We start from the raw sequence: 57,671 nt of genomic DNA on the forward strand, positions 1-57,671 counted from the left end.
GTCAGTTAATCGGCGCGGTATTCCCGTCCCTGAAAGCCGAATGGGCGTTGTCGGATTCTCAGCTCGCGATGCTGGTGAGCGTGGTTTCGCTCGCCGTTGGCTTGTTGTGTGTGCCGATTTCGTTACTGTCGGATCGTTGGGGACGGGTCAAGAGCATCACCCTGATGGCCTTCGTGTGGTGTCTCGCGACAGTCGCATGCGGCCTGGCGCACAGCTACGCACAGTTGCTGTCGGCGCGGATCTTTGTCGGTCTTGGCGAGGCGGCCTATGGTGCCGCGGGTTGCGCATTGCTTGCGCACGTGTTTCCCCTCAGGCAGCGTGCCGCGGTGTTTGGCGCATTCCTTTCAGCGAGTCTGTTCGGCTCAGTGCTCGGTGTGGTCATGGGAGGCGCCATTGCGGCTCAGGCAGGCTGGCGGATGGCATTTTTCGCCGTGGGCGCGCCGGGCCTCCTGTTGGCCGTGGTCTATCCATTCGTGGTGCGTGACTATAAGACGGTCACACTGGCCGGCAGGGGAAAGGGGGGCACGGCGCCGAGCCGTTTGAGCATCACCCAGATTACGCGTGAAGTGTTTGGCGCACGCTCGGGCAATCTGGCGTATCTCGCGAGTGGACTGCAAATGGCAATGCCGGCGATTCTGATTGCCTGGTTGCCGACGTATCTCGGTCGCTACAACGGCATGGACGTGAAGAAGGCCGCGTTGATGGCGGGGGTGGCGATATTGGCCTCAGGCGTCGGCATGATTTTCGGTGGCGGCCTGGCAGATCGGCTGAGTAAAGCTCACCCGCGGCGCCGGGCGTTGGTGCCGGCAGTCTATTCGGCGCTGTCGGCGCTCGTATTGATGCTCGCGTTTGCGTTGCCAGCGGGCCCGTTAGGGCTGGGTTTGATCTTCCTCGGCGCATTGTTCGCCGCCGCGCACGGAGGATGTGCCGGGGCCATCGTTTGCGATGTCACCCATCCTGGCGTGCGCGCAACGGTGACGGCGGTGATGTCACTGGCCAACAACCTGATCGGCCTCGCGCCGGGTCCGTTGATCGTCGGCTTGCTGTCGGACTTTTTCGGGCTAAAGCTTGCGCTGACGCTGGCGCCGGTAATGGCGCTTGCGGCGACGATCTGCTTCCTTCTTGCCTCGAGGAGCTACGAAGCTGACGTGGCACGCATTCTGGCAAGTGGGACACAGGAAGCTGCCTGAATGCCGCACACGCATAACATGGAGTTATTTTGAACACAGAAGCTAACCAAGACTGGGTTGCGCGATCACTCGCTGCCGTCTGGCACCCCTGCACCCAGATGAAGCACCACGAGCGCCTGCCGTTGATCCCGGTCGCGCGCGGCCAGGGCGCGTGGCTCTACGACCGCGCCAACCATCGTTATCTGGATGCCATCAGCTCGTGGTGGGTCAACCTCTTCGGCCACGCCAATCCGCGTATCAATGCAGCGCTGAAAGACCAGCTCGATACGCTCGAGCACGCCATGCTCGCCGGCTGCACGCACGAACCCGCGATCGAACTCGCCGAACGCCTCAGCGCCCTCACGCACAACACGCTCGGTCACGCGTTCTTCGCGTCTGATGGCGCGTCAGCCGTCGAAATCGCGCTGAAGATGAGCTTCCATTCGTGGCGCAATCGCGGCTTCGCGGACAAGCAGGAATTCGTCTGCATCGCCAACAGCTATCACGGCGAAACCATCGGGGCGCTCGGTGTCACCGATGTCGCACTCTTCAAGGATGCCTACGACCCGCTGATCCGTCACGCGCACGTGGTGACGTCGCCCGACGCACGCCTCGCACAACCCGGTGAAACCGCCGAAGACGTCGCGCGCCGCGCGCTCGATCACGTTCGCGCGCTGTTCGACGCGCGTGCCGCGAAAATCGCCGCGCTGATCGTCGAGCCGCTCGTGCAATGCGCGGCCGGCATGGCCATGCACGACGCGTCCTATATCGCGGGCCTGCGCGCGCTGTGCGATCAGTACGGCGTGCATCTGATCGCCGACGAAATCGCGGTCGGCTGCGGACGCACCGGCACGTTCTTCGCCTGCGAACAGGCAGGCATCTGGCCGGACTTCCTGTGTCTGTCGAAAGGCATCAGCGGCGGCTATCTGCCGCTCTCGATCGTGCTCTCGCGCGATGAGATCTTCGAGGCCTTCTATCACGACGACACCGCGCGCGGCTTCCTGCACTCGCACTCGTACACCGGCAATCCGCTCGCCTGCCGCGCGGCGCTCGCCACCCTCGATCTGTTCGCGAGCGACAACGTCCTCGCCGCCAACGCGCAGAAGTCCGCGAAGCTGAAGGCCGCACTCGCGCCGCTCGCGCAACACAGGCAGGTGCGCCATCTGCGTCAGTGCGGCACGATCTTCGCGTTCGACGCCGTGATCGACGACGCCCAGCACGCCCGAACATTCTCGCGCCGCTTCTTCGAAAACGCGTTGCAGCGCGAACTGCTGCTGCGCCCGATTTCGACCACGGTGTATCTGATGCCGCCTTATATCCTCGACGACGAAGAGCTCGCGCTGCTCGCCTCGCGCACCCGCGAGACCTTCGAAGCGACGCTCGCGGAGACCCGCTAATGCATTTGCTCGACACGCTCACCCAAGGACTCAAGGACATCGACGAACGCGGCTTGCGCCGTCGCCGCCGCACCGCCGACACGCCGTGCGCCGCACACATGACCGTCGATGGCCGCGCGATCATCGGCTTCGCAAGCAATGACTATCTCGGCCTCGCAGCGCATCCGCAACTGATCGCCGCGATCGCCGAAGGCGCGCAGCGCTACGGCGCGGGCAGCGGCGGTTCGCATCTGCTCGGCGGGCATTCGCGCGCGCACGCGCAACTCGAAGACGATCTGGCTGAATTCGCCGGCGGCTTCGTCGACAATGCGCGCGCGCTCTACTTCAGCACCGGCTACATGGCGAATCTGGCGACGCTCACCGCGCTCGCGGGACGCGGCACCACGCTGTTTTCCGATGCGCTGAATCACGCGTCGCTGATCGACGGCGCACGCCTGTCGCGTGCCGACGTGCAGATCTATCCGCACTGCGATATGGAAGCGTTGAGCGCGATGCTCGACGCCTCGGATGCCGAAGTCAAAGTGATCGTCTCCGATACGGTGTTCAGCATGGACGGCGACATTGCCCCGCTGCCGCGTCTGCTGGCGCTCGCGGAACAGCACGGTGCGTGGCTGATCGTCGACGACGCACACGGCTTCGGCGTGCTTGGCCCGCAAGGCCGGGGCGCAGTCGCAGAAGCGGCATTGCGTTCGCCCAATGTGATTTCCATCGGCACGCTTGGCAAAGCTGCGGGCGTATCCGGCGCGTTCGTCGTTGCGCATCAGACCGTGATTGAATGGCTCGTGCAGCGCGCCCGTCCGTACATCTTCACGACCGCTTCGGTGCCCGCCGCCGCGCACGCGGTATCGGCGAGTCTGCACATCATCGGTGGCGAAGAAGGCGACGCGCGCCGTGCGTATCTTCGGCAGCTGATCGAACGCACGCGCGCGATGCTCAAGGCGACGCCGTGGCTACCGGTCGATTCGCATACCGCCGTGCAACCGCTCATCATCGGTGCGAACGACGCCACGCTGGACATCGCGGCCACGCTCGATCGCGCCGGTCTCTGGGTGCCGGCGATCCGTCCGCCGACCGTGCCCGCCGGCACGTCGCGGCTGCGCATTTCGCTGTCGGCCGCGCATTCGCACGCGGATCTGGACCGGCTTGAAGCCGGCTTGCAACAACTCGGGGTCAAAGCGGCATGAGCGGCTCGGGTCAAAGCGCGTTGTCCCTGTTCGTCACCGGCACCGATACGGAAATCGGCAAGACCTTCGTGTCCGCGGCACTGCTGCGCGGCTTCGTGCGCGAAGGCCTGCGAGCCGCCGCGATGAAGCCGATCGCGGCAGGCGCATTCGAAGTGAACGGGGTGCTGCACAACGAAGACGCGGATCAACTCGACGCGGCATCGAGCGTCCTGCTGCCGCCCGCGATCCGCACGCCGTATCTGCTGAAGGAACCGGCCGCGCCGCATATCGCCGCCGCACTGGAAAACGTCGCGTTCGACATCGGCCACATTGTCGATTGCCACGCCCAGGCGCTCACGCGCGCGGATATCGTCGTGGTGGAAGGCGTGGGCGGCTTTCGCGTGCCGCTGACCATCACCCAGGACACCGCCGATCTCGCGGTCGCGCTGAAGCTGCCCGTCGTGCTCGTGGTGGGCATGCGCCTCGGCTGCATCAGCCATGCGCTGCTGACCGCCGAAGCGATCGCCGCGCGCGGTCTGACGCTGGCCGGCTGGGTCGCCAACCGCATCGATCCGAACATGACGTTCCCCGACGAAAACATCGCGTCGATCCGCGAGCATCTCGCGCGTGAACACGACGCGCCGCTGCTCGGCATCGTGCCGCATCTGAGCCCGGCCTCGCCCGAGCTCGCGGCAGATCAACTCGACATCAATGGCCTTCTAAACACGCTGCGCGCCGCGCAGCGTTGAACCCTATCAAACATCCCTCCATGAGGATTGACGACATGACGCAACTGAACATCGCTCCGACGCCAGCCGACACGGCCGCCGCGCACAACCATGCCAATAACGACGCCGCCGGCGCGAAACCGGTGGCGCGCTGGCGCGTCGCCGACATCGTCGCGCTGTACGAACTGCCGTTCAACGACCTGATGTTCCGCGCGCAGCAAACGCACCGCGAACACTTCGACGCGAACACCGTGCAACTGTCGACGCTGCTCTCGATCAAGACCGGCGGCTGCGAAGAAGACTGCGCCTATTGCCCGCAGTCGGTGCATCACGACACCGGCTTGCAAGCCGACAAGCTGATGCCCGTCGACGAAGTGCTGGCCGCCGCGAAGGTTGCGAGGGAAAACGGCGCGACACGCTTCTGCATGGGCGCCGCGTGGCGTAATCCGAAAGACCGGCATCTGGAGCCGATCAAGGACATGATCCGCGGCGTGAAGGCCATGGGTCTCGAAACCTGCGTGACGCTCGGCATGCTCGAAAAGCACCAGGCACAAGGTCTGCGCGAAGCGGGCCTCGATTACTACAACCACAACCTCGACACGTCGCCGGAGTTCTACGGCCAGATCATTTCGACGCGCACCTATCAGGACCGCCTCGACACGCTCGAACGCGTGCGCGACGCGGGCATCAACGTGTGCTGCGGCGGTATCGTTGGTCTGGGTGAATCGCGCCGCGAACGCGCGGGCCTGATCGCGCAACTGGCGAACATGGAGCCGTATCCGGAATCGGTGCCGATCAACAATCTGGTGCAGGTGGAAGGCACGCCGCTGACCGGCACTGAAGCGATCGACCCGTTCGAATTCGTGCGCACGATTGCGATTGCGCGCATCACGATGCCGCGTGCGATGGTGCGTCTGTCGGCGGGCCGCGAGCAGATGGACGAAGCGCTGCAGGCGCTGTGCTTCCTCGCCGGTGCGAACTCGATTTTCTATGGTGACAAGCTGTTGACCACGGGTAACCCGCAGGCGGCGCGAGACCTCGCACTGCTCGATCGATTGGGCCTGCGCGTCCAAGGCGAAGGGATATGAGCACGCTGCCTTTGCTGGCCGAGGGCGCCTCGCCGCTCGGACGCCTGATGATCGACGACGACTTTCTGGAGAACCCCTATCCGACGTACCAGGCGTTGCGCGATGCCGGACCGATGCACTGGAGCGACGAGTTTTTCGGCGGCGCATGGCTGCTCACCCGGCCCGCAACAAACCAGGAAGGTAAATGCGCCGTCGCTGTGCGGACTAGCAACTTCTACCCAAATATCCAATCAGCGGCTTACGGGTGAGGTGCCGGGGAGAATCAATTGGCCTTTGGCCCTATACCGCTCCTATGGCCGTTCGACACTCGGCTCCGCCTGAGCGGGGCCGGCCGCTCACAGCGGGTTAGCAGTTTGCGAAGCTTGGCGGCAACTGGGCACGGCCCACCGATCAATGGCACTTTTGTCGCGGCCCTGCTAGATTTCTATTGAGCCGAATCATTGATCGGGAGAGATCGATGGCCGACAGACCGACTTCCAACGCGTCCACATTCCGTTCGCTGGTCCTGATTGCAGTCGTCGTGGTCGCGCTGGTCGCGGCCTTCGCCTTTACGGCCGGCTGGCTCTCTCCGGGGCGCCTGACGCCGGCAAAGATCGTCAACGCTCTGGCGCCGCCGGGCGGCCCGGCTCTCGGCCACCGGCGCAATCACGCCAAGGGCATCTGCTTTACCGGTAGCTTCGAATCGAACGGCGCGGCTGCGGCCCTGTCCAGGGCGCCAATGTTCGCGCCTGGCTCGTTTCCGGTCACGGGACGCTTCAACCTCGGTACGCCAGATCCCAACGCGCCGGACGCCACGGTTCGGGTACGCGGCCTCAGTCTGCGTATCGTCGCGCCGGATGGAAGCGAATGGCGCACGGCAATGATTGACCTTCCGTTCTTCCCGGTCGCCACGCCGGAGGCCTTTTACGGCCTGCTCAAGGCCTCGGCCAATAAGACCGACCCGGACGCCATGAAAAATTTTGCCGCCGCACATCCGGAATTTGGCAATTTTGCCGCATGGGTCGGGGGCGCGCCGTGGACGGGCTCTTACGCGCAGGAGCGGTACAACAGCCTCAATAGCTTCATCTTCACTAACGCTGCGGGACAGGACCAAGCCGTGCGCTGGTCCTTCGTGCCGGCCGCGCAGCCCGAGGCCGTACCCGTCGACCAGTTGAAGGAGCGTGGCGCCGACTTCCTCAACGCGGATATTACGCAGCGGGTGCACAGCGCGCCGCAACGATGGACACTGGTCGTCGTGGTCGCCAATCCCGGTGACCCGACCGCCGACCCCAGCAAAGCCTGGCCGGAAGATCGACGCAAGGTGGAGGCGGGTTCGCTGGTGGTCAACGCCATTGAACCCGAGGTTGACGGGCCGTGTCGCGATCTCAACTTCGATCCCACCGTCCTGCCGTCCGGTATGCACGTCTCGGACGATCCGTTTCCCGCCGCGCGCTCAGCCGCCTATTCCGTATCGTTCAACCGGCGGACCGCTGAGGATAAATACTATCCGCACCATCCGGCGGGAGGAGCCACGCCATGACCGCGACCCGCGATCGCTTCACACCGCTGCAGCGCGCTCTTCACTGGCTCATGGCGGTTTGCATTCTGGCGATGCTGTTCATCGGTGTCGGGATGGTGTCCACCACTCACCCCGATTATCTTTCGCTGGTGTCTATCCACAAGCCGCTAGGTATCGTGATTCTCGTGCTGGCGCTGATTCGCCTGGTGGTCAGGTTGACGCGCGGCGCGCCGCCGCTGCCGGCGTCGATGCCGGAACCGATGAAACTCGCCGCCCGCCTGTCGCATCTCGCGTTCTACATACTGATGATTGCGCTTCCGCTGATCGGATGGGGCATGCTGTCGGCCGCGGAGTATCCCGTCGTGGTGTTCGGGATACATTTGCCATTCATCCTGCCGCATAGCAACAGGTTGCACACGCTGCTCTGGAACGCGCACAGGGTGCTTGCGCTGTGCTTCTTTGCGCTGATCGTGCTTCATCTGGCGGCGGCGCTTTTGCACGCGCTGGTCAGACGTGACGGTGTCTTCCAGGCGATGGCGCCCTGGCGGTGAGGCGACGTAGAAAACAAGCGGCGCCGAACTCATAGCGAGCGTTTGCAAGTCCATGCGTTGCGTTTTGGCCGCCTGTTCAGATCGCAAACGGCAACAGTCGACAACCGGCTCAACTCGACCCGAAGGTACTCATTTGTCGAAGCCGGCGGCGGAAGTTCGCCGCTGCCGTCGACGAATGGCTGGTCCGAAGCGGTGAGTGGGCGTAACAAAATCGATGGACGAACGTCGACAAAGGCCGATGACTTGAGAGGCCGCACGGGTGGACGAATGACCGCTGGACCTTGACAACCGACCTCTAAACGCTTAGGAGAGTGAACGAACCGCGCTTGACGGCGGCGCTGCGCTCACGGCGTGACGCAATCGTTATCGTTCCAAGTTGTGAGCAAGTCGGCCGGTCAGCGGCCGTCCCGCACAGCGAAAACAATGGCGGGAACGCGGCGCGCGAGAACAGCGCGGCGTTGCGGGCACCGGCTGCCTGTCTCCCTCCTCGCCTACCTGCTGGCGGCCGTTGAGACGTTCGACAGCCGCAGCATCTCCTCTCGTAAAACCAGAGATGTCGCGCGCGCAATGCTGCCCCGGGTCGACGCCACCGAAAACAGCCGCATTTGCCCTTCACCAAGGTCAGCAGGCCGTCGACCATCCGGAAGGGGCTTCCTGACGATCCGCACTGCTCGTATTAGAGTCCCGCCGCGCAAGGCACGCTACAGGTTGCATTGCAAAAACCCGGTAAAGAACCCGCACTGCGGGAAATCCTCTACATCTCATCGCGTCGAAAATTGCATACAATGTGAGCCTAGATAGCCATACAGAGGTCAAAATGGCGCTTGATACTCAGACTTTGCATACAATTCAGAATGAACCAGTGCGTTCAGCGGATGACGTCTATACCGCGATCAAGGACGCTGTCACCAGCGGCCAATATGGCGCAGGTGAATATCTGCGCGAGGAACAGCTTGCCAAGAGTCTGGGGGTGAGTCGCACGCCGGTACGCGAAGCCTTGCGGCGTCTCGATGCCGATGGGTGGGTTGAAACGCGCCCGAACTATGGCGTGCGCGTGAAAGCGTGGACCTTGCAGGATGCACGCGAGATCTTCGAGGCGCGTCTTCTGGTCGAGCCCTATCTCGCCGGACGCGCGGCCTTGTCTATCGGTGTTTCCGACATCGGGCGTCTCCAGACGCTGGCTGATGCGATGCTCGCGATCACACAACGCCCATCCACGCCTCAATCCAGCGAAGCGTGGTTCAGCGCGAACGGAGAGTTCCACGCAATTATCACGGCCGCCGGGAACAACGCGCGCCTCGACCGCTCGCTCAAGTCGATGAAGGAAACGCCGCTCATCAAGTGGACCTTCGGCACGTATAGCGACGACGACCGCGTGCGCAGCGCACGCCAGCATTTCGAAATCGTTCGCGCGCTCGAACAGCGCAACGCCGCGTGGACGGAAGCAGCCATGCGTTGCCACATTCTTGCCGCTGAAAACGCAGTGCTCGACCGCCGCGACCGGGAGCATCCCGCCTCCTGATTCAGCATGGTTCGGGCAGCAACAGCATCACGAGCAGTCATTCGATAGTCGCGACGACGACAACACTGGAGACGACACATGCTGAGCACCGATAGCACAACCGTACGCACCGTAAGCGCCGGTGCACGTCTCGACCGATTGCCGATCTCACGCTTTCACAGGCGCGTGCTGTGGCTGATTGGCGGGGGCATGTTCCTGGATTCGTTCGACATTTACCTTGCCGGCGGCGTGCTCGGCGCGCTCGCAAAGACCGGCTGGTCAACGATGCACCTGAACGCGGCGTTCCTCTCGTCGACGTTCATCGGCATGTTGATTGGCGCGTTTACCGCCGGCGTGCTGGGTGACGCGAAAGGCCGCAAATTCACGTATCAATTCAATCTCGCAGTGCTCGGTCTCGCGTCGATCGCGGGCGCGTTTGCGCCGAACATGACGTGGCTGATTGTGTGCCGCTTTTTCATGGGCCTCGGCCTGGGCGCGGAGATCGTCGTCGGTTACGGATCGGTCGGCGAATTCATGCCGCCCACCGTGCGCGGAAAATGGTCAGCGTATCTGTCGCTCATCACCAACTCGGCGCTGTTCTTTTCGACGTTTCTCGGCTATCTGATCATCCCGTCGATCGGCTGGCGCGCTATGTTCGCAATCGTTGGCGTCGGCGCGATGATCGTGTGGGTCCTTCGCAAAAAGATGCCCGAGTCACCGCGTTGGCTCGAATCGAAAGGCCGCTACGACGAAGCCGAAGCGATCCTGCGCGCAGCGGAGGAGGAGTCGGCGCACAATTCAACGTTGCCGCCCGTCGTCAATGCGCCGTACACCGTCACCAGGAAAACCACGTTGCTGGAGCTCTTCGGGCCCTCGCAGATCCGCCGCACGTTCGTGTCTATCATCGTGCAGGTTGCGATCAACATGGTGATCTACGGCTTCATCGTCTGGGTGCCAACGTTCCTGATGAAACAGGGCATCGGCATGGCATCGTCGCTGGGCTATACGGCGCTAATGTCGCTCGGCGGACCGGCAGGCGCGCTGCTAGGCGTACTTCTCGCCGACAAGATCGGGCGCAAGAAGGGGCTCATCGCGGTGTCGGCGCTCGCGGCGGTGGTCGGCTGGCTATACGGGCATTCCACCGGCATCGAAATGGCGACGCTGCTCGGCTTCCTGCTGTTCACGCTCACGTATCTGATGGTGGCGTTGGGCATTGCGACCTACATCCCCGAGCTCTTCGCCACGGAGAACCGCATGCGGGCAAGTGGCATCGCGGGTTGCGCCGGGCGCATTACGGGCATCTTCGCGCCGCAACTCGTCGTCATGATGTACGCGACGGGCGGTGTGAAGGACGTGCTGACGATGATCATCGGCGCGCTGGTCGTGTTGGCGGTCGTCCTTGCAGTGTTCGGTATCGAGACGAATCGACGCTCGCTCGAGGACATTGCGCCTTCGATCGACACGAACGATGCACTGCCGGCGTCATCGCTTTCACATGAATCGCAACGTTGAAACTTCACTTCACTCGTTAAACAGGACACGTATGAGCGTCACACAGCAAAGCAAGCGTCAAGCGTTGAAAGCACGGTTCGCGCGCAGGGAGATTGTCACTGCGCCCGGAATCTTCGACATGATCTCCGCGAAGATGGCCGACTCAATGGGCTTCGAGTGCCTCTATATGACGGGCTTCGGCACCGTAGCGTCGTACCTCGGTCTGCCGGATGCAGGCCTCGCGACCTACACCGACATGGTCAATCGCGTCGCGGCATTCTGCGGCGGCACGAACACGCCGATGATCTGCGACGGCGACACGGGTTATGGCGGATTACTGAACGTCGCGCATACCGTCCGAGGTTATGAGCAAGCGGGAGCGGCAGGCATTCAACTCGAGGATCAGGAATTCCCGAAGAAATGTGGCCATACACCGGGGCGGCGGGTGATCCCGGTCGAGGATATGGTGCGCAAAATCAAGGTCGCCGTGGAAAGCCGCAGCGATCGCGATTTCCAGGTCGTCGCACGCACCGATGCACGTACATCCCTCGGCCTCGATGAAGCGCTGCGTCGTGGCGAGGCATATGCGAAGGCTGGCGCGGATGTGCTGTTCATCGAATCGCCGGAAAGTATCGAGGAACTCGAAACGATCGGGCGAACCTTCAATGTTCCGTTGCTGGTGAACGTCGTCGAAGGTGGACGGACGCCGCAGCTTGCGCCCCATGAGTTGCAGAAGCTCGGTTTCTCTCTCGCGATCTATCCGGCTTCAGGCTTTTTAGCCGTCGCGAAGGCGCTCAAGGAGATGTACGGGCAGATTCTGGCGCACAGGAGCACGGAAGCCGCCGTTGACGCGATGTATCCGTTCTCCGAGATGTGCGAGTTGATGGGTTTCCCCGAAGTGTGGGCGTTCGATCGCGCACACGCAGACTAAGACCTCGGCAGGGCATCCCTCTCGTTGCACCGCCCAGCGCCAGCATAGACTTTGACTTTGCGGTCGCCGCCATTTTTTGCGGCGCGCCGCACAAGAGACTTCAGCGGCCGATGAATTGTGGGACTGAGTGTCCAGCCGAACGGCCGTTGCGATCCGGAAGCTGTCGGTGATTTGTGCGGGCCTGAACGGCGGTTGAGGGTCGATTTTGGGCAAGTGCATCGGTCAGTAGCGGCCCCGAAGCGGTCATCCGTATTCGGCCGCTCGACCATCAGGTGTCTGAATGGTATGGCTGATAGAATTGTTTGGCCACGACGGCATGACGGTCGCGCGCCCTAAAGCCGACCCACCGTGAGTGCCGTATATCATGCAGGTTATATCGGAGAGTCTATGCGTAACGTTCGAAGAGCAGTGTGCGCACTGCTGCTCGCTTTACCCTTTTGCGGTATGGCACAAGCCGACATCATCGCGTCCTGGAAGTCAGTCCCGATGCCTCCGCCTCCAGAGTTGAAGACATTTACCGTTACCGATTCAGGTCATACCGCGCTATTGCTGCTCGATTTCGACACCAGTACCTGCAACAGCAAAGAGCGTCCCACGTGCGCGGCCTCACTGCCGTATGTCGCCAATCTGTTGAGCAAGTCGCGCGAGGCGAACCTTCTGATCGTCTACAGCCTGACCAGCACGGGCACACTGGCGGCGGTGCCGCCGGTTATCGCGGCCAAAGGTGGCGAGACGGTCGTGCAATCGGGCGTGGACAAGTTTTTCAACACCGATCTCGAAACGGCTCTGAAGAACAAGGGCATTCAAACCGTGATCGTTACCGGCACGATGGCACACGGCGCAGTGTTGTACACCGCAAGCGAAGCGGCGGTGCGCGGCTTCAAGGTAGTGGTCCCGACTGATGGCATGTCGAGCAAAGACCCGTTCGGCGAACTCTCGGCCGCGTGGATTCTAGCCAATGCGCCGGCCGGCGTGAGCAAAAACGTTACGCTGACTCGCTCCAGCATGATCAAGTTTTCACAGTAGGCGATTCTTCGTCTGCAAGATCTGTCAGCGCTATGCGGAGGAGTGCCGTGAGTTGCTCCTACGTCTCAAAGCCTGGCCTGAATTTATATAAGGGCCACATAGTGGAGCGTGGCCAACTGCGTCAGTCCGTGCCCGTTAAGGTTTATTCGACGCCTGCCGACATGCGCGGAGGCATGCACATTCTTGCGGCCGATGGCAGGCATCGAATAAACCTTAACGGTCGACGACTTCCACCATACGCGACGTTTCGTGTTTGACTGCACGGTCGTGACCAGGTTTGGCTTCCAATCAGCGGACGCGCGTTTTTGCTCGACAGACCTTGATTTCCGGCTTACCCGGAAACGGCAGCCGCGCAATTCTCTCCGCCTCTGCGCGCTTGAGTCCGAGTGCCTGTAGCACGACCGCCGCAGCGCGCTCGTCGAAGTTCTGTTCGTCGAGTCCAGATGCGTTTTGCCGCTCGACTACTGGTGTGACGCGGGCGGAAGAGTGCAACTCAGCGGCGATCGCCGCGAAGATGATGCCCGTAACGGAAATGAGACAAAGAAAGTGGTCCGAGACGACAAAGCGTTTCGCGGAAATGCCGCTTTGACTATCGCGCAGCAATCGCTGACCGAGACCCCAGTTCAGCGCATGCACTGAAAAACCCTCGCGGATCAGGAGCTGTCCCCACACCGGCTCGCGGCGGGCGCGCATCAGCGTATGGCGCACACAGACAGCGACCACTTCGGCCGGGTCGGACAGTCCGCTGGCCAGGCGGTCAAGCGAATCAGCGAACTCCTCGAACACCCACTCGACGAGCGCGGCGAAGATCCTTTCCTTCGACTCGAAGTGGTTGTAGAAGGAGCCGAAACCGACGTCGGCGGCCTCGGTAATGTCGTTGATGGCCACTAAACCCATCCCTTTTTCGGCCATCAGCCTGAGCGCAGCGTCGAGCAGGCGGGTACGAGTCTCTCCCCTGCGGCGGGCGCCGCGCGGCTGGCGCCCTTCGGTCGCCTCGGCCGGAGCCGGCAGCTTTTGCGTGCGCTGCCGGGTTGCACGGGAGTTCGGGGTATCAGGCATCGCGGCTCCAAATTTCAGTATCGTCACATGGTAGATTTTTACGTCATAGTTGACAATATAGTCAGTTATGGGTGTAATGTCATCTATCGCGAACGGCTCAGCGACCGCATGGACAGACGAATTGGGTTGCGACGGTACCTGGAACAGGGTGTTGCGGCGCTGAAGATGAGTCGTCCACGGCCGTCCAGATTCACCAGCGTCGGGCTTGAGGCGAGGATCTGTTTTGCGCTCGTTCTTTAGCTGCTTCGTGGGAGTGGCCGCGTGCGATGACGAAGTACGAAGCGTTGCAAGCTGCTTGTATCAGACGAAGCGAGTAGGAATGCTAAGTGATAAGCATGCCGAATCGAGCACTCACACACTTGGCAAAGCATGCTATCAGACACACCGTGTCTTCCGATGCCTCGCCCATTTTTATTGCTGGACCATCACCTGCCTTTTGAACATCGTGAAACTTTCCGGTCTTGACGCGCAGACGCTTGCGCACCCCTTCCCGTGGTCCGTCGCCCCGTCATCCCTCCGAGGACGTCTTCTCGTTGCGGCTTGCGGCGCAATGCTGCTGACGGCTTGCCACCAGAGCAAAACCGTCGCTCCCGAGCCCAAACCCGTCGTCGCTGTCACGGTTCATCCCGATGGGCGCACGGCGAGCGCCTCGTTGCCGGCTCAGATACAGGCGCGGTATTCCACGCCTCTTTCGTTCAGGGTTGGAGGCAAGGTCACCGAACGGCGGGTACGCATCGGCGATACCGTCAAGGCGGGACAAACCGTTGCGCTGGTCGACCCTACCGATCTGCGCAATAACCTGGCCAATGCGCGAGCGCAGCTCGATGCCGCCGAACATCGTCTCGTGTACGCCAAACAGCAGCTCGATCGCGACCGCGCTCAGGCGCAGGCAAACCTGATCGCAACGGCGCAGATGGAGCAGACCCAGGACGCCTACGCTTCCGCCCTCGCGCAGCGCGATTCGGCGCTCGCCCAAATGGCGCTCGCCGCGGATCACCTGCGCTACGCCACGCTCACGGCAGACCACGACGGCGTTATCACGTCGGAGGAGGCCGACACCGGCCAGAACGTTCAGGCAGATCAAGCCGCCTATCACCTCGACTGGACGGGAGACGTGGATGTTGTCTGCGACGCGCCCGAGCGGACGCTTGGCGCATTGACCGTCGGCAGCAATGCGCGCGTAAGCCTGTCCGCGCTGCCCGGTAAGACTTTCGAGGCGCGCGTGCGCGAGGTGTCGCCGGCCGCCGACCCGCAAAGCCGCACCTGGCGCGTGAAGCTCACGCTGGCAGCGCCGAGCCCCGAAGTTCGCCTCGGCATGACGGCCAATGTCACGTTCGATTCCGTCGGAGACGCGCCAACGGCACGTCGGTTCGCGCTGCCTGTGACGGCGCTCTTTCACAAAGGCGAGGACCCCGCTGTGTGGGTGGTGCGCGCGGGCAGCGACACCCTTGAGCTGCGCCCTGTCAGCATCGCGCGCTACGACGAGCGCACGGTCTCCGTCACTGGTGGACTGCGCGACGGCGACCGCGTCGTGATGCAGGGCGTTCACGCAGTGAGCGCAAACCAGCACGTGCAGGTGGTGGCCCCGTTGCATCCGGAGGATTTTTGGTCATGAACGCACGCGACCGTGAAACCACGCATGACAGCGCGCCCGTCACCCCGTCCGACACCGAGGCACATGGCGAAGGCGGCTTCAATCTCTCCGCGTGGGCGTTGCGTCATCAGCAACTCGTGATCTTTCTGATCGGGCTTGCAACCCTCTTCGGCGTGATCGGTTATACGCAACTTGCGCAGTCGGAGGACCCGCCATTCACGTTCCGGACCATGGTCATCAAGACTTACTGGCCGGGCGCGACGGCCCGCGAGGTGCAGGAACAGATTACGGACCGAATCGGCCGTCAGTTGCAGGCGGCGCCGTACGTCGACAACATCAAGAGCTACTCGCGGCCCGGCGAGTCGATGATCTTCTTCGCCATGAAGGACTCGGCCCCGGTCATGGAGGTCCCCGAGACCTGGTATCAGGTGCGCAAGAAAGTGGGCGACATCGCCGCGACGCTGCCCAAGGGGGCCGTTGGACCGCTTTTCAACGACGAGTTCGGTGATGTCTACACGAATATCTATGCGCTCGAAGGCGACGGCTTTACGCCTGCGCAACTGCACGACTACGCGGACCAGTTGCGCACGGTCCTGCTGCGCGTGCCCGGTGTCGCCAAGGTCGACTACTTTGGCGACCCGGATCAGCACATCTTCGTCGAGATATCGAATGCGGAGCTGACGGGGCTCTCTATCACACCGCAGCAGCTCGCCCAGGCAATCGACGCACAAAATGCCGTTGCGCCCGTTGGCACCATTACGACGGCAGACGACCGGGTGTTCGTGCGACCGAGCGGCGCGCTCAAGAACGTGCAGGCACTCGCCGACACGCTCATCACCGTGAACAAACGCACGTTCCGGCTCGGTGACATCGCGAAGATCACGCGCGGCTACGACGATCCGCCCGTCACCCAGATGCGCGTCGGGGGGCAGGCGGTACTGGGCATCGGCGTGACGATGCAAAAAGGCGGCGACGTGATCAGCCTCGGCAACGCGCTCGACGCGAAAGCCGCCGAACTGCAGGCGGCCATGCCGGCGGGACTCAAGCTGGCTCCTGTCTCGAGCATGCCTCACGCGGTCAAGCATTCAGTGGACGAGTTCGTAAGGTCAGTCGGCGAAGCGGTAGCGATCGTGCTGGTCGTGAGCCTCGTTTCGCTCGGCCTGCGCACCGGCATGGTCGTCGTGATCTCGATTCCGATTGTCCTCGCCGTGACGGCGCTCTGCATGCATGTGTTCAATATCGGGCTCGACCAGGTCTCCCTTGGCACGCTCGTGCTCGCGCTGGGGCTGCTCGTCGACGACGCGATTATCGCCGTCGAAACGATGGCCGTGAAGCTCGAGCAGGGGTGGAGTCGCATGCGCGCGGCGGCCTTTGCCTACACGAACACGGCATTCCCGATGCTGACCGGCACGCTCGTGACGGTATCGGGCTTCCTGCCGATCGCACTCGCGAAATCGAGCACGGGCGAATACACGCGCTCGATCTTCGAAGTGTCGGCCATTGCGCTGATCGTTTCGTGGTTCGCGGCTGTCGTGCTGGTCCCGTTACTCGGCTTCCACATGCTGCCGGAGCGCAAGACCCACTGGCGCGACGGCGCTCATGACGGACACGTCTATAACACCGGCTTCTACCGGCGCCTTTCGGGTTGGGTCACGTGGTGTATCGAGCGCCGCTGGGCCGTGCTTGGCGTCACTGCCGTGCTCTTTGCGATCGCGATGGCGGCCTTCACGCGCGTGCCGCAGCAGTTCTTCCCCAACTCGGAGCGGCCAGAGCTGCTCGTGGACCTGCGGCTGCCGGAAGGCGCTTCGTTCGAGGCGACCCTGCGTGAAGCGAAGCGCCTGGAAAAGGCGCTCGACGGCCAGCTCGCGATCGAGCACTTCGTGGACTATGTGGGCACCGGCGCACCGCGCTTTTACCTGCCACTTGACCAGCAGCTTCAGCAGCCAAACTTTGCGCAGTTCGTGATCACGGCCAAAAGCGTCGAAAACCGTGACGAGTTGATGCACTGGCTCGATGCCAAACTCGGGAGAGAGTTCTCCGGCGTGCGCACGCGTGTGGCGCGACTCGAGAACGGTCCGCCCGTGGGATTTCCGATCAAGTTCCGGGTGAGCGGCAACGACATTGCGACCGTGCGCTCTATTGCTGAAAAGGTCGCCGGGAAGGTCCGCGCCGATTCCCGCACGCGCGATGTCCAGTTCGACTGGGACGAGCCGGCGGAACGGTCGATCTCGTTCGAGATCGATCAGAACAGGGCGCACCAGCTTGGCGTGTCGTCGGAGGACGTATCGAACTTCCTGGCCATGACGCTTTCCGGCTATACGGTCACGCAGTTCCGTGAGCGGGACAAGCTGATCAACGTCGATCTGCGTGCGCCGAAGAGCGAGCGTGTCGATCCTGCGCAGCTCACAAGCCTCGCGATTCCGACGCCGAACGGCCCGGTTCCGCTCGGCTCCCTCGGACATGTTCGGGACGCGCTCGAGTATGGGGTGATCTGGCAGCGCGACCGCCAGCCGACGATCACCGTGCAGGCCGACATTCGGGGCAACGCGCAGGGCATCGACGTGACCCGCGATATCGAGCACGCGCTCGCGGAGCAAAAAGCCACACTGCCGGTCGGCTATCGCATCGAGGTGGGCGGCTCCGTCGAAGAAAGCGTGAAAGGCCAGACCTCGATCAACGCCGAGATGCCGCTCATGATCATCGCCGTGCTGACGCTGCTCATGTTCCAGCTGAAGAGCTTCCTGCGGACGTTTATCGTCGTGCTGACAGCGCCGCTCGGGCTGATCGGCGTCGTGGCCGCGCTGCTCCTCTTCGGCAAGCCCTTTGGTTTCGTCGCGTTGCTCGGCGTGATTGCCATGTTCGGCATCATCATGCGCAACTCCGTGATTCTGGTCGACCAGATCGACCAGGACATCGCGGCGGGGCAAGGGCGCTTCGACGCGATTATCGGTGCAACCGTAAGGCGCTTCAGGCCGATCATGCTGACGGCCGCCGCCGCCGTGCTGGCCTTGATTCCGCTCCTGCGCTCTGCGTTCTTCGGGCCCATGGCGACCGCGCTGATGGGTGGTATCACGATCGCCACGGTACTGACCATTTTCTTCCTGCCGGCGCTCTATGCGACGTGCTTCAGGATCCGGCGCGATGAGCACGGGATGCAACCGGTTGTCGTCGAGCATACGGAGATCTGATCATGAAGCTTGCCTATAAGACATCCGTTCTCGCAGTGGCTACGGCGCTCGCGCTGACGGCCTGCTCGTTTGGCCCCAGCGGCGAGCCGCCGGCGATGCCTTCGCCCGAGCACTACGGGGCGCAGGCACAGCCCTCGAAGACTGTCGCCGCAGGCGGTATTGCGCAGCAGTTCGATATCGGCGCAACGTCAATGCCGCAATGGTGGCGGCTTTACCGGTCCGACGCGCTCGATGCACTCGTCGACGAAGGCTTGCGCAACAGCCCGACGCTGGCAGGCGCGCAGCGAACGCTTGCGGCCGCGCAAGAGGAACTGCGCGCGCAGGTCGGCTCATCCACGCTGCCGTCAGTCGACGGTGTCGCCCAGGTTGAACGCGCGCGTTCACCCGTCGTGCCGGGGCTCGGCCCTGAGCAGGTGCAGTACAATTTTTTCGCCGGGCAGCTTCAGGCGCACTATACATTCGACTTCTTCGGCCAGACGCGCTACGCAAACGCGGCGGCTGCCGCTCGCGTGAACGTGCAGGCATATGAACTGGAAGCGGCCCGGCGTGCGCTCGCTGCCAACATCGTCGGCACGGCGATCAATGTGGCGTCGTTCGATCGCCAGATCGCGCTCACCGAACGGCTCGTCGCCGTGGCGAGCAAAACTGCAAACGAGGATCAGCAACGGTACGCGCTCGGGTCCATTTCGCACGTGCAGGCGCTCAACTCGACGCAGGATGCAGATTCGATCGCGGCGAGTCTTCCGGCCTTGCACCAGCAGCGCGCCTCAGCGGTCCACGCGCTGGCGGTATTGATGGGCCGGACGCCGGATAACGCACCGACCGTTCCCGACCTCGACAGTCTGGCGTTGCCCGACCATGTGCCCGTCGCCGTGCTGTCGGATCTCTTGCGTTCGCGTCCCGACATTCAGGCAGCCGACGCCGCCGTGAAGGCCGCCGCGGCCGACGTTGGGGCTGCGACCGCGCAACTCTTTCCAAGCCTGTCACTGACGGCCTCGATGGGTCGCGGCGGCTTTAGCTGGCCGGCGATGCTCTCAGGCGCGGGCGGGCTCTGGGCGATCGGTGCGGGCCTGTCGCAGCCGCTCTTCCATGGTGGGGCGTTGTTCGCACAACGCCGAGCCTCGATCGATACCTACGATGCGGCGATCCTGCACTACAAGTCGACGGTTCTGTCGGCATTCCAGGATGTCGCGGATTCGCTTGCCGCACTGGACAACGACGCGCAGACGCTGGCATCTACCGAAAGAGCGGCACGGACATCCCATGCGGCATTCGACGAAACGACATCGCGCGCCCGCCTGGGTTCCCTGCCGTCAACGGTACAGCACGCCAGCGAGCAGCGATTTCTCAATGCACAGCTTGGCGCCGTACGCGCCGGGAGCCAGCGCATGAGCGATACCGCTGCACTGTTCCAGGCGATGGGCGAATTGCCGGCCGATCCCCCACACGTGACGTCAAGAGAATGACCTTGACTCCGTGAGGTCGGGGAGAGCGTCACGATGAACCGGGCCGCTCTCATTGGGCGACGCTTCCGGTGTCAGAGCTCGAGACGAACGGCATGACGTCACAGACCACCCTGCTTGGCGCAGTGCAGTCGAACGCTCGACGACATGGACTGCGAATTAATCGAGAATGTCCATGCCATAACGGGTTATGAGAGATGATCGCGCCAGCTGATTGGGCGGCGCTCGAACGGTACGCGTCAGGTCCAGACGAGCAAACTTTGCTCGTCTGGAGGCACGCCATTCACGCGGTTGATGGGAGCCCAGACCTACAAACAGATTGATGGACAAGGCCAACCGGAAGGCACCTTTGCCCATCGTACCGGGTCGGTGACCCCAATCCCGTAACGCACCATATCGTCGCCCGCCTCATTCCCCATCGACTTCCGCCTCGACGAGCGGTAACGCTCGCATTGCAATCTTCTCCGCTTCGGCGCGCTTGAGCCCGAGTGTTTGCAGAAGCGTTGCTGCCGTGCGCTCGGCGAAGTGCTCTCCGCTGAAACCAAGTTCGTCGAGCAACTGCGCCGCTGGCGCGCCCGGCGCGACGAAATTCAACTCGGCCGCGGTTGCCGCGAGCACGGTGCCGCCCACCGAAAGAAAGCCGATGAACGGGTCGGCAACCATAAAGCGCTTGGCGGCGATGCCATTTCCGATATCCCGCAGCAGCCGCTGACCCAGCCCGCGGCTCAGCATGCCGGCTGAAAAGCCTTCGCGTATCAGGAAGCGTCCCCATACGGGATCGCGCCGCGCCCGCATCAGGGTATGACGCACCGAGACGGCGATCACTTCTGCGGGGTCGGACAGGCCCCCCGCGAGGCGATCGAGCATGTCGGCGAATTCCTCGAACACGTTGTCGACAAGTGTCGCGTAGATGGCTTCCTTCGACTCAAAGTGGTTGTAGAACGAGCCTTGGCCGACGTCGGCGAGCTCGGTGATCTCGTTCACGGCTACACCTTCCATGCCTTTTTCGGCCATCAGCCTCAGGGCAGCGTCAAGCAGGCGGGCGCGTGTCTCGCGCTTGCGACGCGCGCCGCGCGGCTCGCGTTCTTCGGGAATGGCAACCGGGGAGGCTGTCGCCGCACGGGTAGGACGCTTTGCTGTCGGGCGATTTGAAGTGTTCGGCATGATCGGTCCAGTTTTGGCCATACGAAGTATAGATGCTATTGTCGATATTGACAAAACGCTCAACTATGACTTTAATGTCATTAATGGCCGCCTAGCGCCGGTCTACAAACAACAGACGGAGTGACTGTGGAGACAGCAGCAAAAGATGGTGCTACGCCGTGCAGCCGGCATGGCGAGGGTCGTGCGCCGACCGGGGCATTTCCACCAGCCGTGGAGGTTTTAGTGGTGGGCTGCGGACCGGTGGGTGCAACGATTGCCAATCTGTTGGCACGGCACGGTGTCAACGTGATGGTTGTCGACAGGTCGACTGAGGTATTTATGGCGCCCCGTGCGATCGCGCTCGATAACGAAGCGCTGCGCATCCTTCAGCTTGCCGGCGTTGCGGAGAGCGATTTCGAGACGATTGCCATACCGTACGTCCGCATGAGGTCGCCGATGCTGGGCCTGTTCGGCAGGGTGAATTCGCTGGGCAGTCTGGATGGCCACCCGAAGCTCGTCACCTTCTACCAGCCGGACCTGGAGCGGTGCCTGCGCGCCCGGCTCGAGACATACGACTGTGCGCATATCGCGTTGGGGGTCGAGCTCAAGAGCTTCACGGAGGAACGGGATCATGTGCTCGCATCTTTAGATCTTGGCCAGGGGCGCACTCAAGTGGTACGGGCCCGCTATCTGGTCGGCGCGGACGGGGCGAGTTCATTGGTGCGCCAGCTCATCGGGCAGGAATTCAAGGGCAAGACGTTCGCCGAGGACTGGCTGATCGTCGATGCCCGCCACGTACCGCGTCCGATCGATCACATCGAGTTCATCTGCGATCACCGTCGGCCGATCCCACATATGGTCGCGCCTGGGGGGCGCGAACGCTGGGAATTTATGCTCCGGCCTGGCGAGCGCCGCGAGGATATGGAATCCGAGACGTGTATCCGGGAATTGCTTTCCCCCTGGGGCAAGGTGGAAGACATGATCATCGAGCGCAAGGCCGTGTATCGCTTCCATGCGCGCGCTGTCGATGCATTCAGCAAGGGCCGGGTGTTCCTGGCGGGCGACGCGGCCCACATCACGCCCCCATTCGTCGGGCAGGGGTTGGTCGCAGGTCTTCGGGACGCCGCCAATCTTTGCTGGAAGCTCGCGTGGGTGGTGCAAGGACGTGCCGATCCAGAGATTCTCGATACCTATGACGAGGAGCGGCGCCCCCACGCGAAGGCGATGATCGACCTCGCGAAGTTTATGGGCAAGCTCGTCATGCCCCGTAGTGGGGTCGTCGCCTTATTCACTCACGGGTTGATGCGTCTGTCGAGACTGGTACCGCGCCTGCGCGCGCAATTCGAGGAACTGCAGATCAAGCCGAAGAATGCATTCCGCCGGGGACTGTTCGTCCAGGGCCGCTCGTCGACGAAGCTTGTTCGTGGCGCTGTCATCGCGCAAGGCTGGGTGAGAGGTTCAGATGGCACCACGCATCTGAGCGACGACGTGCTCGGGCAGGGCCTCACGCTGATCGGGTTTGGCGTGGACGCGGCGGCTGCGCTCGAGCACGCAACGGCCGCAGCGTTTGCGCGTGCCGGAGGGCGCGTTGTCCAGATTGCCCATCGGGGGCAACGACTGCATCTTGCCCCGCGGGACAGTTGGGAAGACCTCGAAGGCGCATTTCTTCCCGGGCTGGTGCCCCTCGGGTGGATTGCCGTAGTGCGGCCCGACAAGACGATCGTCCACGACGGTCCGGCCACCGATGCAAACCGTATCGTGCACGAGAGTCTTGCCTTGCTGGGTAGTCCCTTGAGCGTGCGGACACCGGAAGTCGAAACCGCTATTCGAACCGCCTGATTTCTTATCCGTTATGAAACTGACCACTGCACAGCCGGCTTGTCACCCTGATCCCACGACGAAAGCGTCGGCATTAGCCTATCTGATATTCGAGCGGCCAGACCTTGAGAAAGCAGAGCAATTTCTCAATGATTTCGGGCTACAGACCGTATCGCGCGGTGAAGCGCTATTGCTTCTGCGGGGCACGGGTGCTTCGCATTTCTGCTATGTCGTCCGGAAGGCGCCGAAATCCCGGTTCGTCGGTTTTGGGCTGCAGGTCGACAGCAGGGCCGATCTTGATGCACTTGCAATGCTGCCAGGCGCCTCCGAGGCCGAACGGTCGTCCTTGCCCGGCGGCGGCTATGTCGTACGGTTAACCGACCCTTCCGGGTTTCGCGTCGATGCAATATGGGGCCAGGCGCGAGCCGTGACGCTGTCCCATCGGCCGCCATTGCCGTTCAACTCCGTGGATGCGCCGGTCCGGATTAACGGGACGCAGCGGCCGCCCGAGCGCGCGCCCGAAGTTATCCGGCTCGGACATGTCGTGCTCGAACTCGCCGATTATCAGGAAACCTGCGCATGGTATACGCAGCATTTCGGCTTTATCCCGAGCGATGTGCAGGTGCTTCCCGATGGCTCGCCCGTCGTCGCGTTCTTGCGGCTTGGTCTTGGCGACAAGCCGGCCGATCACCATACGCTCGCGCTTGCACAAGGCTTCCTGCCCACCTACAGCCATAGCGCTTACGAGGTCGTCGATGCCGACGCGGTCGGCATGGGCCAGCGCGTCCTGCGTGAGAAGGGCTGGACGCACGCGTGGGGGATCGGCCGGCATATCCTGGGCAGCCAGATCTTCGACTACTGGCAGGACGCGTGGGGCGACAAGCACGAGCACTATTGCGACGGCGATCTGTTTACGGCCGATGCGCCGACCGGTGTCCATGGCGTGAGCCGTGAGGCGATGGCGCAATGGGGACCGACAATGCCTCGCAGTTTCACAAAACCCAGATTCACGCCAACGAGCATCGTGGCGCTCATCAGGAACCTGCGTCGCAGCCCCGACCTGACGCTGAGCAAGCTGCGCTCGCTGGCAAAGATTTTCGCCTGAACCAACCCTTCCATAGAACCCGGAGATCGATAAATGGCACTTCACGTTCTGCATTATCTGCATCATGGCCGCGCCCAGTGGGGCGTGGTCGCTAATGGCGCTGTCACGCCGATTCCCGGCGAGTTCAAGTCGACCGCCGAGTTTATCGAGGCCAACCCGGTCGAACGGCTGTTTCTGCTAAGCGGTCCGACGATTCCCGAATCGGAAGTGCAATGGTTGTCCCCCGTGACCGCCAATCAGCAGTTCATCTGCCAGGGCGCGAATTATCGCCAGCATATGATCGAGTCCGGCATGGATCCGGATGTGAAGAAATTCAACATGATCTTCACGAAGGCGACGAGCTGCATCGTTCCAGCCGACTCAGCTGTGGTCAAGCCAAACGGGGTGCGGTTCCTCGACTACGAGATCGAACTCGGTCTCGTCCTCAAACGCGACATTACGTCCCGCGAAACCGTCACCGAGAAGAATCTGCATGACTACATCGCCGGCGCCGTGATCGTCAATGACTATTCCGCGCGTGATATCCAGATTCCGCAGATGCAGTTCTACAAGGGCAAAAGCTATCGCACGTTTGGCCCTGTCGGCCCTTACCTTTGTCTCCTCGAGAAACAGGATATTTCAAAGCTGAAGGAACTCGTGCTGACGCTGACGGTAAACGGAAGTGTTCGCCAGAATGACTCCACGGCGGGCCTCGTCTACGGCCCGGCAGAGACCTTGACGGAGCTTTCCGCCGTACATGACCTGCGCGCCGGGGACCTGCTCGCGACCGGCACGCCCTCCGGATGTGCACTGAGCGTTCCCTCGCCCGAAAAGCAGCGCGCCGCGGCGCAACTACCCGAAGCGGAAAAATGGCGTCTGTTCCTGAAGATGCAGGAGGAACGGCCACAGTACCTGCGCGTGGGTGACGTCGTGGAAGCGCATATCGCCAGCCATGACGGCTCGATCAATCTGGGCATACAGCATAACGTCATTGCGGAAGAGGCGGCATGAAAGGCGCTGCAAACGTACACGATGTCCTTGCCATGGAAACGCAGGGGCGGCTGGTGGACCTCCCGTCGAGTACCTACGAGATGATCTGTCGGGGCGCCGCCATCAATCCATTGGCACCCGCACTTTCGTTCTTTGCATCGGCTGACGACCATCGGAACGCTGAGTGCTGGACGTATAGCGAACTCGTGCGCGATGTCACGCGAACCGCGAACATGTTTGCGCGCCTGGGGGTACAGCGCGACGCAGTTGTCGCGTACGTTCTGCCCAACCTCCCTGAAACGCATTTTGTGATCTGGGGTGGTGAAGCTGCCGGGATTGTCTGCGCGATCAATCCACTGCTTGAGAGTGAAGCCATTGGCGAATTGCTCAACGCCTCAGGTGCGAGCGTGCTCGTAACCCTGGCGCCGTTTCCCGGAACCGACCTGTGGCAGAAGGTGCAAGCGGTGCTGCATAAGCTCCCTTGGCTGCAGCATCTGGTGCTCGTGAATCCGGCCGACCGCATGCCGGGCCAAAAGGGATTCGCAGCCCGGGCGCTTCAACGTGGCGAGTGTTCAAAACTGCATGGGCCTGGCGGCATTCATGGTGCGGTTCCTTCGCATGTCGGCATCCACGATTTTGGCACCGCCATCGCGGGAGAGTCCGGGGTGGCGCTCAGCAGCACGCGTCAAACGAGCATCGATGATGTCTCGTCCTTCTTCTGCACGGGCGGCACCACGGGACTGCCAAAGATTGCGGTTCGCCGGCACGGCAACGAGGTGGCCAATGCGTGGAACGCAGGTCAATTCTTCGGCGAAAGCATTGGCCCGGGGAAGACGATTTTTTGCGGACTGCCGCTTTTCCACGTCAACGCCGTGATGGTGACAGGTCTGCTGGCATTCTCGCGTGGTGCCCACGTCGTGCTCGGCACACCGCAGGGTTATCGGGGCGAAGGCGTTGTAAAGCGTTTCTGGGAAATCGTCGAGCATTACCGCATCAACTTCTTCAGTGGTGTCCCAACACTGTTCGGATCGCTGCTGGACGTTCCGGTTGGCGCGCGCGATATCAGTTCGCTCGAGTATGGATTGTGCGGCGCCGCTCCCATGCCGGTGGAGTTGCTTCGCACCTTCCAGGATCGTACAGGAATCAGAATCCTTGAGGGCTACGGCCTCACGGAAGGTACCTGCGTTAGCAGCGTGAACCCTCCGCTTGGCGAACGTCGGGTCGGTTCGATTGGACTTCGTCTGCCCGGTCAGGCCATGAAAGCAGTAGTGGTCGACGAGAGCGGCCGGTATGTACGGGATTGCGTCGCGGATGAGGTCGGCCAGCTGGTTATCTCCGGACCAAACGTATTCGCTGGCTATACCCGGCCGGAGCAGAACAGTGGCATCTGGATGGAAGGTGATGACGGCGGGCGCTGGCTTAATACCGGCGATCTCGGACGCTGCGACCCGGACGGTTACTTCTGGCTTACCGGTCGGAAGAAGGAGCTGATTATCCGGGGCGGACACAACATCGACCCCGCGGCAATCGAAGAACCATTGCATCGCCATCCCGCAGTCCAGATCGCGGCAGCCGTGGGCCGTCCCGATATGCACGCCGGAGAGTTGCCGGTCGCCTACGTCCAGCTAAAGCCGGGCACAACGGCAACTGAAACGGAATTGGCTGAGTTTCTGCGTCACGAGATTAGCGAACGCGCCGCGTTGCCAAAGGGGATACGGATCGTGGATACGATGCCGCTGACGGGCGTCGGCAAGATCTACAAGCCGGCGCTGAAACGACGCGAAACGGCAGACGCCCTGGAGTCCGCCCTCGTAGAGGCTGGCGTCGAGGATGCAACCGTTAGCCTGATTGATGACACCTCGCGCGGAATTTCACTTCACGTCGAACTTGGCGATCCTTCGTTCGAAGCATTGGCCACTTCCGCGCTCGGGCGCTTTCCGTTCGCATTTTCGATCTCGGCCGCCGGGAGACAGCCAAAGGCGGAGCAGTCGACGGGGACGGTCCCGGCAGCGACAGATGCGCAGGGCAGCGCAACGTGAGACGAGCCACGACATCAAAGGGATGCGTTCGGTCACGCGCCCGGATTAAAGGTTAATCAGGCGTACGCGCCGCGATGCCGTGATTCAAATGTCTGCCGGTGTATAGAGGTTAGAACACCTAATGGTTTGAAGGAAAAGAGAATGGGCATTACATCAGAAAGGTCTTTGCGTTCGCAGGTTGAAAAATGGCTCGGACCGACATTTTCGACACCGGTTCGGGTTACCCGATTCAGCCGCGCACGTTCGAATCAGAGACCGTGCGTGCGTATCGAGCTACTGCTGCCGTCAGGTCCGCTTGGATTCTTTTTTTTCCGGCACCGCGACGGTACGTGATGCGTATTCCCGCCTGAGACGGAACGCCTCGCCATGCACGCTTACTAGGGTGCAGGGCGGTCGGAGTATGTGGCCTGTCTAGCTGTAAGCAAGGAAGGAAGCAATCAATTGAGCAGATTCAGCCGCAACACCAACGATTCATAAAAATTTCCAGACATAGCGACAGGAGAAGAGACATGAGGAATTACAAACGCGCAGTCAGTTTGGTCGGTATGGCGGCTTGCATCTGCTCGGCCGCGGTTATCGACGATGCCCATGCGCAGTCTGCCGGAAGCATAACGCTGTCGACAGGATGGCTTCACATTGCGCCACAGGGTGACGCAACGCCACTAACCGTGGAAAGCATTGGCGGCGTAACGGTGAATCAGCAGCTATCTGGTAGCGGAGCGCATGCCAGCTCGACGGATACGGTGGGAATTACCACCGAGTACTACGTCACGGACAACATTGGTGTCGCCATGCTTTTTGGACTACCGATGAAGGTAAATCTGGTTGGCGACGGGACGCTACAGAAGTATGGCAACCTCGGCACGACAAAGCCGATGCCGCCCGCCATCGAACTTCGATACCACCTGTTTTCAGCAGAATCGAAATTCCGTCCGTTCATAGGGCTCGGCGTGAACTATACGTGGTTCACCCAGGTTCGGACAACCAATAGCCAGTTTGTCACTGATAGCCTTGGTCCAGGCGGCTCTGCACGTGCGACCCTCAGTTCATCATGGAATCCTGTATTCGAGGTCGGGGCAAATTACGCGATTACAAAACACTGGTCGGTCGGAACCTCTCTCGGCTACGTTCCGGTGAAGACCCACCTTACTCTATACGGGCAGACCGCGACGGGAACGCAGATCGTTTCCAAATCGACGCTCCGGCTCAATCCGCTTAACGTCTTCTTGAACGTCGCCTATACGTTCTAGCGCGCATAGGTCGTCGATGCGCCGATCGAGGGGTTTGAACGCTCATCGAAGGCACGGAGGTTATTTTTTCGCCACCCGGACCTCACTGCGGACCGCGGCCTCACGGTCGATAAGTTGTGTATGTCAAACTGTCAAAGGAGATAATCATGTTTTGCGACCACACGAATTTCCAGAATATCGAGCACCGAAGCAGTAAGAATGATCGGAGCGACGTGGGTTCGGCGTCGAACCATGTCGTCGCGGTGACCAATCCCACTCTGCCAAGGAGCTGGGCATGGGCGCACCACAGCGACTCGTACGACTGGATGGACTGGCACAGTCCGTTTCCTGCGACAGGCCCAGCGGAGTGAACACGGTATGGCGGTGCTACGCTATCGCTGATGCGAAGCGACAGCTCGACTCGATAGTTTTCGCTGACGGAAGGAGCATTCGATTTTCTCGACAGGGGCCATTCGCGACCGACATATTTGCCCGGTCGCGAATGACGGGAATGACCGACATGCTGCCTCGCGGACTAGAAAAATGAATCGCCGCCTCTCGCAAGCGGCCGTTGCAGGCGCACGGACACGACCGGCAGTTGTGGGTCCGATGACGGTCGGCCGCGACACGCCGTGTCCGGCGAGAAGCACTCACTCGCGATCTGCGCTGAAGAGCGCCTTGTCCGGGAGAAAGCTTCCGAACCATCCTTCGATAGACTGCTCCGGCGAGTGGCTGTTATGCGCTGCGCACCAAATCGACGATGCGAGTCTCAACGCTCTCGATGTGCGACGCGGAGTGTGTCAAAGTAACAGCTCTTACCACCGTGAGCGACCCCACATGACCAAGTTACCGATTGCCGACCGATGGTTCGAACTCAAACGCATCAGCGACGACATTACCCTGCTTTGGGAACCACACGTCGTGCCGCTGATGCGCTGCAATATCTGGCATGTGCGCGGCCGCGACCGGGACCTGATGATCGACACAGGAATGGGTATCGTCAGTCTGCAGGATGCAGCCAGGCACCTGCTGCAGAAGGATGTCACCGCCGTTGCCACGCATACGCACTCGGATCATATCGGCGGACATCATGAGTTCGAGCACACGCTGGTTCACGAGTTGGAGGCAGACAATCTGCGCTCGCCGCGTGAGTCAGGCACCCTTCTGGCGTCGGTATTGGGCGCCGAAGCAATTCACCGGTATCGCGAAGCAGGTTATCCGTTCGATGGCGATCTGATCACGGCCCTTCCCAGCGCTGATTACTCGATGTCCGACTATCGCGTGCGTGCCGCAACGGTCACGGAAATCGTCAAAGAAGGGAACATCGTCGATCTCGGCAACCGGCATTTTGAAGTCCTGCATCTACCCGGCCACTCACCGGGAAGCATTGGCCTATGGGAAGCGGCATCCGGCACGCTGTTCTCGGGCGATGCGATCTACGACGGCCCGCTGCTGGATGAGATAGGCGGTGCTGATATTCCGACTTATGTGCGCACGATGAAGCGCTTGCGTGAATTGCCCGTGCAAGTGGTCCACGCTGGACACGACGGGAGCTTCGGGCGGGAACGACTGGTCGAGTTGGTCGATGCCTATCTAGCTAAACGCGCCTGATCGTTGGACGGGTCCGCCGCTCGATGCGTTGCCGGCCGGACTTCGCGCGCGAAGGAAACGGTTGGCGTATGTCGGCCAGGAGCGGTCAGTCGAAGCAGACACCTGAATCGTCGACAACGCGCGCATGGCACTCCCTATTCTCAACAAGTCCAGGCCTATGGATCCGAAGCGGCGCTTCCGGGCCCTTGTATTCCGCTGGTTTCTTCGATGGCTTTAGAATTTTTAGACTGCGGCTTCCACTCCGTTCATCCCGCCCGTGACGAGGGCACCCGAGGGCTGCACCGCGGTCCGAGTTGCGATTGGGTTCAACACCCTGGTAAGGGTGTCCGCTACCTCAGCAGGGAAGAATTGGGGAAATTCTCCTATGATTTGTAGAATTCCGAGTTTTAGGACCGAATCACCTTGGCCGCGAGCAATCGCATTCAACTCCGGGATCGCCTGGAGCAATTTAGTCTCGTAGTCGTGACCTTGATGGAGAAGGTATGCTTGTGGGTATTGAAGCTCATATCCATTCTCCAATTTCACCGGCCTTAGATCGGAAAGCGGAATTGAAAGTAGCGCCAGAATAGCATCAATCATTTTCTGGCATTCTTGCTGCGTCAGGTTAGTCGAGTCGGTGTAAGCGTGCTTGTTGTTTGTGACACCAAAATCCATAAAGCTCTTTTTGCTGTGGCGTATTAGAGCTAGGCATATATATAGTGGATCAAGCAGATAATTCTCTATTGCGTACCTTGCGCCCTCGCCAAGCACGAAAATTGAATCGGTGGATTTATTTGTTGCATCGAAATCGATAATACCGAATGCCAGATCGCTTCCAGCGTAACGCAGGCGATTTACTATCTGAATGACATCCGTACAGTTGGATGTTCCGCTGTGGGGCTCAAGGAATACAGGCTCGAATGTGAAATTACGCCGACGGCGAAGGATATTATACAGTTGGGAGAAATATAGAACGTCATATTTGCTCTCAACAAAAATTTGACGTCTTTTTTCGAAGGACACACGGAGAAAATTGATTCCGCCCGTTAGGCTTTGTGTCGCTTGCGAATTACTGACCAACTGCGGCAGTTTGGTGTTCCTGTTGACCTCGAAGATGCAACTATCTGGCGCCATTGCAACTGTTGACGGTGAGTGTGTTGTCATGACGACTTTTACGCCAGCTTTTTTGACGAGCGTTTCGATTAAAGTCTCGATCAGCAACTTTGAGAACTCTGGGTGTAGTGGCGCGTCGGGTTCGTCCAACAGAAGAAGGTCGGGACGGTCGCCATTTTCCTGTGTATTGTAGATTGCGAGCGCCAAAGACATAAGAACCTTCTCGCCTGACGATAAGTCGTTGACTGAAATATTTGTGTTGGTAGTTTCATCGACAAGCCTGAGATGGTATGGCAATTCGAAATCGCCGACCTCGGGGCTGGTTACGCGATAAGGAAGATTCGCGCTCGCAAGCACGTCATTGACCAAAACCCAAGGAGCAGGTCCATATTTTTCAACAAAGTCCGTGTCGCTCAGAAAACTAATTCCGCTTATTTTTAGCGCTTCTGACCGATACTTGTTTACATCATTTTTGAACTTGCGGTTGTGGTATGACTTAAATATAAGTGCGCACTGGGTAATAAACAAATTTCCCTGCGGAACATCCGTGAATCTTAAATTTTCCGAAACGTCATTCTGATTCAATTCTTCAAGTCGCTTGCCAGAGCGCTTAAGGATCTGCGATATAACTGACTGCAAGGGAGGGTTGTTGACGACTCTCGGCATGAATTGCATTACCGGGTCGGCAAATTGCTCGCCCTTGCTTAGGGCAGCTTTGTACTGCTGAACAATTCCATTCATTTGATTCAACCAATTATTTACGTTTGAAATAATTTGATTGGAATCACATTGTTCATCCACCTGTGGATTTAATCCGTTATAGCCAATTAATGTTATTTTTTGCGCGACCTTTCCATCAATGACGATGTTCGAGAGTGTTGGGTTAGCCATTGCTTCCAAAAGATGACTTTTCCCGCTTCCATTTTTCCCCGTAAATATCGCGAAGTCGGGCAGTTCAAACGATAGTCCCCGAGGGATGGACTTGTGGCTACTATTGACTGTAATTTTCATGGTCTAAATGGGTTTCATCGATTCGGGACCGATGTTTGGTTTTGGAATTGCTTTGGTTATAACGTCGAGCCTCGCGCCGCGTTTGGCCCATACCGCTTGATTACGCGAACCAGTCTTACGTCATTCTATTCGACTTGGCTTGTTTTGTGAGACCGTGGTGTGGTGACAACTGGCCTTGATCTGGCCGGCCGTGATACGGGATCGCGATTGCCCTCACTTTCTCGAAAATCGAATTTTCGATCGCCAAGCTGCGGTCACAGGGGTTCCGTAGCGGTCTCTGGCGGGCCAACTGCGAACGCCCTTGCCTCAGACGTAGAAGCAGCCAAGCCATTGACACATGACGCGGGTAGGTCACGTGTGTCGGGCGAAAGGCCGTTGTTAAAGTTGTTCAGTGTCGCTTTTGGGTCGACTTCCGCCGACCGTATCTGGCAGTAGCCTGTCAATTTCGGCCGTTCGGCATCGATGTGTAGATAGTCGACAACCTGGCTACCCTCGGGTAGAAACGATTAGTTCCTGCTGTCGATCGCCGATGGTGTCCCAAGACAGCAAAACGGGCCGCGACATGCGCTCACACACTCGGTTCCGCGTCCCATCGAATCGAAGCTCGACTTGGTCATGGTCGTGGTTGTCACGTCAAGTGTTCGATTATGCAGGTATGTTTGACGCGCAGGCGTCGCAATGGTTTGATCCCAGACTGACACGGCAGATGACCCCGGTTCGTATCGGGAGCACGGGAGGAACGACCCCAGACCTGTGTCAGGCGCCGGCGCCCCTGAACGATAATTTGCCAAACGCGGGTTTGGCCCCATTGTCAGGCCCATCCGGCCCACCGCTAGAATCCGCCCTAGTCGCCGCGCCTTTCAGGAATTTTATGGAACACGGCATGGATCACCCACTTGCAATTCGAGGGAGCCGAAAAAATGAAGTTCCTTTTGCGCTTGTTTACGATCGTCCATGGGCTGATGGCTATTCTATTCACCTGCGCGGCGCTGATGTTGATTGCGATTGCTGCGCGCATAGGATCGATTGCATTCGCGAGTCAATGGGACCAGACAGGCGCGCAATCCATCATTGAAGCTTTGGGGCTGCTGGCTGGGGCCGTTGTCGCCTTGCAGATCGCCGAGACCATCGTAGAGGAAGAGGTCATACGGGAGGCTGACGTGAGCGCGCCGACGCGGGTACGACGTTTCATGTCGCGATTCTTAGTGGTCGTCGTCGTCGCGCTTGCCATCGAAGGGCTCGTTGCAACCTTCAAAGCGCTGCACCAAGATCCATCGCAGCTTCGGTATGCGGCCGGGCTGATTGCTTCGACAGCCTTGCTTCTTGCCTCCTGGGGGCTGTTCGTCCACCTGAATCGGTCCGCGGAGGAGTTAGAGCCGGAGGCCATGGCGGAGGCGAAACGCGAAGACAAGAAAGTGTAATAGTCCAGTGCCGAATGTGCTGCCCGAATGCCCACCTTGACACGAAGCGCCTGATGCGTATGGAAAAGCTTCGTCACGATGAGGCTGGTTTGTCAGGCGACCGCGATCGGGGTCGGTAGTCCGAATCAAGAGTGTCACGTTTGCGACAGTAGAAAGTGTCAACTCGCGACAACGCCGCGTTCGCGTATTGGGCCAGCCTTGCCGGACACGCGATCCGCTCAATACAGGGCCGCCCGCGGGCCAAGGCAGCGGCAACCGGCCAGGAGGCGTCATTCGTCTGTACGGCCATGCAGACGTTCAGATGTCGGATCCGCACCAGAAAACGGCCATTGGGCTTGCGAAGCTTAACGTCGGTTCATAGCGTTGATGACAACAACGCAGCGAAACAAACAGCCGCGCCGTGGTGCTTATCGGGCGTCGAGCGAACGTAGTCGGGCGGAGTGCTCGGTGGCATTCGAACGGGGGGCTGCCCGGCGATCTCGTTGCTGTGCGCTACGGGCAAACAGTCCAGGCAGTGATCCCTGGCGCGGCACGACGCTCGGCGTGCGATCGCGAGTCAATAGCATTGCGCAATACCTGCGCATAAAGGGGAAAGAATATTGCTACGTCATCAGGCGGGTTTCAGCAGCCTTCGCCACTCGGACAAGCTGCCTTTGGGATCGAGCGCTTCGACCAGCGGCGCGGCGCGCGCCGCAAGGTCCTGTTGCACATCGGCAATCGCGCTGGCGAGGGCGCCCGACATGCCCAGACCTTCGAGCATCAGCGCGGCTTCGCGCATTTCTTCGGAGCGTCGTTGTCCGTGCTCGACAACCCGGCCGATCAGATACGCTTCATAGCCCTTTTCCCAGCCCATGCCCGGAAAGCTTGCCGCGAGCGACGCAAGCACGCGGTCGTCGACGTCGAACTGTTTGGCCGCCAACATCGATTGAACGCAAAGCGCCTCCATGCCTTTGATCATGATGCTGCGGCACAACTTGATGGCTGAAGCGAGGCCGACTTCCTGCGCTACGGCCTCCGTGCGCATGCCCAGACCGTTAAGAATATCCGCCGTTTGCGAGGCTAGCCGGCCGCCCAACAGCATCGGCACTCTTACGCCTTGCGGCGGGACCGGAGCCATCACCGCGGCTTCCACGTAATCCGCGCCGTTGCGCTCGATCTGCTGGCAGTTGCGCTGCTTGACAGCGGGCGATACAGAATTGAGGTCGAGATAGGTCTGACCGCTCGTCAGATATTCGGCCGAAGCCGTGGCAACCACTTCCGCCTGGCTTGCCGTGACCACGGAGAAAACGAGTTGCGCATCGCGAAGTGACGTTGCGAGGTCGTTGGCGATATGGGCCTCGCAGTCGCGGGCCCGCTGCACGATCGTCGACCGCGTTGCAGCATCTTGCAGCTTGATGTCGAAGACCGACACTTCATGGCCGGCGGCGGTCAATGCTCGCGCGAAGATAGGCCCGACTTCTCCGAAGCCGATGATCGCGACGCGGCCTATATGCTGATTGCTGTTCTGATCCATGCTGATTCTCTGCGAGTGAAGGTTCGAGATGAAAGCGAGGGGACGTGGTCTGCGCATTCGATATTGAAGCTGTAGCAGGGCGGGAGCGCGAAGAGCGACCTTAACCCCGCTATTGGGGACCCCCTCATGATGGTTCCATGCCATGACGAAGCTTGACGGAATCAGCCTGGGGCGAGGCCAGAAAGGAGATCAGTTCCTCCGCGGCTTCATGCCGCTTAGACGCTGTGCATATGGCTGCCGAGAATACGGTGATGACCTGAATCTCGGGCGGCAGAGAGCCGATGACATCAATGCCTGCCAGAGGCATTAATTCGCTCAATTGCTGGAAACCCAGTTCGACTTCCCCCTGCGCGACGAGCGTGCCTACTGGAACGCCGGGCGGCGCCTGCACGATGCGCGGCGCGATGGCTTCAGCGATGCCCCAGCGCTCGAACAAGCGGCTGAGGTGCGAACCGCTGGGACCCGTCGAATAGCCGATGCTGCGCGCGGCCAGAATGGCGTCGCGAACGGCGGCTTCAGTACCGGTCTCCGGTCGAGGCGCCCCGGCCGCCACCGCAATTGCCACGCCCGAACGCGCCAGGTCGACTCGACTGGCCGGATCGATCCTGCCGGCCGCGGCCAGCCGGTCGATCGCGTCGGCCGCAAGCACGACGATATCGAATGGCTCGCCTTCCTGGACGCGACGGGCAGCAGCGACCCCACCGACCGATTCGATGACCACCGGTCGTCCCGATAGCCGCTCGTATTCTTCGACCAACTCGGAAAGCACGTTGCGCGTGGCCATCGACGAGATACCGGTGATCCGTTCATTGATGGTTTGACCAGTGACCATGGTTGTCGCCCCTTTTTAATCGATATAGCGCAGCCCGGCTTGTTGCAGCGGTCCGCGCATGTTGTACATATCCAGACCGAGCACGCCGGCGGCCAGCTTCGCGCGCTTCTCGCCCTCGTTCGCTTCGCGCGCGGCCGCCTTTTCGAGAACATTCTGCGCCGATGCCGCCGGCACCACGACCACACCATCGTCGTCCGCGACGACGACATCGCCGGGCATCACCAGCGCGCCGGCGCATACCACTGGAATGTTCACCGACCCGAGCGTGGCTTTGACCGTCCCTTTGGACGAGATTGCCTTGCTCCATACCGGGAAGTTCATCTCCGCCAGCACGCGCACATCGCGCACGCCTCCGTCGATAATGAGCCCTCGTGCGCCGCGTGCCTTGAAGCTTGTTGCCAGCAGGTCACCGAAAAAGCCGTCGGTGGAATCGGCCGTGACAGCCGCAACGACGACGTCGCCAGGCTGGATTTGCTCCGCCGCGACGTGCAGCATCCAGTTGTCGCCCGGCTGGAGCAGGACCGTGACGACCGTGCCGCCCGTCTGCGCGCCGTTATAGATCGGCCGCATATAGGGCTTCATCAGGCCCACGCGCCCCATCGCCTCGTGGACAGTCGCGGACCCGAGCGCGCCGAGTTTGGCGGCCGTATCGCCATCCGCGCGCTGAATGTTTCGATATACGACCCCTAGTTCAATCATGATCAATCTCCTTTCGTTTTGAGCGCTGCATCGAGGCGCGGGTAGACACGCCGCGCGTTACCCTCGTAGATCTTGTACCGCTCGTCTGCGTCGATATGCGCGGTCTCAATGTAGCGCTTGGTGTCGTCGAAATAGTTGCCCGTCTCCGGATCGATGCCGCGCACGGCGCCGATCATCTCGCTCGCAAACAGAATGTTGTCCACCGGAATCACGCGCGTAAGCAGATCGATGCCCGGCTGGTGGTAGACGCAGGTGTCGAAGAAGACGTTGTTGAGCAGATGGTCCTTCAGTAACGGCTTCTTGAGTTCCTGCGCGAGCCCGCGGAAGCGGCCCCAGTGATAGGGAACCGCGCCGCCGCCATGCGGGATCACAAAGCGCAAGGTCGGAAAATCGCGGAACAGGTTCGACGTGAGGCACTGCATGAAAGCGGTGGTGTCGGCATTCAGGTAGTGAGCGCCGGTCGTGTGGAAGCACGCGTTGCAGCTCGTGCTCACGTGGATCATCGCCGGGATGTCGTACTCGACCATCTTCTCGTAAATCGGATACCAGTAGCGGTCCGAGAGTGGCGGGCTGGTCCAGTGGCCGCCCGACGGATCCGGATTGAGATTGATCGCAACGTTGCCGTACTCCTCCACGCACTTGACGAGCTCGGGGATGCACGTGGCGACATCCACGCCGGGGCTTTGCGGCAACATCGCGGCCGGAATGAAATGCTCGGGGAAAAGCTGGCTCACGCGGAAACACAGCTCATTGCAGATCGCCGCCCAAGTGCTGGAGACCTGAAAGTCCCCGATGTGATGCGCCATGAAGCTTGCTCGCGGGCTGAAGATCGTGAGGTCGAGACCGCGTTCGCGCATCAGCCGCAGCTGATTGCTTTCGATCGACTCGCGCAACTCGTCGTCGCCGATGTGCAATTCGGACGCCTTCGGCATCTCGGACGGACCCGTGATGCCCGCAATCTGGCGGTTACGCCAGTTCTCCAGCGCCTTCGGCGCGGTGGTGTAATGGCCATGAATGTCGATGATCATCGTCGCTCCCAATAACTGATTCGATTGTCAGCGCGACATGGCGAGTGCCATGCGCTGGTTCTGCATTAAGCGCTACCGGCGCGCGAAGGAAACGACCTCTGCGCGCGCCGCGACTTAAAACGTATGCCGAACTCCTACTCCGAGGGTATTGCCGACGGGCTTGTCGCTCAGCTTGTCGAGTGAATATATGGCGTAAATATCGGTGCGTTTGGAGAGCAAATGGTCGAATCCAATGGTCGCCGTGTTGCGCAAGCTATTGTCGACGGGTCCAGAGCGCCGCGTCCGCGCCCATTCAACGAGAAGGAAATCTGCTGGCGAAAACGGCACGGAAAGACCGGCTTCATAGGTATGCGTGCCGGTAGGCGTGCTGACGTCGCTCGTCATCACTGCCGCAGCGTAGAGAGTCGCGACCTTGAAGTCGTAGGCGGCTCCCGCGAGGTATGCATACTGAGCGGCCACGGGGCCCACCATCGTGAAGCGAACACGCTGCGCGGAGAGTACTGCCGTCAGCCCGTTGTTCACATAGGCGAGATGGACGCCGAGATTGCCGACTCCCGGTGAACCCGCTACGCCGCCCATACCGTAGATGACCGTCGCCCCCAAGCCCTTGTAGGTCGGGGTTGTATATTGGGCAGCGTTGTTCCAGACCGTATCGCCGATGATCGAGCCACCGTAAGTCGCCACGAACGTTTGCAGCACCAAAGGTGAAAACACCACGGAAGAGCTAAACGGGTTAACCAGTGACATAGCCGTGTAGGTCGGGTTCCGATGTCTGCCGAAGGTAAGCTGACCAAAGGGGCCTGAGAAGCCAACATAAGCATTGCGCGACCAGAATGGGTCGCTTGCGCTGCGTCCGAGTGCGCCGTTATTCGGCTGAAAGAAGCTTTCCAGAGTGAATATAGCGTTCACACCGCCGCCGAGATCTTCCTTGCCGCGAATGCCCCAGAAGGACGTCGTCAGACCGCCGCTCCCCATCTGAACTTGCGAATGCTGCATATCGCTGCGCTTCAGACTGTCGACGTATGTGCCGACGATTCCGTAAAGCTGGACCTGTGAGGTGTCCTGGACCTGCGCGCTTACGCTGGCTGCGCACAATGTCATTGCTGCGCAAGCGCCGGCCTGCAAGCGTGATCGCTTTGTGCACGATCTCTTGGGGCGTGCAGTTCTCCTGATCCTCATGGGTCAGTCTCCTTTGTGCTTTGATTGTCTTTTACGGTGGCGGCCAGCCCGGAAGCGGGCCCCCGATACGAAGTCGTGCTCTAGCTGACCGTGCGCTTCTTCATGGCGGCGTCGAGCTTGTCGCGGTCGAGCTCGCGCTCCCAGGCGGAAACAACGAGCGTTGCGACACCGTTCCCAATCGTGTTGACGACGGCGAGTCCGGTGCCCATGAATCGGTGAATGCCGAGAATCAGCACCATGCCTGACACAGGGATGACGGGGAACACAAGCAGAGTCGAGGTGAGCATGATGAACGCAGCACCGGCCACGCCGCTCGCGCCCTTCGAGGTGAGCATTGCGACCACAATCAGTGTCATCTCCTGCGTGAAGGTGAGTTGGATATTGAAGGCCTGCGCGATGAACAGGACCGCCATCGTCAGATAGATGTTGGTGCCATCGAGATTGAACGAATAGCCCGCAGGCACGACGAGCCCTACCACCGGCTTGGAGCAGCCCAGGCGTTCGAGCTTTTCGAGCATCCCGGGCAGCGCCGCTTCGGATGAGCTCGTGCCGAGAACAATGAGAATCTCCTCGCGGATATAGCTCATGAAGCGAAAGATGTTGAAGCCCATCACTCGCCCAATCGCGCCGAGGACGACCACAACAAACACAAAAAGCGTCAGGTAGAACGCGCCGATCAGCTTGATCAGCGGCAAGACGGATCCGACTCCATATGTTCCGATTGTGTAGGCGATCGCACCGAAGGCTCCGATGGCAGCGGTCTTCATGATGATGTGAACGATGCCAAAGAACACGTTGGCGATGCCGCCGATGAACTCGACCAGCGGCTTGCCCCGTTCCCCGAGCGCGGCAAGCGCGGCGCCGAAGAGCACCGAGATGAGGAGAATCTGCAGCACATTGCCCGTCACGAACGCATCGACCACAGTGTTCGGGATGATGTGCATGAGGAACTCGACGGTGCTTTGCTCATGGGCTTGGGTCGCGTAGCCGGAAAGCGCGGAAGCATCAATTTTCGACGGATCGAGGTTGAAACCGGCACCCGGGCGCAACAGATGTCCGGCCATGAGCCCGATCATCAGCGAGAGCGTCGAGACGACTTCAAAATAAAGCAGGGCTTTTCCGCCGACGCGGCCGACCTTCTTCATGTCGCCCATGCCCGCGATGCCCGCGACCACGGTGCAGAAAATGATTGGGCCGATCACCATCTTGACGAGCTTGATGAATGCATCACCGAGTGGCTTCATCTGGACGGCGAGCGCCGGCGCGAAGTGGCCGAGCAGGACACCAATCAGGATCGCAGCCAGCACATGCACATAGAGTTGGCGGTAAAAGGGGACGCGTCTACGCGGCGTTGTATCAGGGGATGAGGTGGTGGCGTTCATCGCGGCTGCCCCGTGGCAAACGCGATGCGAGAACGAACGTTGGCTTGGGTCATGCTTTGTCTCCGATATGTTGTCTTGCGGCCTTTTTGACCGTCTGTTATTTAGCAGCGCCGAAGTCGTAGAGTCGTTCAGGGTTCTTGACCAGGATCTTGTGGAGCAGCACGGGGTCGTCGCAAATGCGGAACAGCAGGTCCACTAGTTCACCGTCATTGGGCATGTCCTTTGAGATATTTGGATGCGGCCAATCCGTGCCCCACAACACACGATCCGGTGCGGCATGAACGAGTGCTCGCGCGAAGGGAATCGCGTCGTCGAAGGGGCGCTTGCCCGCCGAGACTCGCTCGGAGCCGCACACCTTTACCCACGCGAGCGGATTCCGCATCAATTCCAGCAGTAGCCGGAACGGCTCCTGATCCAGACCCGCCTCGGCGCGCACGCGGCCCATGTGGTCGATTACGAATGGCACGCGAATCCGCCCGATCAGATCGGCGTATTTGACGATGTCCTGTGCGTCGAGGTGCAGGACGACATGCCAGCCAAGCGCTTCGATGCGCCGCAGCACGCGTTCGAATACGTCCAGGTCGGGCGCTCCGCCCAGATGGGCGACGAAATTAAAGCGTACGCCGCGCACACCCGCCTCGTTGAGCGCCTTCAGCGTTTCATCGGTCACGTCTGCATCGACGATGGCAACACCTCGGTATCGCCCGTTGCCCCGGGCGATCGCATCGAGCATCGCGGTGTTGTCGGTGCCGTGGCAGCTCGCTTGCACGATCACACCGCGCGCAAGGCCCAGATGGTCGTGCAGGGCAGCGAGTGATTCGAACGGCGCATCGGGTGGCGTGTAGCTGCGATCGTCGGCATAGGGGAAACGCTCAGCGGGGCCGAATACGTGGCAGTGGGCGTCGCACGCGAGCGGGGGGAGCCCATGCGACGGTTTGACTGGGTTCGGATCTGGCGGAAGACAGGGCTTCATGGTCTGGCTGGACTCCATTGAGAAAAGTTGCGAGGCATGGCAGCGAATGAGGATCATTGTGGCGATTCGAGTTAGTCAATACAATCGATATAGCCGACTAGCTGATATACGAAAACCGTATAGGAGCCGAAATGGAACTGAAGCAGCTCGAGGCCTTCGTGCACGTGGTTGAGCTAGGGAGCTTTACGCGCGCGGCCACGATCCTCGACACCAATCAACCGACCTTGAGCCGCCTCGTGCGACAGCTCGAGGTGGAATTAAGGCAGACCCTGCTCGTGCGGCACGGGCGCGGCGTCCTGGCAACCGATGCCGGGCAGGTCATGCTGGGTCATGCGAAGGGAATGCTGCTGCAGGCCGAGCGCGCGCGGCACGATCTTCGGCAATTGAAGGGGACGGTCAGCGGACACTTCAGCATCGGGCTTGCGCCGAGTTTCGCGAAGGTCGCCACGCAGGAGTTGATCCGGCAGTTCAGGCAGCGGTTTCCAGATGCGACGATCTCCGTGGCAGAGGGGCTTTCCACCTATCTGACAGAGTGGCTGATGATGGGGCGCATCGATGCGGCCGTGCTTTACGACACTTCGCTCACCGCACTCGTCGAGAAGCGCGCAGTGTTTGAGGAGGAACTGTTCCTGATTGGCATCGCTGGGGGCACAGGTGATCAGGCGCCGGAACAGATCCGCCTGAAGGACATCGCGCGCTATCCACTCGTCATTCCAGGGCGTATGCATGCGCTGCGGCAGGTCGTCGAAGCGCGCGCGGCCGAGGAGGGCGTCAAGCTCTCCATCGCGCTCGAGGTTGATGCGATCGGGGCGATTCTCGACCTCGTATGCGAGGGCTATGGTTACGCGGTGTTGCCTATCAATGCGCCGGCCACCGATCCGCTCAGGCGCCCGTTCTCCGTGACGCGCATACGGCACCCGACACTGCACAGCCGTCTCACAATCGCGACGAGCAGCCAGCACACCTTGTCACACCTGGCGATGGAGGCGATCGGCCTGATCGAGACCGAGGTGCTTCCGCTCTACACTGCGAACCGGGACCCTGCAGTAATGCGACTGAAATGATGCTTGAGAACGGGCGGCAACCTTTCGATTGTCTGTCCATTGCCTGGCCGAGGACATGCCGGTCGAGACGGCTGCTCGAACGGCCGTTCCAATTTGGAAGCTGCCGTAGCGCTAGGTGCTCCAACAGTTTGTGTCAGACTCTTTTGTCGCAAGTTCTCTGCTCGGATTGAGTTGAGTCGTGTTTGTGTCAAACTCTATTTCGTTGGCGTGCGATCGGGTGTATCGCTAGGCGTCTGATTTTATTAAAGGCGTTGTGTCAAACTCTATTGTTCGTTCACAACAGACAGAGCGCGAGTGTGCGGCTTCGATTGCGCGAATTGACCGCATTTCTGAGCGCACCAGCAAGCGGATCGCCTACGGCTACCGCAAATTGTTTCCGCTGTCGATGCTGACGCTATGTTTCGTCGGCATGGCTGAGTACAAGCGTCGGACCACTCGCTACGAACGAGTCACGCGGCTGGCACTTGCCGCGCAACGGCGGATCGGGTTCGCCGAAAACAAGTAGGAAAAACGCGGCACTCTATCGGAGGGGGAACCTGATGAAACTCGGCTCGCAATGGCTCGGATGTGTGATGTTCCTTGCCCTTTCGCACGCCCAAGCACAAGTTACTGGCGGCTGTGTCAGTGCACAGCAGCGTGCCGAATCGGACGCCCGTATCGCTGCGATGACGCTAGATTTCGACCCATCAACGCTGGGCCGCAATTTAGCGAATGCGGGTCAGGAGCGCTCGGACGCGTTGGAGGCGGTGCGGAAGTGCCAATCAGGAGCGGTGCTGGGGATGGGATGTGCGCGAGATCGACTTATACAATCTCGCGGACGAGTCATACAAGAATGCATCGAAGTCCGCTGCAGATTCGGATATGTCGTATAAACGGTTTGCCGCCGCCGGGTACTCCATTTTTTGGGCAAAGATTGTTGCTGGGCAAGTGCTAACGCTGCGCCGTCGCTTATCCCGTTCGCGTCAACCTTCGCCGACCGGTCTCATACTAACGGGGGCAGTGGAACGCGGTGCGTCAAAGAACGCATGACCCAAGCCGGTCAGGGCGTGACGAGCAAAGAAGTATGCAGGCCCATCGAGTAGTGGCCTGGCCTGTTGCAGATGACTACGTAGCGGCCGGGTGCCAGCTTGAGCGTCAAACGCTTGCTCTTGCCGGGATCGATATCCTCCACCTCTCCCATTTTCTTGAACTGACCCTCAGACACCTGTCCATGTTTAACTGGCAGCTTATCGGCCGCCAAGTCCGTTTTAAGAACGACGAACTCATGTGTCAGACCGGTGTCCGGTGCATTGCTTACCTCGAACGTGACTGCCCCTGCCTTGACGTGATTAGCATCAAGCTGGATCGCGTTCATGAGCAGCGTGGCTTTTATCGTCTGCTCTGCGTAACTGGGACTGCAAACGAGGCCGAGCGCGGCCACGCCAAGGAAGACTGCGGTGCGTGGGCTTGAGAACATGACGTTTTCCTCTGCGAATACCGCGAGTACCAAAGAGTGGCGGATCGCCCCTCCGCGTGATGCCGGGCGAACGCCCGGACGAAGCGTTAGGGCCGGCGTGCAGTCGATCGACATCAAGATGTGTCTGTAACTGATACTTATGCGTTGCTCACACTCCGTCCGAGTCGTGGTTGTCGTGCAAGGGTACGAATTTCAAGCGCGAGCGTTGATCATTCAGCACATCTCCTCACCACCATAGCGAAACGTTCAGCGCACCAGACTTATTCCAGTTTCGCAGGATTATTTTCGAGTTGGTCGCGATCCGATGAAGGCCTGAAGATCAAAGAGGAATTCGCAAAACAGGACAGACGTACTCCCGCCCTATCCGCCCAAAAGAGGGCGCGCGGGCTATTTTATGGTTTGGTGCGCGCAGAACAAGCGTGAAGCGCAGCCGATGAACAAAGTTCCTGCCTCGACCTTAAGGTGAGGTCTTCGCGGCAAAAAGGAAGTTGGTTCCCCCGCGCCAGCCGCTGACCGCTTCGAATGGAATATCGTGGCCCCGTCAGACGTTTACCAGGCGCAATCCCGCGATGCGTCGAGTCGTCCCCGCGCCACGGATTGATCGCTGACTAAGGACACACACTATGCCGAGCACGTCGATCTGATTACTCGCGTCCGCAAGACTCAAGAAACCAGCAACGCACAGGGCGACCGCTTCGAGAGCATACGGCTCATGACGAAGCCAGTAGTTGGGCAAAGCGCGTCTGTCGCGCTGACAGAAGATCACGATGAAAGCAACCAGGCTGTTATTAGCATTCCTCATGCTTGCGTTGCTAGGCTTAGCGGGATGCCCATCAGACGGGGGCTCGCATGGCGGTGGCGCGACGTCGGGCACTGGCAGTAGCAGTAGCGGCGGATATTGACCACTGCTGACATGCTGGATGCGAAGTGCGATCAGAATTCGGTCGTATGCGTTCGCCAGATGTCTGGAAAGCCGTGGTTTGGGAAGTTCCGCACGGATGAGTTGAGCGGCGTTGATCAGTCGCTCGCCCCGAGCGGGCTGAAACCTGCCCGGGGCCGCCGCTTGGCTAACGGTGTTCAGGACAACCATGTGAGACGTGCGCGATGAAAAACGACAACAATAAGAAGGCGGGATTTGTGTTCGTGGCGTTCCTGCTTGTCTCTTCTGTCGCGGGGGCCGTCTGGTATTTCCTTTCCCTAAGCCAATACGCGACCTATCAGATCTATACCGGGGAGTCAGTCTCCGGTCTCACTGCCGATGCCCCGGTCGAATTTCACGGTGTCGAGGTAGGAAAGGTGAAAAGCGTCAGGCTGGTCAATTCGCATTCGGTGGGCATCGTATTGAGTATCGACAAGACTGCCCCGGTTACTTCGGCCAGCGTAGCGACGGTTACCTCAAGAGGACTCGCGACACGAGGGTTTACCGGCTACGTTTACATTGCTCTCGAAGACGTCGGCATCAATCCGCAGCCACTGACTGTCCAGCCCGACGAAGCCTACCCGATCATACCGACGACACCGTCGAGAGTCGTGACCCTCGACACGACGATCAATCAGGTCAACGCAAATTTTCAGATTGTCACCGAACTGCTGAAATCAATACTCGACACGAAAACCGTAGCATCGTTGAAGCAATCCGCCGACAGTTTGCAGCAGGTGACCAAAGTACTGGCGGACAATACCAGCAAGCTTAGCTCTATCGTTGCCAATACTGAGCGTGCCAGTCATCGTTTTGAGCCGCTGCTGCAGTCGAGCGATGACACTGTAAAAGTGCTTCAAACGCAAATCTTGCCGGAGGCGCACTCGCTTCTACAATCGAGCGACGTCGCCGTGGGAGCGCTCCAGACGCAAATCTTGCCGGAAGCGAACAAGGCTCTGTTCAATCTTGATAGTCTGTCCAGTTCCTTTGCTGAGTTGGCGATCAGGATCAATCGAGACCCGTCAATCGTGATTCGCGGAACGGCGCAACGGCCGCTCGGGCCGGGAGAGGAAAAATGAAAATCGATACGTCCAGGGCGGCCTTCATCGTGCTCTGTGTCGTCCTTTTTTCGGGCTGCGCCCTGTTCTCGCCGGTCAAGACAGATACGAAACAGTATGCGCTGAACAATATCCCCCTCGATCTGCCCAGCAAGCAGACTCACTCCGCGACCCTGCTGGTTCTGGTCCCCGAGACCGAGCCGCTCTATGCCACCACGCAGATGGTCTATACGACCCAGACTTATCAGATCGCGTACTTCAGTCAAAATGAATGGGCAGAAACACCATCGCAGATGATTCAGCCTTTGATCGCTGAGACACTTCGACACACCCATTTTTTCAGCGAGGTTCTGTCATCCCCTGATTTCAGTCGCCATACGTTCGCGCTTCGCAGCGAAATCCTGGATTTAAAGCAGGACTTCACGTCGGACCCCGCGATGCTGCAACTCACAATGCGTTTCTATCTGAGCCGTGAGGCAACGAATCAGGTGATTGCGAGCAAGGAATTGTCGGTGCGCGAACCCATGCGGGAAAGGAGCCCGTACGCGGGAGTCGTGGCCGCCAATGAGGCCATGGAAAAACTATTGCGGGAACTAGTCAGGTTTGTGGTCGATAAAGCAGACTAGGGCAGCATTCTGCGTAAGGTATCGTCCTTCAATATGAAATGATGCATCAGCGCCGCACCCACATGAACGGATATAAAAAGGATGAGCATGTAACCGAGCCATTTGTGGATGCTGATGAGTCGCTGAAACAGATAGTCGTCGTGAGGAAGGAAATCTGGCAGTGTGAACAGGCCAAAAAACGATACCGGGATGCCAGCGGCGGACGACATCAGCCACCCGGTTATCGGCAGGGCGAACATCAGAGCGTAAAAGCAAAGGTGAACGAATCGGGCGGCGATTTTTTGCCAATCAGGCAGATTTACGACCAGTTGCGGCAGTACGTGGGTTAGACGCCAGGCCAACCGCATAGCAAGTAAAACGAGCACCAGCAGGCCGAACTCCTTATGGAAGAGAATCAGCATGATCTTCTTCGTATTGAAACCGACATCTGGAAGCGTGACCATGTAAAGACCCAATGCCGCAAGCCCAATGATAAGAAAAGCCATTGACCAGTGGAGCAGGATCGCGACCGCACCGAAATGGTCTTCGGTGTTCCCAATGGACGTCATCGCCCGTGCTCCTCTGATCAAAGATCGCGCCAGTGTACGGCTCATCCACTTTCATCATTCGATGCCGGCGGGTTTGACTTCGTTTCCGCTACACCCCCGTTTGCATACGCCGTCTCCTAAACGACGTCAGGAGCAGCCAACAGGGACTGAACCGCGGTGCGTGAGTTGTTAATCCTCGCCGTTTCCTCTTGCTATCGTCGCAAACATTTCGCCCGGTTCATTGCCCATGCGTCAATTGTTTGCTACGAAAGCTAAACGTTCAACCGACCGTACTTATTCCAGTGTTCCCGAGCTATTAGTCCGCTGGGGGCGCGCACCGCTGATCCGCGCCAGGCAGGGGCCGGCCGTCACCGCCAAACGCGAGTTTGGATTGAATGACCGAAATCGCCTTCATTGCGGACCGCCGCGCGTAGGCTCGGGAGTCGGGATGTCGATGTGCTGTGGGTTGATCAGAACTTCATCAACCGTCGATCGGCCCCTTTCACGGTCGAGATGTGCTCAGGGAAAACACCAGGTTTGCGCGTCCTTGAGCGCGCGGAGGACCACCCAGTCTGCCTCTCGCGCCGTGTGCTACCCATCACCAGGGTTTGTTCCATTTATCCGTCGTTGACAACCTGTTCTTCATTCGCTAAAAATGTCGTCAACTGATATGTCAGTTGACGACAAAGAGGCGACAGATGAAAAATGCAGGAATCGACGTTCGTACAGTTGATGATCTTCAGTGTGATGTCCTTGTGATAGGTGGTGGTGCCGCTGGCGTCGCCACTGCGGTCACCGCGCGGCGTCAGGGGCTCAAGGTAGTGCTGCTGGAACGATACGGCTTTTGCGGCGGAGGGGCAGTAGCCGGGCTTTCGGGGACCGTGTGCGGTATGTATCTCGCTACAGAGCGCGTAGGCGCGAAGCCTGAGCCAGTCGTTTTCGGCTTTGCTCAGGAGTTTTGCAAACTACTGGAAGAGCGCGGGGGGCTTGGCCCGCCGCTGCGCTATGGCAAAACGTGGACACGCGTCCACGATCCTCTCGTGTGGCGGGATGCGGCTGACGCTCTGCTGAGCGAATCTGGAGTCCACGTCATCTATCACGCAGTCGCGACCGGCGTCCTGCTTGACGGGAACGAGCGCACCGAAGGCGTCACGGCGTGGACCAAGCAGGGACCCTTGACGATTCGCGCGCACATTACCGTCGACGCAAGCGGGGATGCCGATCTGGTTGCGATGGCTGGATTGGATAGTTTCGTCGGCGATGAAGGGCGTGTACAGAATCCGACCATGATCTTCCGGCTGCAAGGTGTGGATGTTGCACGCTTCACCGCGGCTTACGGTGACGACACCATCATGGGCGCAGCGATCTCGGCACTCCTGTACGAACGTCACCTCGCTGGCGACAATCTCCCCCGATCAAAAATCTGGCTCTTCCCGACAACCAGGCCAGGAGAGTTGCTATGCAACTGCACCCGGATTACTGGCACCGATGGGCGCGAACTTAATCCACTTTTCTATGAAGATTTCACGGAAGCCGAACTGAACGGCCGGCGTCAGGTGCACGCATACGCCCGCTTCCTTGGAGAGTACGTGGCCGGGTGCGAAAACAGCTTCATAAACGATACGGGCGTTCAGGTGGGCGTACGCCAGACACGTCAGGTCGAAGGCGTCTCGAAGCTGATGAACGCTGACGTCGTTGGTGCCCGCAAGTTTTCCGCTGGTATCGCACGCTCGCCCTGGCCGATTGAGCTGCACGCCGGCGCGAAACCAAAAGTGGAGTGGGTGCTGGACGACTACTACGAGGTGCCCTATGGCTGCTTCGTGCCATCCCGTGGGGAGGGTCTGCTCGTCGCCGGGCGATGCCTGTCTGCGGAACATGAGGCGGTTGCCTCCGCACGGGTCACCGCTCAGTGCTTTTCATATGGTCATGCGATCGGTCATGCCGCCGCGCTGGCCGTTCGTCAAAGGATCGAGCCGCGCGCGCTGGAACCGGAGGCGATACGCGATGCACTGGAGCGAGATGGTGCCTGTCTGCAATGAAGGGGCTTAACCAATGAAGTGTAAATGGAGAGTGTGTTGATGATTATTGTAAATAACGGCCATGTTCGTCAGTTGACCCTGAATCGACCCGCGCGTCGCAACGCGCTCGACGGCACTTCAATCGACGAACTGGGGCAGGAACTGCAGCAGGCCGATCGGGATCCAGCCGTGCGCGCAATTGTCGTGTCCGGTGCTCCTCCTGCTTTCTGTTCCGGCAGCGATCTGAAGGAGCTAAGCACCATGTCGATCCAGGAGATGTGCGACTCGGAGTCGGAGACCGCTCGAGTCGCGCGACTTATCGCAGGGTTGTCCAAACCCGTGATCGCCGCAGTCGAAGGGTTTGCACTTGGCGGCGGCTTCGTTCTCGCCATCTCGTGCGATGTCGTGGTGACCGCGTCAAACACGCGCTGGCATCTCCCTGAAGTACCAAACGGCTGGCTACCGCCCTGGGGGCTTCAAGCTCTGCTTGCCCGCGTGGGTCCCGTTCGCGCGCGACTTCTGACCTGGGCCGCAGACCCTGTCGATGGCACTGAAGCGCACCGCCTCGGCGTCGCTGACTATGTGAGCCAACCCGGGCTTGCCGACCAGGAGGCGATCTCGCTCGCTAAACGGTTAGCCGAATTGCCCCCCGATGCGATCGCGTCAACAAAACGCTTCTTCGAACCCTTCGTCACGCTCGACGGCGAGCGACTCGACAATCTGGCTTCCCGTCATTTTGCAAGCAACTGCGAAGGCGGTGCGGCACAGGCTATTTTTTCGAAATTCAAGGTGAAGTCATGACAAAGATTATCTCTGCGGCGGCGGCCGTCGCATCGATTCAGGACGGACAGACTGTGGCGTCGGTCGGGGTCATCGGATGGGTGGTACCGGAGGCCACCCTGGAAGCGCTTGGCAAGCGCTTTCGCGAAACTGGCTCACCACGCAACCTCACGTTTTACTTTCCTTGCGGCACGGGAGACGCAGTCGACATCCGCGGTATGGACCATGTGGCGCAGGAAGGTCTGATGAAACGCATTGTCTCCGGGTCTTACATCAACCCGGTCGATCCGCGTACTGGTCAGCGCCCGGCTCTGATGAAACTGATCCAGGAGAACCGGATCGAAGCGTATTCGTGGCCGATCGGTGCCTCAATGCACTGGCTGCGCGAAGTTGCGCGCAAGAGCCCGGGCTATGTGACGCGTGTGGGGGTGGGAACCTACGCAGATCCGGAATTCGGTGGTGGGAAGTTCTCCGGGCGCTGCCAGGATGATCTGATCCAGAAGATCCGGCTGAACGGGGAAGAAGTGTTGTTCTACCCGACCTGGCCCATTGACGTAGCGATCATTCGCGCGAGCAGCGCCGACGAGTTCGGGAATCTCTCATTCGAAGACGAACCGTTGGTATCGGCCGGTCTGGCTCTCGCTTTGGCGGCGAAGGCAAGTGGAGGTCGCGTCATCGCCCAGGTTCGGCGAATCGTACCGCGCGGCCAGCGACCGGCAACGTCAGTTCGACTGCCAGGCATGCTCGTCGACGCGCTCGTGGTCGAACCCAACATGATGATGAGCACCGATACTCCGTATAACGAAGCGTATCTGCGCTCGATCGGCGCAAGTACAGCGTTGCCCGCGATTCCTTTTGGTCCCGACAAGGTGATCGCGCGGCGCGCGGCGATGGAAGTACGCAAGCATGAGCTGTCGATTTTCGGTTTTGGCGCAGCAGCCGATGTACCCTTGGTAATGGCGGAGCAGGGCCTTATCGACCCCGAGACTGGATCGGAGGACTACTGGTTCACGACGGAACACGGCTCCTACGGCGGGATCGTGATGAATGGCTGGCAGTTCTCGGCGAACCTGTATCCGCAGGCCCTGCTGGATGGCGTCACGCAGTTCGACGTGATCGACGGGGGACTGTGTCGCTTTGCTGCGCTGGCATTCGCTGAATATGATTCGCACGGAACGGTCAATGTCAGCAAGTTCGGCAAGGTCAACCCAGGAGCGGGGGGCTTTATCGACATCGCAATGAATGCCCAGCGGCTCGTGTTCACGGGCTCGTTTACTACGGGTGGCCTTGATATCGCGTATGACTCAGGCCGCATGAAGATTCTTAAGGAGGGCAAGGTCAGCAAGTTCGTCGATACCGCGCAGAGCATTACCTATTCAGTCGCGAAGGGAGTTTCGGCGGGGCAAAGCGCGTTGATCGTCACGGAACGTGCCGTTTTCGAGCAGACTGCCCGAGGCCTTGTGCTGACTGAGGTGGCGCCGGGCGTCGATGTACGTCGGGATGTGCTCGAGCATATGGCATTCGCTCCGGCTCATATCCTCGACCCGTTACCGCTCATGGACGCGTCATTGTTCTCGGCCACCTCTGATCATTGCGTCGAATCGGCAATCGAGAACTAGAAAATCATCGCGACGGCGTACTTTTCTGTGGTGTGAAGTTCTATCCTGATCCGGCCAGTATGCGCACGAGATGCGATCGTTCCATCAGCCATAGGCGAACTTCTCGCTTGCCGAATACCGTACGCCCGTTCGCCACCGTTGCAGGGGATGGTTCACCTGTGTGGATCTGTCCCGGACAGCTTGACCATCTTGGTCGCTACGGCGGCTACGGAGGAGACAACTATGAAATACCGTTGGTTTATCGTTTTCATGCTATTTCTCGCCTGCGCGATCAGCTACCTTGACCGCGCGGCACTCTCGGTCGCAGCGCCGCTGATTGCGAAAGATCTGCATCTGGATCCTGCCCATCTAGGCATCGTCTTCAGCGCTTTTTTTGTGGGGTACTCGTTGTTCTGTTTCATTGGCGGCTATGCAGCTGACCGTTTTGGCGCCAAACGGGTCCTCGTCGTCGCGATCGGCCTCTGGTCAATTTTCTGCGGCTTGACCGCAGCGGCTTCGAGTCTCGCAATGCTGCTGGTCATCCGGGTCATCTTCGGTGCCGGGGAGGGCCCGTTAGCCACCTGCACGAATAAGATAGTTAGCGGTTGGTTCGAACGAAAGGAGCAGACAACCGCAGTAGGATTCGCGAATTCCGGCCTGCAGTTAGGCGCGGCGCTCGCGGGGCCGGTCGTCGGCTTGATGGCGGTCCACTGGGGCTGGCGGATTCCCTTTATCGTGATCGCCATGCTCGGGGTACTGTGGGTGCTGATGTGGTCGATATTCTCTACTGATCGACCGGAGGGCAACCGCTGGGTTCGCGGTGCCATGCCGCAGGGATCGGAGGCCGGCGCGGAGCTTCTGGCAAGCGAGCCCGTTGCACATACGCCGTTGAGCGTCTATCTGAAAAGTCCAACCATCTGGGCAACCTCGCTTGCCTACTTTGGCTACGCCTACATCCTCTATTTCTTTCTATCGTGGTTCCCCAGCTACCTGATGATGGAACGACATCTGAGCCTGTCTTCGATGAGCATCGTCAACGTCATCCCATGGATTCTCGGGTTTATGGGGATCGCTTTAGGCGGCTTTATTTCCGATCGAATTTTCCGGTTGACAGGGAATGCGCTGAAGTCGCGCAAAATCGTAATCGTGGGTGGTCTGCTGATTGCAGCTGCCTGCGTCGCGTGTGCAGGGGCGGCGAATAGCGTCGGTGCAGCAGTCGCCCTGATGGGAATCACCGTGTTCTTTATGAACCTTACACTCAGCGTGTACTGGGCCATCATCCTGGATACGGTTGAACCCGCGCGGATGGGTGGCGTGGGCGGATTCATGCACCTGCTGGCGAACACGGCCGGGATTCTCGCGCCGATTCTGACGGGCTTCCTCGTGCAATGGACCAAGGTATTCACAAGCGCGTTCCTGCTGAGCGGAGGCATCGCTCTAGCGGGTGCGCTCGCGGTGGCCTTGTTCGTGCGTGCGCCACGAAACATTTCCGAAACTCACGGCAACCTGCGCGCGCAGGTTCCCCGCCCGCTGACGGACTGACCCTGTTCGCACGTGTTTGACGGATTGGTTGGACGGCGTCGGGCAGCATGTCCGGCCTACCGACTTGCGGTGCTGTCGGGGTCGTATGAGATGTAGGGATGCGGTTCGAGAACCGCATCCTTCATAACGTAACCGCTAGAAAGTATCGAGCGCAGAGCGGGTAAACCGCTCGATGAACTGCATCAATCCGTTTGCGGCGGCCGCCGCCTGATCGCCATCGCCCTGTGCGATGGCGTTCAGCACTTTGGCGTGCAGCTGCGCACCCTCCACGTACGCGCGATTTTGCCCAATGTGCAAGTACCAGAATCTTCGCGACTGAGCATGAATTGGCTGCATGCTGGTGATCAGCATGCTGTTGTGGGTCGCGCGGACTTCCGCCTCGTGAATCACCCCGCCGGCGCGAATCCAGTCCTCCATATTTCCGCGTTCGGCTGCCGCGGCCATCACCTTGGCGAGCTTTCGGAGGTTGCTTCGCTCCTCCTGCGTCGCACGCAGCGCGGCCATGCGGACGACGAGCTCCTCTAGCGGGCGTCTTACCTCCAGCAGTTCGAGTTGCTGGCGAATATCGACACCAGCAACCAGCGTACCGCGGCGCGGTAGCATTTCAACGAATCCGACCTGGCGTAGCCGCTGGAGAGCCTCGCGGACCGGTGTCCGCCCCATTTCCAACTCAGCTGCAAGCTGCACCTCGGAGATCATGGAGCCGGGTGGCAGGCGACGTGTGATGATCATTTCTTCGATCTGCGCGAATGCGACATCAGCCAGCAACTGCTCGGGCGGACTTGCGACTTCGCGTTTGGGACTATTCTTGATGGAATTGCTTTTTCTCATTGGAGCTATTAGAAACGGTGAACTCGAGCTACACGGAGGATGGTGACCTACACAGAGGCGCCGCCTATTATCGTCAGGATACACGCGGCCGGCGAACGACATGCTCTGTGTCTCGATGGGCCTTCCATTGCGTTGGCCTCATCGGCCGCTGCCGCGACGGCGGCAACTACTCTGCTTTTGTTGGCAGGCATCTATCTTTTCGGTGGGCGGTTTCAAAATAATGTGTGGTCGCCAATTCTAGCGAGGCGGCATTGCAAGCAGCAAACGGTGTCTCAGCTCAATCTTTGAAAGACGACGCGAGCCGATGTTAACGGCCGGTCGAATTCACTCGACGACGTTCGGCGCCGCGAACAGAGATGTATGGTTTAGTGCTCTTGTCCTTCATCGGTCTGTGCGTTGCCAGTAAGGGCCGACGAGACCCGTCTCGCTGCCGAGATTGACCGGCTTAAAGCCGAATTCCCGAAAACGCGTGAGCTCTACCGCGAAGTCTGCGCGCTCATGTTTTTCCGTTTCGGCCTCACGCCGACCGCGAACCGGCTCTACCAACTGGTGAAACGGGGCAGCATGAGTACGCCAACCCAGGTGCTGGGCGAGTTCTGGGTTGAGTTGCGCGAGAAGAGCCGCGTGCGGATCGACCACCCGGATCTTCCGGCCGATCTGCAGGCCGCGGCCGGCGAACTGGTTGCGACGCTGTGGACGCGCTCGACCGCATCGGCGCAGGTGGCACTTGAGGCGCTGCGGGTCGAAGCCGAGGCGGAGAAGGTCGTCGCGCAGAATGCCGTCACGTCGATGGAAGGCGAACTGAGCCGGACCGAAACCGCGCTAGAGCAGCGCACCAGCGCGCTGCTGGCCGCCCAGGTCCGAATCCAGGAACTCGAGCAGGGGCAGGCCGCAAGTGAGGCCACGCGTCTTGCACTCGAAGCGGAAATCGCCCGGCTGCAGGACGAAAACGCCGCGCGCGATCCGGCACTGGTGCAGGCGAGGGCGGATTTCTCGGAGGAACTCGAGAAGCTGCGGACCAGCGCCGGACTTGCGGAGGAGCGACTACGGGCGACCGAGAAGCGGGCGCTGCTCGACATCGAGCGTGAGAGGGTTGCCAGCGCGCGACTCCAGAAGGAACTCGACGCCGCGACGCGTCGCACGGAGCAGGGCGAGGCACGCCACCGCAGCGAGCTGCAGGCCGTGCAGCCGCAACTTGCCGATGCGCGACATCAGGCTGGTGTCCTCGAGGGCAGCCTGGTGGCCGTGCGAGACGCAAACGCCGGCTACGCGCGTGAGCTCGGGTTGCTGCGACAGCAGATGACGCGGACGGTCGCCCCGCGCAGCTCAGGTCGCAAGGGTGAGGCTGTCGCGGTACGCGCCCGCAAGCAGCCTCGTGCGACCCGCAAGGCGGCATCGGCGAAGAAGCCGGGATAAGCGCATGAACCCGACCGCCCGGAAAAGGAAGACGGCCGTCTGTCCACCGATCGGCGCGCTGATGCGATATCGCGATCGCATCGTACGCGTGATCGCCGAAGCCAGCGGTCAACGCGCGGTGATTGAATCGGTCGATGTCAATGCCCGGTCGTTTCGCAGCGTGGTGAAATGGGCTAATCTGGCCGGTCTGAACGATCAACTCTTCTGACGCTAACCATCATGCAGCTCGACATCTTCGCCGACAGCCGCGACGTCATGCTCCGCAACGATGTGCTGGATGCCCTCCACCGGCGCGATGCAGTCTCTGCCCGGCAGGCCTGGCAGAGACTGGCAGGCGAATTCCCCGATGACGATGCCGTGGGCGGGCTGGCGACATTGATCGATGTGCTCGATAGCGATGTCACCACGCCGTTTGCCGATCATCCGGCGCTGGCTGCCGCCTGTGGTCGCCTCAATGATGAGGTTGAACCGGCGGCGCGGCGGTTACTGGGCGACGCTCCCGGAAGGGCGTGGATGGCGTCATGCTGGCGGGTGATCGCGCAGCAGGCCGCGGCCCTGCCGTTTCGCGCTGACGTCAGTGATCTTCACGCGGCGCCACTCTGGCTGCGCGCGGGCGACTGGGATGAGGCAAGACGGGCCGTCGAGCGGATCGAGTCGTGGCGCCGGATCCCGGCGCCGCTGACGTGGATGGCAGAGGTGCGACATCGCGCTGAAGGCCTGGAGTCTGCGTTGCCGTTGCTCGCTGAACTGGCATGGCTGTCACCTGGCCGGCTGGCTGATCTCTTGCACCGGCTCGCCGACGCGTCAATCGACACGTTGCGCAGGAAGTTCGACGCGAATTTCGAGGGTGCAGGCCAGACCGCCGACCTCGCGTGGTTCCCCGCGTGGGTGCTGATCGAAAAGCCGGGACTGGCACCGCTGCTGCGTGAAGCGCAGCCGTCGCGCCAGACGGCGCCGGAGCGGGGGACGCGGCTATTGCTGCAGATCCTCAGCCTCGAGCGGCAGGGTAACCAGCACGAACTGGTGGAGCGTCGCAAGGCGCTGCGCGAACTGCATGCCGGACTGTATGCTGCGTATATGAGAACCCGGTGAGCGATGCGTCGTGGAGCGCAGACCAGTTCCGATTTTGACCTCCGGAGCGCGACCCGCTTTACCTCACTGGACGAGCGCGAACTGCCCCATCGTGGGGTAAGGGCAGCAGCGATCCGGTGTTTGATAATGGTGCAACAAGCAACCTGGGGCCCGTGCATGAGCCTGAACAATGATTGATATCGCATCAAGTGGCACCGAGTACGGTAGCATCCATAGCGACATAGTCGCGCTTCTGGAGCGCGGCCGTCGTGCCGCGGCACGCAGCGTCAACGCGTTGATGACTGCAACCTATTGGGAGATTGGCCGCCGTATCGTTGAGTTCAACCAGGGCGAAAAAGATCGCGCGGCCTACGGTCAGGCACTGCTCGGGCGACTGTCAGCCGACCTGACAAAACAGTTCGGCCGGGGCTTTGGGGTTGACGACCTCGAGTTGATGCGCCTGTTCTACCAGACCTGGCCACCCACCGCAATTTCCGAATCGCTGATTCGGAATTTCGATCTCGATCAACTCGCCGACGTATTTCAGCTCTCCTGGACTCCCTACATCCATCTCATGCCTGGAAGACGCGCTGGTCCACCGGCTCGAAGATTTCCTGCTTGAACTTGGCGGCGATTTTACGTTTGTAGGCCGCCAGCGTCGGCTTCGCATTGGCGAGAGCTGGTTTCGGGTGGACCTTCTGTTTTTCCATCGCCGCCTGCGGTGCCTCGTTATCATCGACCTGAAGCTCACCGAACTTAACCATGCGGACGTGGGCCAGATGCATATGTATTGTAATTACGCCCGCGAGCACTGGACTCTGCCCGGCGAAAATCCACCAGTCGGGCTGATATTGTGCGCCCGTACCAATGCCGCCGTCGCACGCTATGCACTTGAGGGGTTGCCTAACAAAGTGCTGGCGGCCGAATACCATATGACGCTGCCGGATGAAAAACTCCTCGCCGAGGAACTTGCCAGAACACGGCGAGTGTGGGAGGCGCAGCATCGGCGTGATGAGGGTTCTGATGAGCCCGGTAGTCAACTATCCTGAAAGAACACGGACGCACTCATCTCGACGAGCCTTACCTGTTCTGGCTCGCTGTCGATCAGCACCGTGCCGAGTTCGATATCCTGCTACAGAAGCGCCGCGACAAGGCTGCGGCCAAACGCTTCTTCAAGCGCGTGCTTGCCTCGTGTGCTGAGGCACCGCGCAGGATCGTGACCGACCAACTGCGCAGCTATCCGGCGGCGAAAGCCGAGATTCCCGAACTGGCTCACTTCATGCACGTCTTCGTCAAAGCCAGCGCGCGGCTGAATGACAGGGTCGAAAACCGTCATCAGCCGACGCGCGAACGCGAGCGACGCATGCGTGGCTTCCGCGATCCTGAACGCACGCAGGCTTTCTTATCGAACTTCGGTCCGATCCGGCAGCACTTCGCGCTCAAGCGACACCTGCTACGCGCCTCGCTCTATCGCAAACAGCTCGCCGCACGCTTTGCCGCCTGGCATCGTTTCACTAAGATCGCCCAGGATCCGTCCGCTCTCTGAGCAAATGCGTGTCCTCTCAACTAATGCGTCGCGAACGCTTTAAAGTAACAGCGCCGATCCGCGGCGTTTGCTGGAAAGGCATTCCGTTCCGGGGGCATCTCCGGCGGCCGTGGAATGCCGGTGAATTGTCGATTCAGGTCAGAGCGACACGATCTGTCGCAAGAGTTCCAACGCTTTCATCTCGTCCAGGCGGCCGGTGCGTGCCTTACCCGCGAGCGTCTTGATCAGCGCCTCTGCTATCGGTTCAATACCTATCAGATCGTCCAGGCTTGTCACGGAAACATAACGGCGTGGCTCCGCGATAACCTCTGTGACGGAGGCCAGCGCA

The 57,671-nt window shown here is 60.3% G+C and carries 46 protein-coding genes and 2 pseudogenes (2 of these 48 cut by a window edge); 34 read left to right on the plus strand and 14 right to left on the minus strand.

Features of this window, described 5'->3' with window-relative positions; all coding sequences use genetic code 11:
• The 12 genes from PQR27_RS37640 to PQR27_RS37695 all read left to right on the plus strand — a co-directional run.
• Window positions 1–1,190, plus strand: the 3' portion of a protein-coding gene (locus PQR27_RS37640) for an MFS transporter (protein ID WP_408528737.1). 127 nt of this gene lie to the left of the window's left edge; only the last 1,190 of its 1,317 coding nucleotides appear in the window; the start codon falls outside the window, past its left edge; it ends in the stop codon at window positions 1,188–1,190.
• Between the two features lie 98 nt (window positions 1,191–1,288).
• Window positions 1,289–2,566, plus strand: a complete 1,278-nt coding sequence (bioA, locus tag PQR27_RS37645) for an adenosylmethionine--8-amino-7-oxononanoate transaminase (RefSeq protein ID WP_408528738.1) — start codon at window positions 1,289–1,291, stop codon at window positions 2,564–2,566.
• Window positions 2,566–3,750 carry an 8-amino-7-oxononanoate synthase gene (gene bioF / locus PQR27_RS37650; RefSeq protein ID WP_408528739.1) on the plus strand — a complete coding sequence of 395 codons (1,185 nt, stop codon included), beginning with the start codon at window positions 2,566–2,568 and terminating at the stop codon, window positions 3,748–3,750. Before bioA ends, bioF begins: the two co-directional genes overlap by 1 nt.
• Window positions 3,747–4,478 carry a dethiobiotin synthase gene (gene bioD, locus PQR27_RS37655; RefSeq protein WP_408528740.1) on the plus strand — a complete coding sequence of 244 codons (732 nt, stop codon included), beginning with the start codon at window positions 3,747–3,749 and terminating at the stop codon, window positions 4,476–4,478. The genes bioF and bioD overlap by 4 nt, the downstream gene beginning before the upstream one ends.
• Before the next feature lie 35 nt (window positions 4,479–4,513).
• A complete protein-coding gene (gene bioB, locus PQR27_RS37660; protein ID WP_408528741.1) occupies window positions 4,514–5,545 on the plus strand; it encodes a biotin synthase BioB in 1,032 nt (343 codons plus the stop codon).
• Window positions 5,542–5,793 (plus strand): hypothetical protein, encoded by a 252-nt coding sequence (locus PQR27_RS37665; protein ID WP_408528742.1) that lies wholly within the window; start codon window positions 5,542–5,544, stop codon window positions 5,791–5,793. The genes bioB and PQR27_RS37665 overlap by 4 nt, the downstream gene beginning before the upstream one ends.
• 209 nt (window positions 5,794–6,002) lie before the next feature.
• On the plus strand, window positions 6,003–7,064 hold the full coding sequence (locus PQR27_RS37670) for a catalase family peroxidase (RefSeq protein ID WP_408528743.1): 1,062 nt from the start codon (window positions 6,003–6,005) through the stop codon (window positions 7,062–7,064).
• Complete coding sequence (locus tag PQR27_RS37675; protein ID WP_408528744.1) at window positions 7,061–7,594, plus strand: cytochrome b; 534 nt, start codon at window positions 7,061–7,063, stop codon at window positions 7,592–7,594. Before PQR27_RS37670 ends, PQR27_RS37675 begins: the two co-directional genes overlap by 4 nt.
• 817 nt (window positions 7,595–8,411) lie before the next feature.
• Window positions 8,412–9,116, plus strand: coding sequence for a GntR family transcriptional regulator (locus PQR27_RS37680; protein ID WP_408528745.1), 705 nt, complete (start codon window positions 8,412–8,414; stop codon window positions 9,114–9,116).
• Between the two features lie 78 nt (window positions 9,117–9,194).
• Window positions 9,195–10,607 (plus strand): MFS transporter, encoded by a 1,413-nt coding sequence (locus tag PQR27_RS37685; RefSeq protein WP_408528746.1) that lies wholly within the window; start codon window positions 9,195–9,197, stop codon window positions 10,605–10,607.
• Window positions 10,608–10,638: 31 nt separating this feature from the next.
• A complete protein-coding gene (locus PQR27_RS37690; protein ID WP_408528747.1) occupies window positions 10,639–11,517 on the plus strand; it encodes an isocitrate lyase/PEP mutase family protein in 879 nt (292 codons plus the stop codon).
• 486 nt (window positions 11,518–12,003) lie between these two features.
• Window positions 12,004–12,543 (plus strand): cysteine hydrolase family protein, encoded by a 540-nt coding sequence (locus PQR27_RS37695; protein ID WP_408528748.1) that lies wholly within the window; start codon window positions 12,004–12,006, stop codon window positions 12,541–12,543.
• Window positions 12,544–12,831: 288 nt separating this feature from the next.
• Here the strand turns inward: PQR27_RS37695 and PQR27_RS37700 are convergent, their stop codons facing one another.
• Window positions 12,832–13,602, minus strand: coding sequence for a TetR/AcrR family transcriptional regulator (locus PQR27_RS37700; RefSeq protein WP_408528749.1), 771 nt, complete (start codon window positions 13,600–13,602; stop codon window positions 12,832–12,834).
• Window positions 13,603–14,152: 550 nt separating this feature from the next.
• Between PQR27_RS37700 and PQR27_RS37705 the strand changes: the two genes are divergently transcribed.
• From PQR27_RS37705 to PQR27_RS37715, 3 genes are read left to right on the plus strand one after another with little or no spacing between them, the layout of a single operon-like run.
• Window positions 14,153–15,217, plus strand: coding sequence for an efflux RND transporter periplasmic adaptor subunit (locus PQR27_RS37705; RefSeq protein ID WP_408528977.1), 1,065 nt, complete (start codon window positions 14,153–14,155; stop codon window positions 15,215–15,217).
• Window positions 15,214–18,384, plus strand: a complete 3,171-nt coding sequence (locus PQR27_RS37710; protein ID WP_408528750.1) for an efflux RND transporter permease subunit — start codon at window positions 15,214–15,216, stop codon at window positions 18,382–18,384. Before PQR27_RS37705 ends, PQR27_RS37710 begins: the two co-directional genes overlap by 4 nt.
• 2 nt (window positions 18,385–18,386) lie before the next feature.
• Window positions 18,387–19,850 carry an efflux transporter outer membrane subunit gene (locus PQR27_RS37715; protein WP_408528751.1) on the plus strand — a complete coding sequence of 488 codons (1,464 nt, stop codon included), beginning with the start codon at window positions 18,387–18,389 and terminating at the stop codon, window positions 19,848–19,850.
• A gap of 405 nt (window positions 19,851–20,255) precedes the next feature.
• On the opposite strand, the gene PQR27_RS37720 is transcribed toward PQR27_RS37715, so the two are convergent.
• Complete coding sequence (locus PQR27_RS37720) at window positions 20,256–21,011, minus strand: TetR/AcrR family transcriptional regulator (RefSeq protein ID WP_408528752.1); 756 nt, start codon at window positions 21,009–21,011, stop codon at window positions 20,256–20,258.
• 210 nt (window positions 21,012–21,221) lie between these two features.
• Between PQR27_RS37720 and PQR27_RS37725 the strand changes: the two genes are divergently transcribed.
• The 6 genes from PQR27_RS37725 to PQR27_RS37750 all read left to right on the plus strand — a co-directional run bounded on the left by PQR27_RS37725 (window position 21,222) and on the right by PQR27_RS37750 (window position 29,761).
• On the plus strand, window positions 21,222–22,829 hold the full coding sequence (locus PQR27_RS37725; protein ID WP_408528978.1) for a bifunctional 3-(3-hydroxy-phenyl)propionate/3-hydroxycinnamic acid hydroxylase: 1,608 nt from the start codon (window positions 21,222–21,224) through the stop codon (window positions 22,827–22,829).
• A 13-nt stretch (window positions 22,830–22,842) separates the two neighbouring features.
• Window positions 22,843–23,913 carry a VOC family protein gene (locus PQR27_RS37730; protein WP_408528753.1) on the plus strand — a complete coding sequence of 357 codons (1,071 nt, stop codon included), beginning with the start codon at window positions 22,843–22,845 and terminating at the stop codon, window positions 23,911–23,913.
• Window positions 23,914–23,946: 33 nt separating this feature from the next.
• Entirely contained in the window at window positions 23,947–24,903 is a 957-nt protein-coding gene (locus tag PQR27_RS37735; protein ID WP_408528754.1) for a fumarylacetoacetate hydrolase family protein, read from the plus strand.
• Window positions 24,900–26,921 carry an acyl-CoA synthetase gene (locus tag PQR27_RS37740; RefSeq protein ID WP_408528755.1) on the plus strand — a complete coding sequence of 674 codons (2,022 nt, stop codon included), beginning with the start codon at window positions 24,900–24,902 and terminating at the stop codon, window positions 26,919–26,921. The genes PQR27_RS37735 and PQR27_RS37740 overlap by 4 nt, the downstream gene beginning before the upstream one ends.
• Before the next feature lie 509 nt (window positions 26,922–27,430).
• A complete protein-coding gene (locus PQR27_RS37745; RefSeq protein WP_408528756.1) occupies window positions 27,431–28,171 on the plus strand; it encodes an OmpW/AlkL family protein in 741 nt (246 codons plus the stop codon).
• Between the two features lie 816 nt (window positions 28,172–28,987).
• Window positions 28,988–29,761: an MBL fold metallo-hydrolase gene (locus tag PQR27_RS37750; protein WP_408528757.1), complete on the plus strand. Its 774-nt coding sequence runs from the start codon at window positions 28,988–28,990 to the stop codon at window positions 29,759–29,761.
• 222 nt (window positions 29,762–29,983) lie between these two features.
• On the opposite strand, the gene PQR27_RS37755 is transcribed toward PQR27_RS37750, so the two are convergent.
• Window positions 29,984–31,864 (minus strand): AAA family ATPase, encoded by a 1,881-nt coding sequence (locus tag PQR27_RS37755; RefSeq protein ID WP_408528758.1) that lies wholly within the window; start codon window positions 31,862–31,864, stop codon window positions 29,984–29,986.
• A 920-nt stretch (window positions 31,865–32,784) separates the two neighbouring features.
• Between PQR27_RS37755 and PQR27_RS37760 the strand changes: the two genes are divergently transcribed.
• The gene (locus PQR27_RS37760; RefSeq protein ID WP_408528759.1) at window positions 32,785–33,285 is read left to right on the plus strand and encodes a hypothetical protein; all 501 of its coding nucleotides are present in this window, start codon (window positions 32,785–32,787) and stop codon (window positions 33,283–33,285) included.
• A 610-nt stretch (window positions 33,286–33,895) separates the two neighbouring features.
• On the opposite strand, the gene PQR27_RS37765 is transcribed toward PQR27_RS37760, so the two are convergent.
• From PQR27_RS37765 to PQR27_RS37795, 7 genes are all read right to left on the minus strand, one after another.
• Window positions 33,896–34,798, minus strand: a complete 903-nt coding sequence (locus tag PQR27_RS37765; RefSeq protein ID WP_408528760.1) for an NAD(P)-dependent oxidoreductase — start codon at window positions 34,796–34,798, stop codon at window positions 33,896–33,898.
• A gap of 124 nt (window positions 34,799–34,922) precedes the next feature.
• Window positions 34,923–35,630, minus strand: a complete 708-nt coding sequence (locus PQR27_RS37770; RefSeq protein WP_408528761.1) for a substrate-binding domain-containing protein — start codon at window positions 35,628–35,630, stop codon at window positions 34,923–34,925.
• Between the two features lie 15 nt (window positions 35,631–35,645).
• Entirely contained in the window at window positions 35,646–36,329 is a 684-nt protein-coding gene (gene ligK / locus PQR27_RS37775) for a 4-carboxy-4-hydroxy-2-oxoadipate aldolase/oxaloacetate decarboxylase (RefSeq protein WP_408528762.1), read from the minus strand.
• 2 nt (window positions 36,330–36,331) lie between these two features.
• Window positions 36,332–37,357, minus strand: coding sequence for an amidohydrolase family protein (locus tag PQR27_RS37780; RefSeq protein ID WP_408528763.1), 1,026 nt, complete (start codon window positions 37,355–37,357; stop codon window positions 36,332–36,334).
• 114 nt (window positions 37,358–37,471) lie between these two features.
• Window positions 37,472–38,458 (minus strand): porin, encoded by a 987-nt coding sequence (locus PQR27_RS37785; RefSeq protein WP_408528979.1) that lies wholly within the window; start codon window positions 38,456–38,458, stop codon window positions 37,472–37,474.
• Between the two features lie 158 nt (window positions 38,459–38,616).
• Complete coding sequence (locus PQR27_RS37790; protein WP_408528764.1) at window positions 38,617–39,918, minus strand: dicarboxylate/amino acid:cation symporter; 1,302 nt, start codon at window positions 39,916–39,918, stop codon at window positions 38,617–38,619.
• A 97-nt stretch (window positions 39,919–40,015) separates the two neighbouring features.
• A complete protein-coding gene (locus PQR27_RS37795) occupies window positions 40,016–40,891 on the minus strand; it encodes an amidohydrolase family protein (RefSeq protein ID WP_408528765.1) in 876 nt (291 codons plus the stop codon).
• A gap of 131 nt (window positions 40,892–41,022) precedes the next feature.
• Between PQR27_RS37795 and PQR27_RS37800 the strand changes: the two genes are divergently transcribed.
• Window positions 41,023–41,955 (plus strand): LysR substrate-binding domain-containing protein, encoded by a 933-nt coding sequence (locus tag PQR27_RS37800; protein WP_408528766.1) that lies wholly within the window; start codon window positions 41,023–41,025, stop codon window positions 41,953–41,955.
• A gap of 1,039 nt (window positions 41,956–42,994) precedes the next feature.
• Here PQR27_RS37800 and PQR27_RS37805 read toward each other — a convergent pair.
• Window positions 42,995–43,411 (minus strand): cupredoxin domain-containing protein, encoded by a 417-nt coding sequence (locus tag PQR27_RS37805; protein WP_408528767.1) that lies wholly within the window; start codon window positions 43,409–43,411, stop codon window positions 42,995–42,997.
• 1,104 nt (window positions 43,412–44,515) lie between these two features.
• Between PQR27_RS37805 and PQR27_RS37810 the strand changes: the two genes are divergently transcribed.
• Both PQR27_RS37810 and PQR27_RS37815 read left to right on the plus strand, forming a co-directional pair.
• Complete coding sequence (locus PQR27_RS37810; protein WP_408528768.1) at window positions 44,516–45,409, plus strand: MlaD family protein; 894 nt, start codon at window positions 44,516–44,518, stop codon at window positions 45,407–45,409.
• Window positions 45,406–46,014, plus strand: a complete 609-nt coding sequence (locus PQR27_RS37815; protein ID WP_408528769.1) for an ABC-type transport auxiliary lipoprotein family protein — start codon at window positions 45,406–45,408, stop codon at window positions 46,012–46,014. Before PQR27_RS37810 ends, PQR27_RS37815 begins: the two co-directional genes overlap by 4 nt.
• Here the strand turns inward: PQR27_RS37815 and PQR27_RS37820 are convergent.
• Window positions 46,011–46,607 carry a cytochrome b gene (locus PQR27_RS37820; protein ID WP_408528770.1) on the minus strand — a complete coding sequence of 199 codons (597 nt, stop codon included), beginning with the start codon at window positions 46,605–46,607 and terminating at the stop codon, window positions 46,011–46,013. The genes PQR27_RS37815 and PQR27_RS37820 overlap by 4 nt on opposite strands.
• A 611-nt stretch (window positions 46,608–47,218) precedes the next feature.
• Between PQR27_RS37820 and PQR27_RS37825 the strand changes: the two genes are divergently transcribed.
• The 4 genes from PQR27_RS37825 to PQR27_RS37840 all read left to right on the plus strand — a co-directional run bounded on the left by PQR27_RS37825 (window position 47,219) and on the right by PQR27_RS37840 (window position 52,479).
• Window positions 47,219–48,580: an FAD-dependent oxidoreductase gene (locus PQR27_RS37825; RefSeq protein ID WP_408528771.1), complete on the plus strand. Its 1,362-nt coding sequence runs from the start codon at window positions 47,219–47,221 to the stop codon at window positions 48,578–48,580.
• A gap of 24 nt (window positions 48,581–48,604) precedes the next feature.
• Window positions 48,605–49,360, plus strand: a complete 756-nt coding sequence (locus PQR27_RS37830; RefSeq protein ID WP_408528772.1) for an enoyl-CoA hydratase/isomerase family protein — start codon at window positions 48,605–48,607, stop codon at window positions 49,358–49,360.
• The gene (locus PQR27_RS37835; protein ID WP_408528773.1) at window positions 49,357–50,958 is read left to right on the plus strand and encodes a CoA-transferase; all 1,602 of its coding nucleotides are present in this window, start codon (window positions 49,357–49,359) and stop codon (window positions 50,956–50,958) included. Before PQR27_RS37830 ends, PQR27_RS37835 begins: the two co-directional genes overlap by 4 nt.
• Before the next feature lie 222 nt (window positions 50,959–51,180).
• A complete protein-coding gene (locus tag PQR27_RS37840; RefSeq protein WP_408528774.1) occupies window positions 51,181–52,479 on the plus strand; it encodes an MFS transporter in 1,299 nt (432 codons plus the stop codon).
• 135 nt (window positions 52,480–52,614) lie between these two features.
• On the opposite strand, the gene PQR27_RS37845 is transcribed toward PQR27_RS37840, so the two are convergent.
• Window positions 52,615–53,310: a GntR family transcriptional regulator gene (locus PQR27_RS37845; protein ID WP_408528775.1), complete on the minus strand. Its 696-nt coding sequence runs from the start codon at window positions 53,308–53,310 to the stop codon at window positions 52,615–52,617.
• Between the two features lie 396 nt (window positions 53,311–53,706).
• Here PQR27_RS37845 and PQR27_RS37850 point away from each other — a divergent pair, with 396 nt between their 5' ends.
• From PQR27_RS37850 to PQR27_RS37870, 5 genes and pseudogenes are all read left to right on the plus strand, one after another.
• Window positions 53,707–54,726 carry a DNA-binding protein gene (locus PQR27_RS37850; protein WP_408528776.1) on the plus strand — a complete coding sequence of 340 codons (1,020 nt, stop codon included), beginning with the start codon at window positions 53,707–53,709 and terminating at the stop codon, window positions 54,724–54,726.
• Between the two features lie 4 nt (window positions 54,727–54,730).
• Complete coding sequence (locus PQR27_RS37855) at window positions 54,731–54,934, plus strand: hypothetical protein (protein ID WP_408528777.1); 204 nt, start codon at window positions 54,731–54,733, stop codon at window positions 54,932–54,934.
• An 11-nt stretch (window positions 54,935–54,945) separates the two neighbouring features.
• On the plus strand, window positions 54,946–55,818 hold the full coding sequence (locus tag PQR27_RS37860; RefSeq protein WP_408528778.1) for a hypothetical protein: 873 nt from the start codon (window positions 54,946–54,948) through the stop codon (window positions 55,816–55,818).
• Window positions 55,819–55,987: 169 nt separating this feature from the next.
• Window positions 55,988–56,846, plus strand: a pseudogene (locus PQR27_RS37865) (PDDEXK nuclease domain-containing protein).
• A gap of 26 nt (window positions 56,847–56,872) precedes the next feature.
• Window positions 56,873–57,343 (plus strand): annotated as a pseudogene (locus PQR27_RS37870) (DDE-type integrase/transposase/recombinase); the annotation flags it as partial.
• 138 nt (window positions 57,344–57,481) lie between these two features.
• Here PQR27_RS37870 and PQR27_RS37875 read toward each other — a convergent pair.
• Window positions 57,482–57,671, minus strand: the end of a protein-coding gene (locus PQR27_RS37875; protein WP_408528779.1) for a hypothetical protein. It continues 1,175 nt past the right edge of the window; only the last 190 of its 1,365 coding nucleotides appear in the window; the start codon falls outside the window, past its right edge; its stop codon occupies window positions 57,482–57,484.

It is taken from the genome of Paraburkholderia fungorum (assembly GCF_046027215.1).
Taxonomy (GTDB): domain Bacteria; phylum Pseudomonadota; class Gammaproteobacteria; order Burkholderiales; family Burkholderiaceae; genus Paraburkholderia; species Paraburkholderia fungorum_D.

What these genes read in the sequence shown, in the direction of transcription:
- PQR27_RS37810 (WP_408528768.1), top strand. Translation starts at nt 44,516, where the DNA reads ATGAAAAACGACAACAATAAGAAGGCGGGATTTGTGTTCGTGGCGTTC.
- bioB (WP_408528741.1), top strand. Translation starts at nt 4,514, where the DNA reads ATGACGCAACTGAACATCGCTCCGACGCCAGCCGACACGGCCGCCGCG.
- PQR27_RS37800 (WP_408528766.1), top strand. Translation starts at nt 41,023, where the DNA reads ATGGAACTGAAGCAGCTCGAGGCCTTCGTGCACGTGGTTGAGCTAGGG.
- PQR27_RS37805 (WP_408528767.1), bottom strand. Translation starts at nt 43,411, where the DNA reads ATGTTCTCAAGCCCACGCACCGCAGTCTTCCTTGGCGTGGCCGCGCTC.
- ligK (WP_408528762.1), bottom strand. Translation starts at nt 36,329, where the DNA reads ATGATTGAACTAGGGGTCGTATATCGAAACATTCAGCGCGCGGATGGC.
- PQR27_RS37680 (WP_408528745.1), top strand. Translation starts at nt 8,412, where the DNA reads ATGGCGCTTGATACTCAGACTTTGCATACAATTCAGAATGAACCAGTG.
- PQR27_RS37750 (WP_408528757.1), top strand. Translation starts at nt 28,988, where the DNA reads ATGACCAAGTTACCGATTGCCGACCGATGGTTCGAACTCAAACGCATC.
- bioF (WP_408528739.1), top strand. Translation starts at nt 2,566, where the DNA reads ATGCATTTGCTCGACACGCTCACCCAAGGACTCAAGGACATCGACGAA.
- PQR27_RS37735 (WP_408528754.1), top strand. Translation starts at nt 23,947, where the DNA reads ATGGCACTTCACGTTCTGCATTATCTGCATCATGGCCGCGCCCAGTGG.
- PQR27_RS37815 (WP_408528769.1), top strand. Translation starts at nt 45,406, where the DNA reads ATGAAAATCGATACGTCCAGGGCGGCCTTCATCGTGCTCTGTGTCGTC.
- PQR27_RS37705 (WP_408528977.1), top strand. Translation starts at nt 14,153, where the DNA reads ATGCTGCTGACGGCTTGCCACCAGAGCAAAACCGTCGCTCCCGAGCCC.
- PQR27_RS37830 (WP_408528772.1), top strand. Translation starts at nt 48,605, where the DNA reads ATGGAGAGTGTGTTGATGATTATTGTAAATAACGGCCATGTTCGTCAG.
- PQR27_RS37695 (WP_408528748.1), top strand. Translation starts at nt 12,004, where the DNA reads ATGCCTCCGCCTCCAGAGTTGAAGACATTTACCGTTACCGATTCAGGT.
- PQR27_RS37860 (WP_408528778.1), top strand. Translation starts at nt 54,946, where the DNA reads ATGCAGCTCGACATCTTCGCCGACAGCCGCGACGTCATGCTCCGCAAC.
- PQR27_RS37745 (WP_408528756.1), top strand. Translation starts at nt 27,431, where the DNA reads ATGAGGAATTACAAACGCGCAGTCAGTTTGGTCGGTATGGCGGCTTGC.
- PQR27_RS37685 (WP_408528746.1), top strand. Translation starts at nt 9,195, where the DNA reads ATGCTGAGCACCGATAGCACAACCGTACGCACCGTAAGCGCCGGTGCA.
- PQR27_RS37730 (WP_408528753.1), top strand. Translation starts at nt 22,843, where the DNA reads ATGAAACTGACCACTGCACAGCCGGCTTGTCACCCTGATCCCACGACG.
- PQR27_RS37715 (WP_408528751.1), top strand. Translation starts at nt 18,387, where the DNA reads ATGAAGCTTGCCTATAAGACATCCGTTCTCGCAGTGGCTACGGCGCTC.
- PQR27_RS37820 (WP_408528770.1), bottom strand. Translation starts at nt 46,607, where the DNA reads ATGAGCCGTACACTGGCGCGATCTTTGATCAGAGGAGCACGGGCGATG.
- bioA (WP_408528738.1), top strand. Translation starts at nt 1,289, where the DNA reads ATGAAGCACCACGAGCGCCTGCCGTTGATCCCGGTCGCGCGCGGCCAG.
- PQR27_RS37690 (WP_408528747.1), top strand. Translation starts at nt 10,639, where the DNA reads ATGAGCGTCACACAGCAAAGCAAGCGTCAAGCGTTGAAAGCACGGTTC.
- PQR27_RS37675 (WP_408528744.1), top strand. Translation starts at nt 7,061, where the DNA reads ATGACCGCGACCCGCGATCGCTTCACACCGCTGCAGCGCGCTCTTCAC.
- PQR27_RS37765 (WP_408528760.1), bottom strand. Translation starts at nt 34,798, where the DNA reads ATGGATCAGAACAGCAATCAGCATATAGGCCGCGTCGCGATCATCGGC.
- PQR27_RS37710 (WP_408528750.1), top strand. Translation starts at nt 15,214, where the DNA reads ATGAACGCACGCGACCGTGAAACCACGCATGACAGCGCGCCCGTCACC.
- PQR27_RS37720 (WP_408528752.1), bottom strand. Translation starts at nt 21,011, where the DNA reads ATGCCGAACACTTCAAATCGCCCGACAGCAAAGCGTCCTACCCGTGCG.
- PQR27_RS37670 (WP_408528743.1), top strand. Translation starts at nt 6,003, where the DNA reads ATGGCCGACAGACCGACTTCCAACGCGTCCACATTCCGTTCGCTGGTC.
- PQR27_RS37795 (WP_408528765.1), bottom strand. Translation starts at nt 40,891, where the DNA reads ATGAAGCCCTGTCTTCCGCCAGATCCGAACCCAGTCAAACCGTCGCAT.
- PQR27_RS37835 (WP_408528773.1), top strand. Translation starts at nt 49,357, where the DNA reads ATGACAAAGATTATCTCTGCGGCGGCGGCCGTCGCATCGATTCAGGAC.
- PQR27_RS37780 (WP_408528763.1), bottom strand. Translation starts at nt 37,357, where the DNA reads ATGATCATCGACATTCATGGCCATTACACCACCGCGCCGAAGGCGCTG.
- PQR27_RS37840 (WP_408528774.1), top strand. Translation starts at nt 51,181, where the DNA reads ATGAAATACCGTTGGTTTATCGTTTTCATGCTATTTCTCGCCTGCGCG.
- PQR27_RS37770 (WP_408528761.1), bottom strand. Translation starts at nt 35,630, where the DNA reads ATGGTCACTGGTCAAACCATCAATGAACGGATCACCGGTATCTCGTCG.
- PQR27_RS37665 (WP_408528742.1), top strand. Translation starts at nt 5,542, where the DNA reads ATGAGCACGCTGCCTTTGCTGGCCGAGGGCGCCTCGCCGCTCGGACGC.
- PQR27_RS37740 (WP_408528755.1), top strand. Translation starts at nt 24,900, where the DNA reads ATGAAAGGCGCTGCAAACGTACACGATGTCCTTGCCATGGAAACGCAG.
- PQR27_RS37700 (WP_408528749.1), bottom strand. Translation starts at nt 13,602, where the DNA reads ATGCCTGATACCCCGAACTCCCGTGCAACCCGGCAGCGCACGCAAAAG.
- PQR27_RS37845 (WP_408528775.1), bottom strand. Translation starts at nt 53,310, where the DNA reads ATGAGAAAAAGCAATTCCATCAAGAATAGTCCCAAACGCGAAGTCGCA.
- PQR27_RS37855 (WP_408528777.1), top strand. Translation starts at nt 54,731, where the DNA reads ATGAACCCGACCGCCCGGAAAAGGAAGACGGCCGTCTGTCCACCGATC.
- PQR27_RS37760 (WP_408528759.1), top strand. Translation starts at nt 32,785, where the DNA reads ATGAAGTTCCTTTTGCGCTTGTTTACGATCGTCCATGGGCTGATGGCT.
- bioD (WP_408528740.1), top strand. Translation starts at nt 3,747, where the DNA reads ATGAGCGGCTCGGGTCAAAGCGCGTTGTCCCTGTTCGTCACCGGCACC.
- PQR27_RS37790 (WP_408528764.1), bottom strand. Translation starts at nt 39,918, where the DNA reads ATGAACGCCACCACCTCATCCCCTGATACAACGCCGCGTAGACGCGTC.
- PQR27_RS37785 (WP_408528979.1), bottom strand. Translation starts at nt 38,458, where the DNA reads ATGACATTGTGCGCAGCCAGCGTAAGCGCGCAGGTCCAGGACACCTCA.
- PQR27_RS37755 (WP_408528758.1), bottom strand. Translation starts at nt 31,864, where the DNA reads ATGAAAATTACAGTCAATAGTAGCCACAAGTCCATCCCTCGGGGACTA.